Source organism: Clostridium sp. AF19-22AC, from assembly GCF_003479085.1.
Classification (GTDB): Bacteria; Bacillota; Clostridia; order Lachnospirales; family Lachnospiraceae; genus Faecalicatena_A; species Faecalicatena_A orotica.
Window position 1 is genome coordinate 1 of record NZ_QUGN01000033.1, and the last position, 57,671, is coordinate 57,671.

At 44.7% G+C, this 57,671-nt stretch carries 52 protein-coding genes (1 of these 52 running past the window's edge); 5 read left to right on the top strand and 47 right to left on the bottom strand.

Annotated elements, in window-relative coordinates; translation table 11 throughout:
* Positions 1–67: 67 nt before the first annotated feature.
* From DWX43_RS24475 to DWX43_RS24535, 12 genes are all read right to left on the bottom strand, one after another.
* Positions 68–1,849 carry a histidine kinase gene (locus DWX43_RS24475; RefSeq protein ID WP_109730819.1) on the bottom strand — a complete coding sequence of 594 codons (1,782 nt, stop codon included), beginning with the start codon at positions 1,847–1,849 and terminating at the stop codon, positions 68–70.
* 9 nt (positions 1,850–1,858) lie between these two features.
* Positions 1,859–3,445 (bottom strand): response regulator, encoded by a 1,587-nt coding sequence (locus tag DWX43_RS24480; RefSeq protein WP_182440813.1) that lies wholly within the window; start codon positions 3,443–3,445, stop codon positions 1,859–1,861.
* Between the two features lie 132 nt (positions 3,446–3,577).
* On the bottom strand, positions 3,578–4,561 hold the full coding sequence (locus DWX43_RS24485) for a hypothetical protein (protein WP_118622496.1): 984 nt from the start codon (positions 4,559–4,561) through the stop codon (positions 3,578–3,580).
* Positions 4,562–4,596: 35 nt separating this feature from the next.
* Positions 4,597–5,796, bottom strand: coding sequence for a substrate-binding domain-containing protein (locus DWX43_RS24490; RefSeq protein WP_109730822.1), 1,200 nt, complete (start codon positions 5,794–5,796; stop codon positions 4,597–4,599).
* Between the two features lie 14 nt (positions 5,797–5,810).
* On the bottom strand, positions 5,811–6,776 hold the full coding sequence (locus DWX43_RS24495) for an ABC transporter permease (protein ID WP_118622498.1): 966 nt from the start codon (positions 6,774–6,776) through the stop codon (positions 5,811–5,813).
* A 15-nt stretch (positions 6,777–6,791) separates the two neighbouring features.
* Complete coding sequence (locus tag DWX43_RS24500) at positions 6,792–8,291, bottom strand: sugar ABC transporter ATP-binding protein (RefSeq protein WP_109730824.1); 1,500 nt, start codon at positions 8,289–8,291, stop codon at positions 6,792–6,794.
* A gap of 27 nt (positions 8,292–8,318) precedes the next feature.
* Positions 8,319–9,845, bottom strand: a complete 1,527-nt coding sequence (locus tag DWX43_RS24505) for an alpha-N-arabinofuranosidase (RefSeq protein ID WP_118622500.1) — start codon at positions 9,843–9,845, stop codon at positions 8,319–8,321.
* A 258-nt stretch (positions 9,846–10,103) separates the two neighbouring features.
* Entirely contained in the window at positions 10,104–12,539 is a 2,436-nt protein-coding gene (locus tag DWX43_RS24510) for a C39 family peptidase (RefSeq protein WP_118622502.1), read from the bottom strand.
* A gap of 94 nt (positions 12,540–12,633) precedes the next feature.
* The gene (locus DWX43_RS24515; RefSeq protein WP_118622504.1) at positions 12,634–13,785 is read right to left on the bottom strand and encodes an SAM-dependent methyltransferase; all 1,152 of its coding nucleotides are present in this window, start codon (positions 13,783–13,785) and stop codon (positions 12,634–12,636) included.
* A 152-nt stretch (positions 13,786–13,937) separates the two neighbouring features.
* A complete protein-coding gene (locus DWX43_RS24520; protein WP_118622506.1) occupies positions 13,938–16,520 on the bottom strand; it encodes a HAMP domain-containing sensor histidine kinase in 2,583 nt (860 codons plus the stop codon).
* 11 nt (positions 16,521–16,531) lie between these two features.
* Entirely contained in the window at positions 16,532–17,227 is a 696-nt protein-coding gene (locus tag DWX43_RS24525; protein WP_109730829.1) for a response regulator transcription factor, read from the bottom strand.
* A 789-nt stretch (positions 17,228–18,016) separates the two neighbouring features.
* A complete protein-coding gene (locus tag DWX43_RS24535) occupies positions 18,017–18,700 on the bottom strand; it encodes a hypothetical protein (RefSeq protein ID WP_118622510.1) in 684 nt (227 codons plus the stop codon).
* Between the two features lie 224 nt (positions 18,701–18,924).
* Here DWX43_RS24535 and DWX43_RS24540 point away from each other — a divergent pair, with 224 nt between their 5' ends.
* On the top strand, positions 18,925–19,899 hold the full coding sequence (locus tag DWX43_RS24540) for a LysM peptidoglycan-binding domain-containing protein (RefSeq protein ID WP_118622512.1): 975 nt from the start codon (positions 18,925–18,927) through the stop codon (positions 19,897–19,899).
* A 715-nt stretch (positions 19,900–20,614) separates the two neighbouring features.
* Here DWX43_RS24540 and DWX43_RS24545 read toward each other — a convergent pair.
* Positions 20,615–22,138, bottom strand: coding sequence for a sialate O-acetylesterase (locus DWX43_RS24545; RefSeq protein ID WP_118622514.1), 1,524 nt, complete (start codon positions 22,136–22,138; stop codon positions 20,615–20,617).
* Between the two features lie 212 nt (positions 22,139–22,350).
* Here DWX43_RS24545 and DWX43_RS24550 point away from each other — a divergent pair, with 212 nt between their 5' ends.
* Positions 22,351–22,995: a TetR/AcrR family transcriptional regulator gene (locus tag DWX43_RS24550; RefSeq protein WP_118622516.1), complete on the top strand. Its 645-nt coding sequence runs from the start codon at positions 22,351–22,353 to the stop codon at positions 22,993–22,995.
* Positions 22,996–23,238: 243 nt separating this feature from the next.
* Here the strand turns inward: DWX43_RS24550 and DWX43_RS24555 are convergent, their stop codons facing one another.
* The 14 genes from DWX43_RS24555 to DWX43_RS24615 form a co-directional block, all read right to left on the bottom strand.
* Positions 23,239–24,015, bottom strand: a complete 777-nt coding sequence (locus DWX43_RS24555) for a sugar phosphate isomerase/epimerase family protein (RefSeq protein WP_118622518.1) — start codon at positions 24,013–24,015, stop codon at positions 23,239–23,241.
* Between the two features lie 214 nt (positions 24,016–24,229).
* Positions 24,230–24,376: a hypothetical protein gene (locus tag DWX43_RS27130; protein WP_182440815.1), complete on the bottom strand. Its 147-nt coding sequence runs from the start codon at positions 24,374–24,376 to the stop codon at positions 24,230–24,232.
* Between the two features lie 200 nt (positions 24,377–24,576).
* Positions 24,577–25,509 (bottom strand): alpha/beta hydrolase, encoded by a 933-nt coding sequence (locus tag DWX43_RS24560; RefSeq protein ID WP_109730834.1) that lies wholly within the window; start codon positions 25,507–25,509, stop codon positions 24,577–24,579.
* A gap of 9 nt (positions 25,510–25,518) precedes the next feature.
* Positions 25,519–26,898, bottom strand: a complete 1,380-nt coding sequence (locus DWX43_RS24565; RefSeq protein WP_118622520.1) for a citrate/2-methylcitrate synthase — start codon at positions 26,896–26,898, stop codon at positions 25,519–25,521.
* A gap of 188 nt (positions 26,899–27,086) precedes the next feature.
* Entirely contained in the window at positions 27,087–27,986 is a 900-nt protein-coding gene (rsmA, locus tag DWX43_RS24570; RefSeq protein WP_330582319.1) for a 16S rRNA (adenine(1518)-N(6)/adenine(1519)-N(6))-dimethyltransferase RsmA, read from the bottom strand.
* Between the two features lie 91 nt (positions 27,987–28,077).
* The gene (locus DWX43_RS24575) at positions 28,078–28,887 is read right to left on the bottom strand and encodes an alpha/beta hydrolase (RefSeq protein WP_109730836.1); all 810 of its coding nucleotides are present in this window, start codon (positions 28,885–28,887) and stop codon (positions 28,078–28,080) included.
* A gap of 49 nt (positions 28,888–28,936) precedes the next feature.
* Positions 28,937–29,704: a TatD family hydrolase gene (locus tag DWX43_RS24580; protein WP_109730837.1), complete on the bottom strand. Its 768-nt coding sequence runs from the start codon at positions 29,702–29,704 to the stop codon at positions 28,937–28,939.
* A gap of 181 nt (positions 29,705–29,885) precedes the next feature.
* Positions 29,886–31,892, bottom strand: coding sequence for a beta-propeller domain-containing protein (locus DWX43_RS24585; RefSeq protein ID WP_118622522.1), 2,007 nt, complete (start codon positions 31,890–31,892; stop codon positions 29,886–29,888).
* Positions 31,893–31,907: 15 nt separating this feature from the next.
* Positions 31,908–32,420 (bottom strand): RNA polymerase sigma factor, encoded by a 513-nt coding sequence (locus DWX43_RS24590; RefSeq protein WP_109730839.1) that lies wholly within the window; start codon positions 32,418–32,420, stop codon positions 31,908–31,910.
* A gap of 174 nt (positions 32,421–32,594) precedes the next feature.
* On the bottom strand, positions 32,595–34,862 hold the full coding sequence (locus DWX43_RS24595) for a hydratase (protein ID WP_118622524.1): 2,268 nt from the start codon (positions 34,860–34,862) through the stop codon (positions 32,595–32,597).
* 176 nt (positions 34,863–35,038) lie between these two features.
* Entirely contained in the window at positions 35,039–35,584 is a 546-nt protein-coding gene (locus DWX43_RS24600) for an FHA domain-containing protein (protein WP_109733350.1), read from the bottom strand.
* A gap of 71 nt (positions 35,585–35,655) precedes the next feature.
* The gene (locus tag DWX43_RS24605; protein WP_118622543.1) at positions 35,656–36,483 is read right to left on the bottom strand and encodes a C-type lectin domain-containing protein; all 828 of its coding nucleotides are present in this window, start codon (positions 36,481–36,483) and stop codon (positions 35,656–35,658) included.
* Positions 36,484–36,682: 199 nt separating this feature from the next.
* Positions 36,683–38,032, bottom strand: coding sequence for a glucose-6-phosphate isomerase (locus tag DWX43_RS24610; RefSeq protein WP_109733348.1), 1,350 nt, complete (start codon positions 38,030–38,032; stop codon positions 36,683–36,685).
* Between the two features lie 61 nt (positions 38,033–38,093).
* Positions 38,094–38,861, bottom strand: coding sequence for a hypothetical protein (locus tag DWX43_RS24615; protein ID WP_109733347.1), 768 nt, complete (start codon positions 38,859–38,861; stop codon positions 38,094–38,096).
* 450 nt (positions 38,862–39,311) lie between these two features.
* Here DWX43_RS24615 and DWX43_RS24620 point away from each other — a divergent pair, with 450 nt between their 5' ends.
* Positions 39,312–39,554 carry a TIGR03905 family TSCPD domain-containing protein gene (locus tag DWX43_RS24620; RefSeq protein ID WP_109733346.1) on the top strand — a complete coding sequence of 81 codons (243 nt, stop codon included), beginning with the start codon at positions 39,312–39,314 and terminating at the stop codon, positions 39,552–39,554.
* A 237-nt stretch (positions 39,555–39,791) separates the two neighbouring features.
* Here the strand turns inward: DWX43_RS24620 and DWX43_RS24625 are convergent, their stop codons facing one another.
* Together DWX43_RS24625 and DWX43_RS24630 are read right to left on the bottom strand one after the other, a co-directional pair.
* Positions 39,792–40,289, bottom strand: coding sequence for a DUF6147 family protein (locus DWX43_RS24625; RefSeq protein WP_118622545.1), 498 nt, complete (start codon positions 40,287–40,289; stop codon positions 39,792–39,794).
* Positions 40,290–40,343: 54 nt separating this feature from the next.
* A complete protein-coding gene (locus DWX43_RS24630; RefSeq protein ID WP_118622547.1) occupies positions 40,344–41,378 on the bottom strand; it encodes a DUF4367 domain-containing protein in 1,035 nt (344 codons plus the stop codon).
* Between the two features lie 327 nt (positions 41,379–41,705).
* Here DWX43_RS24630 and DWX43_RS24635 point away from each other — a divergent pair, with 327 nt between their 5' ends.
* A complete protein-coding gene (locus DWX43_RS24635) occupies positions 41,706–42,773 on the top strand; it encodes an undecaprenyldiphospho-muramoylpentapeptide beta-N-acetylglucosaminyltransferase (RefSeq protein ID WP_118622549.1) in 1,068 nt (355 codons plus the stop codon).
* 54 nt (positions 42,774–42,827) lie between these two features.
* Here DWX43_RS24635 and DWX43_RS24640 read toward each other — a convergent pair whose 3' ends face one another.
* Together DWX43_RS24640 and DWX43_RS24645 are read right to left on the bottom strand one after the other, a co-directional pair.
* A complete protein-coding gene (locus DWX43_RS24640; RefSeq protein ID WP_109733342.1) occupies positions 42,828–43,373 on the bottom strand; it encodes a sigma-70 family RNA polymerase sigma factor in 546 nt (181 codons plus the stop codon).
* A 14-nt stretch (positions 43,374–43,387) separates the two neighbouring features.
* Positions 43,388–43,795: an HIT family protein gene (locus DWX43_RS24645; RefSeq protein WP_109733341.1), complete on the bottom strand. Its 408-nt coding sequence runs from the start codon at positions 43,793–43,795 to the stop codon at positions 43,388–43,390.
* Between the two features lie 205 nt (positions 43,796–44,000).
* Here DWX43_RS24645 and DWX43_RS24650 point away from each other — a divergent pair, with 205 nt between their 5' ends.
* A complete protein-coding gene (locus tag DWX43_RS24650) occupies positions 44,001–44,732 on the top strand; it encodes a HAMP domain-containing sensor histidine kinase (RefSeq protein WP_109733340.1) in 732 nt (243 codons plus the stop codon).
* A 45-nt stretch (positions 44,733–44,777) separates the two neighbouring features.
* On the opposite strand, the gene DWX43_RS24655 is transcribed toward DWX43_RS24650, so the two are convergent.
* The 16 genes from DWX43_RS24655 to DWX43_RS24730 all read right to left on the bottom strand — a co-directional run.
* Entirely contained in the window at positions 44,778–45,386 is a 609-nt protein-coding gene (locus tag DWX43_RS24655) for a rhomboid family intramembrane serine protease (protein WP_118622551.1), read from the bottom strand.
* A gap of 69 nt (positions 45,387–45,455) precedes the next feature.
* Positions 45,456–46,235: a DUF6382 domain-containing protein gene (locus DWX43_RS24660; RefSeq protein WP_118622553.1), complete on the bottom strand. Its 780-nt coding sequence runs from the start codon at positions 46,233–46,235 to the stop codon at positions 45,456–45,458.
* A complete protein-coding gene (locus tag DWX43_RS24665; protein ID WP_118622555.1) occupies positions 46,232–46,687 on the bottom strand; it encodes a TadE family protein in 456 nt (151 codons plus the stop codon). Before DWX43_RS24665 ends, DWX43_RS24660 begins: the two co-directional genes overlap by 4 nt.
* Before the next feature lies 1 nt (position 46,688).
* Positions 46,689–47,120, bottom strand: a complete 432-nt coding sequence (locus tag DWX43_RS24670; protein WP_118622557.1) for a prepilin peptidase — start codon at positions 47,118–47,120, stop codon at positions 46,689–46,691.
* Positions 47,108–47,905, bottom strand: coding sequence for a pilus assembly protein (locus DWX43_RS24675; RefSeq protein ID WP_118622559.1), 798 nt, complete (start codon positions 47,903–47,905; stop codon positions 47,108–47,110). Before DWX43_RS24675 ends, DWX43_RS24670 begins: the two co-directional genes overlap by 13 nt.
* Positions 47,906–48,015: 110 nt before the next feature.
* Positions 48,016–49,389 carry a DUF5702 domain-containing protein gene (locus tag DWX43_RS24680; RefSeq protein ID WP_182440816.1) on the bottom strand — a complete coding sequence of 458 codons (1,374 nt, stop codon included), beginning with the start codon at positions 49,387–49,389 and terminating at the stop codon, positions 48,016–48,018.
* A gap of 1 nt (position 49,390) precedes the next feature.
* Positions 49,391–49,603, bottom strand: coding sequence for a Flp1 family type IVb pilin (locus tag DWX43_RS24685; protein WP_109733333.1), 213 nt, complete (start codon positions 49,601–49,603; stop codon positions 49,391–49,393).
* A gap of 34 nt (positions 49,604–49,637) precedes the next feature.
* The gene (locus DWX43_RS24690) at positions 49,638–50,876 is read right to left on the bottom strand and encodes a type II secretion system F family protein (RefSeq protein ID WP_182440817.1); all 1,239 of its coding nucleotides are present in this window, start codon (positions 50,874–50,876) and stop codon (positions 49,638–49,640) included.
* A gap of 29 nt (positions 50,877–50,905) precedes the next feature.
* Entirely contained in the window at positions 50,906–51,592 is a 687-nt protein-coding gene (locus DWX43_RS24695; RefSeq protein ID WP_181368822.1) for a type II secretion system F family protein, read from the bottom strand.
* Positions 51,546–52,820, bottom strand: coding sequence for a CpaF family protein (locus tag DWX43_RS24700; RefSeq protein ID WP_109733331.1), 1,275 nt, complete (start codon positions 52,818–52,820; stop codon positions 51,546–51,548). The genes DWX43_RS24695 and DWX43_RS24700 overlap by 47 nt, the downstream gene beginning before the upstream one ends.
* Positions 52,820–53,743, bottom strand: a complete 924-nt coding sequence (locus DWX43_RS24705) for a hypothetical protein (protein WP_118622563.1) — start codon at positions 53,741–53,743, stop codon at positions 52,820–52,822. Before DWX43_RS24705 ends, DWX43_RS24700 begins: the two co-directional genes overlap by 1 nt.
* A 256-nt stretch (positions 53,744–53,999) precedes the next feature.
* Positions 54,000–54,209 carry a pro-sigmaK processing inhibitor BofA family protein gene (locus DWX43_RS24710; RefSeq protein WP_109733329.1) on the bottom strand — a complete coding sequence of 70 codons (210 nt, stop codon included), beginning with the start codon at positions 54,207–54,209 and terminating at the stop codon, positions 54,000–54,002.
* Between the two features lie 169 nt (positions 54,210–54,378).
* Entirely contained in the window at positions 54,379–54,867 is a 489-nt protein-coding gene (locus DWX43_RS24715) for a dCMP deaminase family protein (protein WP_109733328.1), read from the bottom strand.
* Between the two features lie 20 nt (positions 54,868–54,887).
* The gene (upp, locus tag DWX43_RS24720; protein ID WP_109733327.1) at positions 54,888–55,517 is read right to left on the bottom strand and encodes a uracil phosphoribosyltransferase; all 630 of its coding nucleotides are present in this window, start codon (positions 55,515–55,517) and stop codon (positions 54,888–54,890) included.
* On the bottom strand, positions 55,517–57,043 hold the full coding sequence (locus DWX43_RS24725; RefSeq protein WP_118622575.1) for an L-threonylcarbamoyladenylate synthase: 1,527 nt from the start codon (positions 57,041–57,043) through the stop codon (positions 55,517–55,519). The genes upp and DWX43_RS24725 overlap by 1 nt, the downstream gene beginning before the upstream one ends.
* Positions 57,044–57,129: 86 nt before the next feature.
* Positions 57,130–57,671, bottom strand: the 3' portion of a protein-coding gene (locus DWX43_RS24730) for an N-acetylmuramoyl-L-alanine amidase (RefSeq protein WP_242996227.1). It continues 160 nt past the right edge of the window; 542 of the gene's 702 nt are visible here — the last part of the coding sequence; its start codon lies beyond the right edge, outside the window; its stop codon occupies positions 57,130–57,132.

Sequence of the window (57,671 nt, forward strand, 5' to 3'; positions counted from 1 at the left end):
TTTTTATTATTTCACTTGTCTACCTAGAAGGGAGCATATCATATTTTGCGGCAGCTCTTTTTTACATTCAGACTTCTTTATTAATCACGGCAGGCAGTCTCACGACGACTTTGGTCCCCTGCCTTTCCTTCGAACTAATTTCCAGATTATAAGACTCGCCATATATGTATTTAATCCGCTCACGGATATTGCGGATGCCAATATGCGCCCCACGGATTCTGCCTTTCGGCTGGTTCAGTATTTCATCGAGCCGTTCTCTCGACATTCCCGCTCCGTTGTCCTCTATGGATAACACAATCTCCCCCTCTTCCTGATGTGCGGTGATCGTAATACACCCGCCTAAAATCTCCCCGTTCTCATCCTTATTTTCCAGAATTCCGTGAAACAGTGCATTTTCAACCAACGGCTGTATTACGTTCTTGGCAATCAGAATGCCTTTTACCTCTTCATCCACATCCATTTTTGTTTTGAATGTCCCTTCATACCTGTACTTTTGTATAATCAGATACTGTCTGGTCACATTCAGTTCCTGTTCTACGGTATCATAAACTTCCGAAATTTCGATACGCAGCCTGTCCCGAAGGATTTCGATCATGGCCCTGTTTACGGCAATAACATCCTCATTCCGTTCCTTCTGGGCCAGATATGTGATCGTATTCATGGTATTGTAAATAAAATGAGGGTCCACCTGTGAGACAAGCAGGCTGTAGCGCATCGTCTGCTCCAGCTTTTCCTTTTCAATCAGCTCCTGAATGTTATCCTCCAGTTTACCAGCCATAATGTTAAAGGATTCACTGGCTTCCCCGATTTCATCCCTGGACTTAACAGTGACCCGGGCACTCAGGTTTCCTTTTGCGATTTCGCCCATCTGCCGTGAGACTTCCCCGAGCGGGCCTACAAATTTCCGGACAAGCGGCACCATGACCGCAACCACGCAGATCCCGAAAATGGCTACCAGAATCTCGTTAAGCAGAATCAGTGAACGGTTATTTGCAATAATTTCCTCCCTCGTAAGCCTGCTCAAAAGCTTCCAGCTCCGGTTCTGGGAATAACGCACGACCGTGACTCCGTCCTCATCCCGATGAAAGCCTTCCATATAGCTGTCCCCTATCGTCAGATCGCTGAGAGCCGTATTCACATCAATATCGGAATCTTTTACACTCGGCGCCACCTGCACATTATCCCCGTTTAAGAGGAGAAAATCATTACAGTAATCATTGACATCCTGTGCAATGTAGATGATCTCGTCATAAGAGGCCACAATGACAGCCTGCCCTGTGATCCCATTCTTGCCATACTGCCGGGCATACCCGTAGCCCATGTTAAAATTGCTCCCGAAAAATGCCGTTGACTCTTCCTTCACAAACGTAAAAGGCTCTACGAACATGCTGTTCTTCTCTTCCTCCCTCATCTTCGGAAGCACCTGCTGCTGGATATGTGATTTTACACTTTGGGAAATCCCGACCGTGTTAAAACTATAGTTCTTCTCCCCCCTGCTGACATTCAGATATATTCCCAGTACCTGATTCGGCGGCAGGCTGTCCTTGCGCCCCATCCCGGACAGATAAAGGCGTATCTTCGCCGCATTTTTCTCGACCGGTTCTTCCATATAAGCCTCAAGCAATTCATTCAACCCGTCGTCTTTGCCGACAACAGTGGAAAAACGCTCCACCTCGTCAAAGCAGCGTTCCATCCGCATCATAATCTGTTCATTAAAATTCATGGCATTCTCCAGTTCCTTCTCGCCCGATGAGAGGTAAACAATATGCGGAAGCAGTACCGTCAGGGTAAAAAACATCACCAGAAACACTAATATCTGAGAGAGAAGCAGTTTATTCTTCAGTTTCATAATATCCTGTTAACCTTTCCGTTTATATTCGTTCGGGGTGAGCCCGGTAAACTGTTTGAAAATCTTGCTGAAATACTGGCTTGATGTAAATCCTGTCAGTTCAGCCACCTCATAAATCATATACTCACTCTGGTCCAACAGCTTCTTCGCCTTCTGTACCCGGATGCCGTTCAGATAATCGCTGACTCCGATTCCCACTTCCTCTTTAAACTTCGTGGAAAGCCACGAATTGCTCAGGCTGACTTTCTGAGCCACCATATTTGTAGACAATTCGGGGTCTTTATAGTTTTCCTGTAGAAAATTCAGGGCCTCCTGTATCACCTCGGAATAAGAGCCCCTGCTGTCCTCTCCCGAAATCAGCTCAATCTCACTCATCTTAAATTCCAGAAAGGACGCGACTTCTTCTGGATTTCTAAAATCATATGTTGAACTCGATTCCGTCATGCTGAACCTGCGGCCGCTTTTTTCACCGAGAAGCGAACCCTCGAAACGGCTGACAGCATCCAGCATTCCCTTTGCATACCATAGGTACGTTACAATATCCTCCTGCTCAATGGCTATTTTTAAACGTTCTATATAACGCCTCTGGGCATCCCTGTCCCCATTCTTGATTCCATTAAAAATCTGTTCCGCAGAAACAGAGGGTGCCTTTGCTTCCGCGTTTTCCCCTGACAGACTGCCGCTGAATTCTGCAATCTGAGGTTTTCCCGTCACATAACGCCGCCATAACTGTTTCTTATTCTTCTCATAAAATCTACCAAACTGCCGGACTGAGCATCCTTTCGCATAATAATAAACGCTGAAGCTGCAGGATGTTTTCTCCCCCAGCCCTGCAATAATGCGCCGTGAAAACTGAAACATCCGGTCATTGATTTCTTTCAGCGAAATCAGGTTACCGGCAAGCTCAAAGATGCCAAGGTTTACCTTATCATCCACGGCAAAGGCTGATACCATCTGCATGTCATATCCCGGCGCATATCTGGCACACATACTGTCAAATTCATAATCATAGGCCAGATCAGAACATGCGGTGGACGGAAGATAAGACTCAATAAAATCCGGCACCAGATTCTTGGCAAGTATCAAATAGTAATACCTTTTGTGAATCCTGATATACTCATTCTCATCCAGGATACTCTTATAATGTTCCTCGGGTTCATTCTTAAGAAACAGCGATTCAAGGATCATATTCGTTGTATACTGGTTCTTTGCACATTCTTTCTGAATCTCCTCTTTTAAGCCGAGGATCTTCTGGAGGAAGGATTCTTCATCCACGTCACTTTTTAACAGATAGTCATCGATCCCCAGCCGGATTGCCTGTTTCACATAACTGAAATTTTTATATCCCGACATAAACAGAATATGTACCCGCTTATCTATTTCCCGGATCATCGTGACCAGTTCCAGACCGCTCATCGTAGGCATCCTGACATCCGAGATCACAAGATGGGGCCTGTGTTTGCGGAACAGTTTAAGAGCCTGTTCGGCATCCGTAGTAATCCCGACGATCTCAAATCCGTAATATTCCCAGTTTATAATGTCTTCCAGATACTCCAGCGCAAGCTTTTCATCATCTACTAACAAAACCTTTATCATAACCCACCTCACCATTAAATTTCCGGCCGTTCTGGCCGGAATTTCCACCACGCCCCCATTGTATCATAAATGAATACCAGTAAACCACAACCGCCCCGGCGCATTTGCGCCGAGGCTCATAATAACTGCCTGCTATGCATTCAGCTTGGCATATTCTTTTTTCTCTTTCCTGCTGCTGATAAAGTCCATAACTCTCTGGTTATTATATGTAAAGATCATGATGACCAGCAGAAATACGCCGGATGCCGTGTCCTGCAGCGAGGCGGACAGCCCCAGGCTTAACAGCCCGGTCGTAAGCATGTTCAGCACAAAATTCCCGATAAAGATACCGATCAGCAGGTTGCAGTACTGCTCCAGCGCCAGCCCCACATAAATACCGAGCATACAGTTGAATATAATATTCGTGCTGGACATATACATCGGCGTATCGATGGATCCCTGTATGGAAATTTTGAGAAGCGCCGCCACTCCGAGAAATACTGAAGAGATCACGTAGCACAGAAACGCGGTCCTCTTTGTGTTGACACCCCCGTTTTTTGCAATCTGCTGTGAACTCGCACATGCCCGTACATTGTACCCAAACTTTGTATAGTTGAATATGATGTAAAAGAGTGCAAACATTACTGCAAAAATGATCAGGCAGTACGGGAAACGTCCTAGTGTCGTCGTCTCCCCCTTGATTGCCGTCACCCATGAGATACTCGCCAGGTTGGATAGTGTCTCATATACCATACATACCCCGAGTGCTGTTACGATTGCCGGTACACGAAGGAGCCTGTACATGATCCCCGAGACTGTCCCCAGCACGATCCCAGTGCCGACGACAAGTACGGCAAACGTAACGAGTCCGATCCCGTGCAGATAAACCATTTTCGCCCCGAACATTGCCGAGAGCATGACCACCGCCCCTGCACTTAAGTCCATCCTGTCGCAGAGCATATTGCAGCACATGGCAAACGAGATCAGTGTCGGTGCCAGAGACTGCTTCAGATTCATGATGAGGCTTGCCGGTTTGCCAAATTTACCGCCTGAACAAATGAAAAACAACAGATAGACAAACACCGGGAGCAGAATCACTTTCACAGCATTTTTTATTTTAATGGATTTTGTAGCCATATTCGTTCCCCTTTCAAGCCGGAGTCTGCCGGAAGCTATTCTGATTTATGCCTGTTCATCGTATCGTCAATACTGTAGGATGCACCCATTTTCACAAGGTCCTCTGACGTTGCATCTTTGTTATACTTCTTGATTACCTGCTTAAGCTCATCCGTTGTCCATGCATAAACGCCGTCATTGTGCAGATAAGTCATATAGTTGGAAAATTCCTCTCCTGTCTTACAGGTAATGAAGTTCACCGGCACTTCAACCTTTTCGTCTGAAAGCGGTGTGCCTTCCAATGTGTTGTACATGAAGATAAACGGGAATACAACATCCACATACTGGCCGCCGATGGCACATGCAACCTCACCACTGTCCAGCCCTTCCTGACAGTTTTCAGAAAGGTCACAGAATGCAATCTTGATCTGTCCTTCCCTGCCTGCTGATTTGATCGGCTCGGAACAGTATTCGATACCGAGCAGTGTAATTGCGATACCGTCTATCGTATCGTCTGCCGCAAGGAAGTCCTCAACTGCTTTTGTAAATTCAAGCCCTCTGTACTCACCGGCTTTCTGAATCTCCGGATGGTCCTCGAATGCCGCCATCATGCCTTCCCAGCGCCTGTCGTGGCATGTGATGCCCGGTTCATAGCCGATTGCTGCAATATTCTTACAGCCGGTGTCAATCAGGCTTGTAATAATATCATATCCTGCCTGGTAATCCGCCTCATAGGAACCGCCGACAAAGTATTTGCTCGCATATACCTGTTCCTTAATACTTTCATCGATCTGTGAAAAACCAACACCGAGATAAACATCATTGTCTTCACATATTTTCAGTCCCTGCAGAACCGCTGTCCCGGAGAAATTAGTTGTAATGATTCCGTCCACTCCCTGGGCACAAAGATTTTCAATTGCAGAAAGATAAGTCTCATCCGCAAAATTCTCGATGATGTAATAACTGAATTTCACACCGAATTCTTTTCCCATATAATCCGTGTAGGATTTTAACTTCGAACATAGAAAATCTGTTGTTGTGTGGATGACAACCCCGATCGTATAGTCTCCGTCCGGGTCACCGCATGTCTCTCCCGCACCTGCATCATTCCCCCACACCTCATTCGTCTTTGCATCCGCTTCTTCTGTTTTTGCAGATGAATTATCTGAGTTCCCCTTGTCATTCGAACCGCTGCATCCCGCCAGCGAGAATATCATGACTGCTGCCATAATAAACGCGATCATTCTTTTTTTCATAACCTGTTTCCTCCTTATTTTAAGATTCCATCCGTATTCTTTTCATAGGTCAAGAATACGAGTAACAGCAGAACGAGCCCCTGTATCCCTTCGATCACACGCTCATTCACCCCTAGTATTATCAATCCGTTGCGCAGTAATATGACTGAAAAACTGCCGATCAGTGCACCAATGATTTTTACCTTTGACCCGCCTGAAAGGGGAACTCCGCCAAGGACCAGCGCTGTGATTACATTCATCTCCAGCCCCTGTCCTGTAGACGTGCTTACACTCCCGGCCCGCAGCATGAGGATGAACCCGGCGATTCCCACTGTGATGCCGCTGATTATGTAGGCTGTCATACGGGTACGGTTTACATGGATGCCTGCCTGCTGTGCCGCCAGCGGATTACCGCCTGCTGCTTTGTTTGCCTTTCCGATCCCGCTCTTTTCAAAGAGGAACCAGCAGATGACATACACCGCTATAAGCACCGCGATCTTGACCGTCCAGCTGTCATATTCATACATATACACCGGTATGCTGTATTTCTGCGCCGCACACACTGTATTCAGGATACCGCGGCACATATACATGATGCACAGAGATGTAATAAAAGGAGACACTTTTAAATATACGGATACTACTCCGTTTAGTATAAACCAGACGAGGGCAGAAGCAATATTGGTAATAAATACCATCCAGAGCGGAGCCCCCGCATTTGCCGCCAGAATTGAGATCAGCACACTAAACCCGATAACACCGCCGTAAGACAGGTCCATGCCGCCGTGCGAATATACAAAAACCGCTCCAAACGCCATAATCCCTACATATACGGTCTGGTTCAGAATACTCGTCAGGTTCCCCTTTGTCAGAAGCCTGCCCTCACCAAAAATCTGAAAGATCAGTATCATCAGTATCAATCCCAGAAAGGGGACCAGCTTCCTGAATACTTCCATGAGCCTCTGTGTACTTTCAGGGGCCGTTTTTACTTTTGTTTCCATGCCACTTTCCCCCTTCTACACCATTTCCTTTATAATTACCGATTCACTCAGCTTTGGGGAGCGCTCGAATATTTTCTGCACCCTGCCTTTTCTCAATATCATAATCCTGTCACTCATCCCAATCAGTTCGGGGAGTTCTTCGGATATCATGATAATCGATTTGTTTTCTTTCTTAAGCTGGTACATCAACTGGTACATGAAGGCCTTTACACCGATATCGATTCCGCGGGTAGGACAGTCCAGAATGAAGATTTCCGACTCATTTGCCAGCCATTTTCCAAACACGACCTTCTGTTTGTTTCCGCCGCTTAAATCCTTGACATCCTGCGTGATCTCTCTGCACTTGATACTCAGCCCATCCACCTGACGGGCCGTAAATTTCTTTTCCGCTCCCTTGAAGATCAGGCCGGCGCTGCTGATTTTAGACAGGGAAGGAAGAACCATGTTGTCCATAATGCTGGCGGACAGGATCAAGGCCTCCTGATCCCGGTTTTTGGAAACATATCCGATCTTATTTTTAATCGCCTGCTTCGGGGAATGTATCACTTCACCATTTCCCAGAACCGCCTCGCCATACACCGGTTTTTCGATGCCGAACAAGACTCTTCCGAGCTCATGCATCCCGCAGTCGGTGAGCCCGCCGATCCCAAGAATTTCACCCTTGTGCAGCTCCAGCGAGACGCCTTCCAGAACCTGTTTGATATGGACGTTTTCCGCCTTCAGAACGACTTCTTCCCCGAAGTTCCCGTCATAATCGCTCCGGTAATAGTCCCCTGTCAGTTTTCTTCCTACCATCAGTTCTTTAATACGCTCTTCTTCAAAATCTTTCTGTTCCAGCTCTTCAATAAAAACACCGTCCCTTAGTATTATTAGTTTGCTGCACACGGTCATCAGTTCCTCCAGATCATGGGAGATGAACAGCACCGATTTGTCCTGTTCCTGAAGCCTCCTCAGTATCTTGTAGATGATGTCGCGCCCTTTCTGTGAAAGTGCCGTTGTCGTCTCATCAACGATAAAGATTTCAGGTTCGGAATATAATGCCCTGACCACTTCGATCAGTTTCCGCTCCTCCAGGCTGTACCGGCTGATCGGGTCCGCCGGATTGATTCCGGCCACCCCGACCACTTCCATAGCCTTTGCCGCCTCCTGATACATTTCTTTCCTATTTACAATCCCATATTTCGTGAATTTTTCTTCCCTGCCCAGAAAAATATTGTCTGCCACGCCGATCCCCGGCAAAGTGCCCATCTCCTGCGCCACCATACTGATCCCGCAGCGCTGGGCATCCATCGTGTCAGAGGGTTTATATGGCTGTCCCTTTAATTCCAGCGTGCCGGATGTGGCAGGGTAGACGCCTGAAATGATGGATGAAAATGTTGATTTTCCGGAACCGTTTTCACCGATCAGTCCTATGATCTCGCCCCTCTCAATCTGAATGGAAATGTCTTTCAGTGCATGGGTCAGTCCAAAATTCTTTGAGATATGATTTGCTTTTAAAATGATTTCTGCACTCATATATACCTCCTCTTATGCAGTCGTAAATTAGCCTAAAATAAGGACATTCCAAGACAGTTCAGGAAGTACTGCGCTCATTTTCTCCTCTGGTTTTATCTCCTTCATGACAACCTGGTCTGGCTTCTCAGGGGTATTGCGAAGCTCCAGGTCCCCACCGCTTAATGCAAGGTGGCGTTTCAGTTCCTTGTCCCCGTAGCCCTGAAGCCGGATATCGAATTTTACCGCTTCATCCTGACTGCAGTTCAATATGAATATCCTGACTTCATCCGCTTCCTCGTTGTATACGACTGCCGGCTCCACGATTGAAAGCTTCCCGAATTCACATTCATATTCCGGTGCCTCTACTGCTGCCCTCATCGCAGTTCCCCTGCCATATGTGCTCAGCGTATGGAATGTCTGATAAGTCGTCTGCGTGTAAATCCCTCCGTTTCGCAGGGTGGAGATTGGCGCTATAACATTAATCAGCTGTGCCAGACACGCGATTTCCACCACATCCGCATTATTGAGCAGTGTAATCCCCAGCCCCCCAAGTACGACTGCATCCAGAAGGCTGTATTTTTCCTCCAGTATTGCGGGCGCGGTTTCCCACTTTTCTGCCGAAGTCATCTCAAATGTCGTCAGCCCCATCAGGTCATCCAGAGAATCCAGCTTAATATCCTGAAAGTTCCATACATTCCATTCATCCAGACAAATCTTCACATCTTTCTGGAAATGATTTTTCGCCTTTACATAGTTGATTACTGTGGCGCTGTTTTTAATATGCGTATCAAGCTGTTTGTAGGATGCCAGATAATTTGTCAGTCCCTGCCCCGAGTTCATCGTATAGTTGTGGGTGGAAAGATAATCCACCTGTTCAAATAGTTCCGTCAGCATAGTGCGGTCCCACTCCAGATATGTAGGAAGCATTTCGTAGCTGCTTCCACAGGCAACCAGCTTTATGGAAGGGTCTGCCCACTTCATGATCTTCGCGGCCTCCAATGCCTTCTTCGTGTAGTCTTCCGCAGAGAGGTGCCCTGCCTGCCAGCTTCCCTCCATCTCGTTTCCCAGACACCAGTATTTTATCCCGTATGGCTCCCGGCTTCCGTTCTTTATCCGCAGGTCGCTCCAGTAGGTGCCGCCCGGATGGTTGCAGTATTCCACCAGATCCCCGGCGTCCTTGATACTTCCTGTCCCCAAGTTTACCGCAATCATCGGCTCGACCCCCGTCTTTTTTGCCCAGCGGCAGAACTCATCGATCCCGAATTCATTCGTTTCGATACTGGACCACGCATAGTCCATGCGCTTCGGCCTGTTTTCCTTCGGCCCGATTCCATCATGCCAGTCATAGCATGATACAAAGTTCCCGCCCGGATATCGGATTACCGGGACATTCAGTTCCCGCACCAGTTCCATAACATCCATGCGGTATCCATCCTCATCTGCCTTTGGGTGCCCCGGCTCATAAATGCCCGAGTAAATACATCTTCCCAGATGTTCTGTAAATGAAGAGTACATCTTATCATCAATCTTGCCAATCGGATAATGCCTGTCACTGAAACATACAGCTGTTTTCATATCATTTTCTCCTCCCGTTCATATCCCGCACACGCCTTGCTCTGTGCTCCTGTTTCATGTTTACTGTAACTTTAATACAAATAAAATCTTACAGCCACACGATTTCTTTTTCATTTGTGCATTATTTTTTTGTAATGGAAGGAAAACAAAAGAATATGTGTAATATTTTTTTGTGATTGATTATACCGCAAAAAAGGAACCCGCTCCGGAGTCTCCCCCGGATCAGGTTCCCTGATTTTTTTCTATATTGTTTTTCTCTTATTTCACATACCCGATAAACGTATTCCCGCTTCGGTTTACCATCGTTTCCATATCATTTACACTAACTGTATGTTCCTCCCCGTTATCCGGGTCGATATAAGTGACATCGGTCGTGCTGTACCCTGTCAGGAGGATCGCATGGCTCTGGTCTGTCATTGCAATCACGGGGATTCCCTTGTTGATGACATAGAGTACCTGATCCAGCGTACAGCCTGTAAGGTTCACTTTTGTGGCCTTGTATTTCTCCATCTGCTTAACGCACGCCTCGAAGGAACTCTCGCCATCAGCCTTCTTGAAGCTCTCTGTGTCCGTATAATATATCAGGTCCCGGTTTCCTTTTTCCCAAATATAGGACTGCTGGGCCGAGATTACGACGCCGGAAACCTGTTCCGCTTTCTGGATTGCATAGGATGCCTTGTCATATATCTCTACCAGCTCACCCATTCCATATACATAATACTTATCGGATTTGGTCTTTCCGTCAAATGCGATGGTAATTGGTTTATCCAGCATGACCTGTTTTGGCCTGAGGAGCTTCGGCGACTGGTCCGCAATTCCGTCAGCATAGGTCAGCCTCATCTGCCTTCCCTTTAGGTCGGATGAGTAGGATTCGAGCGTTATATTACTCTCTTTGCGTTCCTCGTTGTTGCTGATATAATCCTGCGCCGTACCTGTATAGGCATCCCCTGACTTCGTTACCCGGTTCAGTGTCACCAGATTTGTCTCGATGAACACATCTGTGATATAAGTCCCCTCAACTGCATACGTTTTGAGAACCTTATCCTTGCTGTTAATGATCTCCAGTTCATACATTGGAAGGACCTCTTCTCCCGCAACGGTTTTCCCCTTATCTGAGGGGCGCTGTCTTCCATATATAAAATCATTGACGACAAATCCAAGCGGTCTGATGGATTCCCCTTCCGCCGCCTTAACACTTCGTTCTTTCCCCGTCTTTAAGTTGAGAATTATAATCTCTTTCGCATCCTCGAGTGTGCCGTCCGTCTGATAGGCAAGCAGATGTCCGTCATCGGAAGCCACATACTGCCCTTCCTCAAGGTTCTCTGCCAGAATCTCCTGCTTATTCCTCTCCAGATTTACCTGATACAGCTTTCCACCGGCAAGTACATACAGCATCTGCCTGTCGTGGCTGTAATAAACCATTTTGCCAAGTTCATCCTCTGCAATGGCAAAGGATTTATTGCTCGGGATAAATGCCTTTTCTTCTACCGCATTTTTCTCAATGTCGAAGTAATAGACATCCACACCTACCTCACCCTCGTGGTCGCCCCTGTTCATATAGCCATATACAGCAAACGCAGTACTTCCATTTTCATCCATGCTGATGATCCTGACCGCATGCTGGTCATAACGGCTCCTGACGTCGTGCCCTTCCCTGTTGGCAAAGCTGAACACAAGTGAAAGTTCATCTTCGTCCTTGTTGTAGGTCCACAGGTCCCTTCCCTGTACAAACGATACAATCGTGCCGTCTTTATTCGTCTCATATGAAATATCAGGTGGTGCGATACCGAGAAGGATACCGTTTTCATTCAATACTTTTTTATTCCCGTTAAAGACCTGTTCCATGCTCCGGTTGTAATCCAGCAGATACACTTCATCGCCGCTGTACCTTACACGGAAAAACTCCTTGATATTAAAGGTTTCTACTTCCTCCGCATCCCCGACGCATGTAACCTGGTACACGGCCAGCAGGGAAGTGTAGACGGTATTGCTCTCTTTGATGCTCCATTCAACGTCACTGGAAACTTCTGGTCCCAGATTCCCCCAAGTGACATGTGCTGCGTCCGAATGGATCGTGACTGTCTGAAATGTCGTGTTGTCTCCCTCCTCATTCGGTTCCAGATAGACGGAGAGGTCCGCGGCATTTTTTTTGTTAAATGTTTTAGTGTGGAAATCCTCAGCAAATTTGAGACACTGCCCTACCTCCAGTTCGTCTGGTTTAACGATTCTTGTATAGTAATGTACCTCTTTCTTATCCAGTTTTAAAATAACTTTCAGCACTGCCTCTGATACGTTTTCTTTTAAGCTACTGCTTAAGTCTAAAGTGACCGTGCCGTCCGACAGGTCTTTTACCTCAGCCTTCTCATAAACATCATCGCCGTCAAGTGAATAGACTTCATAATGTACTTCCTTTATATCATTCCCGTCATCTTCCAGCGTCATCTTTAACGTGCCATTATTCTCCAGGGGTGTGATCGTATCGCGTATCGCCGTGATGTCCATATCATTTACAAATCCCGCCAGTGTGTTTACATTTTTCCCCTCTACTGTAAATGATACTCTTGGAAGTGTGGGATCACCGAGATCGACCGTCAGATCGTCAGTCCCTCTATTTGTAATCAGGCTGCTGACCAGTACCGCCAGAAAAAATACGGCAGTCAGAACGCCTGCTTTTATCAACCTCTTCTTATTCATCGTTTGTCCCCTTTATATTTAAATACACCCTAGTATTCCATCCAGTGAGTAATTATATACAGACCTATATAGTATACATCCATAGCATCCATTATCATTCGTGATCTGAACACAATAATTTCCCGATTGTGGAGGCTGCATTTAAAAATGCCTCACACTCTGCAATTTCTTTTTGTGCATCCGGGTTTATTTTCCCTGTCTTAACTGCCCTGATCAGGATATTTTTAGGAGTATGCTCCATATCTATGAATTCCAGCACCTGCGTATCATATCCCGCTGCCTCCAGATACTTGGCCCTGAGGCCGTCTGTCACAAGTGCGGCAAACCGCTCCTTCAAAAGTCCGTAGTCCATGACAGGCGCCAGCGTCTCTGACTGAATCTGCCCGTTTAATTCATGCTGGCAGCACGGTACCGACAGGATCACTCTGGCATTCCAGCCGACAGCCTTCGCCAGTGCGTAGTCTGTAGCCGTATCACAGGCATGGAGGGTGACGACCATGTCCACATCCTGAACACCGTCATAATCTGCGATATCCCCCACAAGAAATGACAGCTTCTCATACCCATACTTTTCCGCGAGCCTGCTGCATCGCTCTATCACATCTTTTTTCAAATCCAGTCCGATCACCCGGATATCATACTTCTTCAGCTCATGAAGATAATAATACATAGCAAACGTAAGGTAAGACTTCCCGCACCCGAAATCCAGAATCGTCAGCTCTCTCCCCTTCTCCAGCTGGGGCAGGATATCCTCAATAAACTCCAGAAAACGGTTCATCTGCCTGAACTTGTCAGTCCGTGACTTGACCACCCTGCCTTCTTCCGTCATAACGCCCAGGTCCTTCAGAAACGGAACCACAATCCCTTCCGTAAGAATATACCGCTTACTGCGGTTATGCGAAAGCTCCGCCGCCTTTACCTCGCCTGACTGTTTCTTCTTTTGGATCGTAACCTTCCCCTTCTTACTCACAAGGACCGTATAACTCATATCTCTTGTAGATAACTGCATCTGCCTGAATTCAGACATCGCATTCGTCAGCCGCTCCCCGGCATCCACAGCCTTCAGATTCTCATGAAATGCCTGCGTCTTAGTAAAAGACTCACACTGAAAATAAAGCCCGTCCTTCATCTCAACCGGACGTACCTTAATCTTCAGAACTCCGTCCTTTGTACGGGGATTACTAACCGTCCCCTGTATAAAATCTATATCCAAAATATCATTCAACAATGCTTTAATCGTATCCATACAAAACTCCTCTTCGAAATCCCTTCCGGCTTCCCCCCTATTGTAAAGCAAAACCAGAAATAGCGCAAGAATCAGAATATTCTGTAAACGACGGGCAAAGGGGTCAGACCCCTTTGAAAAAGTGTCTGACCCCTTCGCATTTTTTTCTAGTATTATCTCACTCTTGGGAATTCTATTGTTGCTTTAAACAAATCTCCGTCCAGATATAGTCTGAATTCTCCGCCCTGCATCTGTGTCAGGCTCTTTGCGATGGATAATCCGAGCCCGCTGCCTTCTGTACTTCTTGATATGTCACCGCGGATAAATCTTTCTGTCAGCTCATCCGCCGAGATGTTGAGCGGCTGTTCGGATATGTTCTTCAGGGAGAATCTGACATGCTCCTCGTCCACCCACAGGTCCGCATATACCCTTGTTCCCGGCATCGCATACTTTGCTGCATTGTTGTATATATTCTCCAATACTCTCCACATGCGCCGCCCGTCAACATGAATCATGGCCGGCCCGTCAGGCAGATTCTGAACAACCTGAAGGTTCTTGGCCTCAAACTTCTCAGCAAACTCCCCTTCTGTCTGGTTGATCATTTCCACAAGGTTTACATCCATAAGCTCCAGCGTGATATTGCCGCTGCTTACCTTAGATGCCTCCACAACATCTTCCGTCAGTGTCTTCAGACGCTGTGCCTTAGTCTCCAGTATATCCAGATATCCCTGTATCTTCGGATCATTAAAGTTTTCCCTTTTGAGCAGGTCAACATAATTTATAATAGATGTTAACGGTGTTTTAATATCATGTGATACATTCGTAATCAGGTCTGTTTTCAGGCGTTCGCTCTTCATGCCCTCTTCCACGGCTCTCTGAAGACCGTTTCCAATATCGTTTACCCTCTCGGCTATATCCAGGTTCTCGCCTCTTAACCGGTCGAGCGGGATCTGGTAATCTACATTTCCAGACGCGATTTCCTTTATACCCTTCTTAATCTGGCTCTTGGCAATTGCGCTTTTCACGACAAAATAAAGTGCCACTGCTTCAGAAGCAAGCATCATCATAAAGAACCAGCCGCCGTCATTCATGGCCATTGCAAACCAGTGTAAGAGAATAAATACCGCAAGAAGCAGTACTGCCTTGAAAGTCACGCTCCGGTTACGCCACATTTCCTTCAGGAACCGGCAGACACGCCTAAGCAGGCTGTTTGACCAAAGTGTCTTCGCCTTAATCCTTCGCACCAGACTCAGGAACCCGAACAAAAACCAGAATGTAGTAAATGCCGCCAGAATCCCTGCGAGTATTAGATCAGAAGCCCCCAGATAATCCCCGTATGTCTGGTAACTTTTGGTTATTACCCCCGTAGCATAGATATCTGATGTGGTTTCGTGTACTGTAGATGCGTAAAATCCGCCCATTGAACTGCCGATAAGCATGGCAGGCACAATCCAGAGGACTATTACTGCACCCGCACCAATCTCTGTCGGCCACTTGTCAAAAGCATTCAGCCGGACTTCCCCGTCCTCCCCGCATCTTCCGGCAATCAGTGTCATCCAGATTAATATGACAAAGAACAGGATCGAACAAAGAATACTTCCAACAGACGCCAGCTTCATATATGGCGCATACGTATTGTAATCCTGTGCGTCTGTGTAAAATGCATCCTGAATCGGGAAATTGGTATCAATTGACGCTGCAAATATACAGTCCGCCTTTTTACTATAGTTATAAGACTTCACCATAGAACGCCATTCATTTGCCGAAATATCCATGTTAGACTCAAACTCCGCCAGTTTTGGCTTGACGATCAGGTACTTGTGATCCGTCCCGGACTTCATCGTTTCCAGATAATCTTTTACGTCATCATAGTTCTTAAACTTACTGTTATTTGTATAAACCTTCTTTTCATTTTCATCCACAAACATATATGTGAAATTCGTATTGCCCTCTTCCCATGTATCCCCGGAATAAAGATACCGGTCCACCTGATATGACAGAGAGTTGAGAATGTTCTGAAGGTATCCATATACTCTGGAAAGCTTGCCGTTCAGCTCCGGTGTGTTATTCACCGCCTCCAGTATATTCGCGGCCCCTACAGGGGTATATTTCTCTTTCAGGGCATTATTAAACGTCCAGCAGTCCGTATACTCCGTGTCACCATTTTCATTCTTTATATCAATGGTATCATAATAACCGGAAGTATAATTGCCCCGTTCCAGCTCACTTAAAAACTGGTCCTGAGTCGAATTTTCAAGTTCAATCTTAAGCTTTCCATCCTCCAGCAGCGATTTAAACTCACTCATATAATAATAATGATAGGTCCCATCGGGCTTTTCACAGACAACAACATTCGCATCGTCATAATCCGAACCATCATCTATATATTCGTTGCTCCAGTTTACGAGGTCCTCCAGCTCATAGACAAGACCGTTCTCCCCCTCCCCGGTAATCCTTCCGTTCTTGGCCAGATCCACGATGTCAACCAGCTTATTAGGGTTATACTTTCCGTCCGACTCAAAATTATTCTTCATGGCGATGCCTTCCATGACCTCCCACGTGGCATCATAAACCATATTCTTAAAACTTGAAGATTCTTCATAAGGCCTGCCGGAAGTTTTCAGGAAGTTCTCACTCCCCAGGCTCCCCGAAAAAGACAGTATGATAACCATACTCAGGACAGCAAAAACAGCCGTGATATGTGCAAGCAGAAGAAGAATACCTTTCGTCACCGGCTTTTTATACCAGTTCTTCATAATACTCCTTTCTAGAGTTTTTCTATCTTATATCCCACGCCCCAGACCACCTTCAGATATCTGGGTTCCTTGGGGTTGATCTCAATTTTCTCACGAATATGGCGGATATGCACGGCGACCGTATTATCTGCCCCGATCGCATCCTCATTCCAGATAGACTCATAGATCTGGTCAATAGAAAAAACTCTCCCCTGATTTTTCATTAATAATAATAAAATGTTGTACTCAATCGGCGTCAGCTTCACAACTTCCCCATCCACGGTAACTTCCTTCAAATCATCATTAATAGCAAGGCCGCCAACCTCATATACCTTCTCAGACTTCTCCTTCACGGTTCCTCCGAGCTGGGTATATCTGCGCAGCTGAGATTTGACCCTCGCTACAAGTTCCAGTGGATTGAATGGTTTCGTTACATAATCATCAGCACCGACATTCAGTCCCAGAATCTTATCCGCATCTTCTGATTTTGCAGACAGGATAATAATTGGGATACTGTTGTTTTCACGTATTTTAAGGGTGGCTCTGATACCGTCCAGTTTCGGCATCATGACGTCCAGCACAAGCAGATGGACGTTCTCCGTCTCCAGAAGCTTAAGCGCCTCTGCACCGTCATATGCCTTCATCACATGATAGCCTTCCTGACTTAAATATATCTCGATTGCTTCTACGATTTCCTTATCATCATCACAAACTAAAATATTATACATTTTTCATCACCTCCCTTACAGTATACATGATATCTGAGATTTTTTAAGACCCATTGGGGAAAATCTTATGAAATTCTTAAATTAAAGGGATTCTTGCAAAATAGAGATATGACAGCACAGACCATAAGGGGCGGTTTTAAAGGATTCCTTATGTTTTGACCTTTTATAATTATGAGATTATAAAATGCTATTAGTATTTTATTAGTGTCACAGATGCCCATAAAGCGCATCCATCTCGACCTCGCTCTTCCAATTCCTCCGGAAATACTCCACCTCACCTATCCTATATTTCAGGTGCAGCTTATTCTTTGTAGGTTATGTAAGAGTTTATTTGTTTTTCCAGAAGATTTAAAAGGCCCTCCTGATGTTAGCCACACTACTACAAAAGATGGAGTGGAAGTTACTTCTGTGAATACTGCCAATAAAATTTCACAAGAACTCGTGAAACATTATGTTCAACTATATGATAAGGAAAAAGAAGAAGAAGCAGATAGAACTTCTTTGGAAGAATAAAGATAAGCCATTTGTGGACACTATTCTGATCTTTACCGACGGCTAGGTGTATTCTAGTCATCGGCTCTCTTTTTAAGTATAATATAAACAATACCTTAACGTTCTTCATAATTCATTCAAATTTCATACATAAATTGTTAATTTATCTCTCACATAACTAACACATTTATCCTGTAAAGTATTAACTATCAAAGGACAATAACCTTTTTGAAGATAGATTTTCTTTTTCATAACTTTTTCAAGGCTGGAAGCAATTCCAGCCACTCCTTTTTTACCCTATTCTTCTTTTAATATCTTCTGTACAACGGCCTTCGTCTTTGGAAGCCAGAACTGTACGAGCGGTCCCGTCAGGAAAACCGCAACAATCGTTCCTACACCTACCGTACCTCCCAACACAAATCCAAGCACTACGAAAAACAGATCACAGCCAACCCTGACCCACCGAAACTCTACCGACTGGATCTTATCCGATAGTATGATAGCCACCAGATCATTCGGTCCGGTCCCTGCATTGCTGTTAATTACAATAGACATGCCTGCGGATAGGATCACGCAGCCTGCTATCATACTTACTGCACGGATTACCATTGACGCGTCTGCATTAATATAAGGGTGGAACATCCATGTGAACAGATCGATAATAGGACCGCCGCAGAACGCACACACTACCGTACCCGGCTTTACATATCCCTTTGTTGTCAACAACATAACCACCATCAGGATGCACAATATAATGACATGCACTGTTCCGACTGTCAGATGCACCGTCCTTGACAGCCCCTGAATAAAAACAGTAAACGTATCTGTCCCCAATTCTGAGAGCAGAAAAAGAGTGACGCCCAGATGTGCTATAATCAGTCCTGTCAGCAGAATTACCAGCGCCTTTGCCCATCCCTTCGCATCTCGTTTCGAAGTATCCGATGCAAACTGTTCTTTTTTCTTCTCACTTGTTTTTTCCATACCATAATTCCCCCGGGATTTTCACATATTATATTCTAATGCATACTCAATAAGAACATTATATCTGTCTCTGCTCTATTATTCAATTAAAAAATCTATCCCCCAGATCAATCCCTGCATGGTTATTATCCTTACAGCATCATTGCTTATATGAACGATTTTACTGTTTCTTACATATAATGAAATGATAATATTCCCATATCTAATATGGCAAAGGAGTTTTTATGAATATAAAAGGCCTCGACGTCAGTGAATTTCAGGGGACTATCGACTGGGAACAGGTGAAAGCCGCCGGTTATCAGTTTGCCATGCTCCGCGCCGGCTACGGCTTTGGCACTCTGGACCAACAGTTTAAAAGAAATGCCGCTGAATGCAACAGGATCGGTCTCCCGATCGGTGTATACTGGTTCTGCTACGCAGTAAGTCCGGAAACAGCCCGTCAGGAAGCAGACGGCTGTATTAACGCAATTTCTTCATACAGGCTGGATTATCCGGTCTGCTACGATATAGAACAGGCAACCGTTAATTATGCTGCCGAAAATGGAGTCACACTGACAAAAAATCTTGCAACACAATTTATCCGGAGCTTTTGCAACAGAGTAGAAGAACTTGGATATTTCGCCATGTTCTACAGCAACCGTAACTTTTTGAATAATTATGTATCTAAGGATCTTTCCAGCCGGTATGCACTCTGGTATGCCTATTACAACAGCCAGTTTGACAGCACCGGATGCGGGATGTGGCAGTATACGGATCAGGGGAGTGTCCCTGGAATCGGAGGGAACGTTGATCTGGATACATCGTTTGTGGATTATTCTTCTGTGATCCAGAAAGCCGGCCTGAATCATCTGGACGGCAGTAAGCCAACGCCCACACCAACACCTCCTGCGCAAAACTATATCACTTACGTAATCCAGCCGGGCGATACTTTAAGCGGCATTGCACAACGTTACGGAACAACCTACCAAACACTCGCAGCACTCAATGGCATCACGAATCCGAATCTGATCTATGCCGGCCAGACAATCCGCGTTCCAGAGGATGGAGCCCCTGCTGCTCGCTATTATACAATCCAGCCCGGAGATACACTGAGCGGAATCGCCCTGAAATTCGGAACAACCGTCAGCGCACTGCAGCGGCTGAACGGCATAAGCAATCCGAACCTGATTTATGCCGGAAATACAATCCGGATTTCATGATTTTATAATTTCATAATAATTTTTCGATTTCTTTTATAGAACCGACACACTTTATGCACATTTACCTTATATACTAATACCTAGATAGTTGATAAACAACTATCTCCCCCCTCATAAAGTAGACATCTTGGGGTAACCCGGATGTCGCACTTTACTCTCATTCCTTTAGATAACTATAAAAACAACGAAGCCCTCGCAGCCGATACTGCGGGGGTTTTCGCTGTCCTCCGATAGTATAAAATGGCGTGTCGGCTCAAAGTCCGTTTTATTCAAACCATGCGTTAAGAGTAATGTTATCTTCCTTGTATACGTTTCTCCTTTCAAATCGGGACAAATAAATATAACACTTTATACGCTAATTAATAATATTTTAGACTTTCATAATATTTTTCTATTTCTTTTTATAAATATGACACACTTTATGCACATTTATCTTATATACTAATACTCAGATAGTTGATAAACAACTATCTCCCCCCTCATAAAGTAGACATCTTGGGGTAACCCGGATGTCGCACTTTACTCTCATTCCTTTAGATAACTATAAAAACAACGAAACCCGTTAGCCGGAAGGTTAGCGGGTTTTCGCTGTCCGTGCCCCTTTGTAAAATCTGCCTTAATACTGTCTGTTATTTGCTTCTTGGCACTTTATGTATGACTGCCCAGTTCGGTCAAAAACAAGGGCAGTTATTTTTAATGATTCCGCATTCCCCTCTTACAGGCTGAATTCAAATGGAACTGCCGGTATTCCGGCCTTATTATATAAGTTTACCTGATACCAGGGTGTTTGCGCAAATTTTACGCTCACCCCCTCTTCTAAAGGATTCCCCATCCGTATGATCAGTTGATCTCCCTCTGTATAAACAGAATATTCCTGTTCTGTCCCTTCAGAAATAATCTGCAGCGCATTCAGGTGACCGCCTTTAATTTCCAATCCTCCCTCTGCATGTTCAAATGTGACTGCCACGCCATCTGCATTTCGTTTAATTGATACCGCCCTCGGTGCATCGCATAAAATTTCTTCACCATATACATGTCCACGGGCAAGCAGTGCAAGCCTTTGTCCCACCGTTTTTTTATCTTTTGGATGGATATCTTTTTCTTCCCCCACATCGGAAATCGAACACAAATATGTATGCTCTACAGAATCTGCCACAGCCTCCTGACATCTGCGAATAATTGGGTAATGATTTTCTTCTGTGTTCATCAGCCAGCAGTCATAACCCGGAAGCTGAACGATCAGGAACGGAAGCGCCTCATCCCCCCACAGCCTGCGCCAGTCTGAAATTAAGCCCGACAGCATATCTTTATACAGTACATTGAGTCCTGGAACATCATCACTTTCGCCCTGGTACCATAAGAAGCCTTTGATGGTATATGGCACAATTGACTTCAGCATATGCTCATAGAGACTGCCCGGTATCGCCTGCGGCTGTAATATATTTGCATATTCTTCAAAATTATCTTTGATATGACTGAAAAACTCCACCAGTTCTTCTTCTGTTGGGGTTCTCGGCATCATAAACTCCCCAAATACATCTGCAAAAGGATTTCCCTTATCGTTCATTTGGTTCCCATGCTGATTCTCCCAATATTCCTCCATGTCCATAGATGCTGTTCTAGTTTCATACTCCTGCATCCACGGTTCTCCGACCTTTCTTACTGTTTCCGGATTCATCCACGAGCAGGAGGCTGTACCACCCCAATTACAGCCGATGATTCCTACAGGCACATTCAATTTTTCCTTCAATGCCTTCTGAAAATAATATCCGACTGCACTAAAATAATCCAGATTCTCCGGATTGGCCTTTCTCCAGATTCCCTGCCTGCTGTAGTCAAACTCTTCCAATTGTCCGTCATAGCATACCTCGGGTACATCATAAAAGCGAATATCCGGGTCTGTGCAGTCTTTCACTTCTTCCTTCTTATGCTTTTCATAGCGCATCAGGAACTCCATGTTGGATTGCCCTCCTGCCACCCACACCTCACCAACTGCTACCTGTTCGAATATAATTTTATGACTGTCAGACTTTATGATAAGTTCTTCACTTACCGAAGCATCCAACGGCGGGAGATCAACACTCCAGGTTCCATCTGCTTCTGTTACTGTCTGTCCTGTTCTTCCCTGAATCTGTACGCCTATTGTCTCTCCCGGGTTCCCGGTTCCCCATACCGCGAGACATTTCCCTCTCTGCAGAATCATACCACTCTGAAAAATCACTGCTGCCTGTAACATCATTTTCCTCCTTTATCGCAACCATTATCTGTCAGTTAATTGAATTAACACTATGTTAACTCTATTTTTCAGAATATACAAGTAGGCATATTATACAAATATATTTTTCTAAATTATACACATTTGCTAATCCAATTTGAAGCTGTTATAATGATTAAAGATTAAGAACAGCTTTTTAATAAGCAAAAGCTTTCCGTTAGAAGGAGCAGTATATTATGGATAAAGCAGCATATTTCGAACAAATGCGCCGGAAACGCAGAACAGAAATCCTGGATGAAGCGCGTGAAATGATCCTGAATCAGGGAATTTCCGATTTCAATATTCAGCAGCTGGCACGTAATCTGGATATCTCCACTGTAACACTCTACAAATATTTCAAAAACAGTGACGATATCATGATCGCAATTAAAGAGCAGATCGTACATAATAATATGAATCAGGCAGATTTTCTTCCTTCATCCCTCTCAGATACGAGCGGTCTGGATTCATTTCTTCTGCTGCTTCGTAATTTTTATGCGAAAGCACTCAGCCAGAGAGATGATGTCACACTGCTTCTATTGTTTAATGTCCATATGCGCAGCAATCCTTCCGCTGAAAAGCAGGACAGTTCTTTTCAGACTTTATTTGATAAATTTGAAGATAAGATGAGGGATATGCTAGGCAGGGCCGTAGAAGATGGAAGTGTAAAGCCCGGTCTTGATATAGATGAGGCCATACAGTTCATTTCCCGTATGAATCTGTCCATGCTTAATTATATCGGGCTGTTAAGTGCAGAAGATTATGCAAAGGAAGAATCGGCGCTGCAAAAACAAATCAGCCAGCTGATCCATATGTTTTCACTTTATCTGACGGCATTATAATTTGATTTTAAGAATTTCATAATAATCTTTCGATTTCTTTAATAGTTATAACATACTTTCGTCACATTTTACTTTTATACTAGTACTCAGATAGTTGATAAACAACTATCTCCCCCCTCATAAAGTAAAGACATCTTGGGGAGACCCAAGATGTCGCACTTTACTCTCATTCCTTTAGATAACTATAATAACAACGAAGCCCTCGCAGCCGATACTGCGGGGGTTTTCGTGGTCATTACGATTTTATTTTCCCACAGATCTCATATTATCCAATAACGTTGCACTTTCATATGCCTTACCGAGAAATTCTTCTATTGATAGGTTTTCATATCCCCAGTTCATTGGTTCTAAGGCAGTCGCTCCCTTATATCCAGTCGAAGCTATTTTTCCCATAACACCCGGCCAATCAATCTTCCCATCAAACGGCAGCTGATGCTGTCCTATCTCTCCACCATTGTCATGTAAATGCAGTGCCATCAAACGATCCCCATATATTCCCGGCAAATTAACTTCGTGCTCATAATTAGCATGATGGCAGCTGTCATAGCAGAATCCTATTTTAGTGGACTTAATGGAATTCAGTACGCGTCCCACATTTTCAACATTGTTTAGATTTTCCATAGCGACATTAATATCATACTTTTCCGCTTTTTCAGCAATCCTCTTAATTCTGTCCATCCCCAATTCGTTTACAGGGAATTTGTTATCGGGCAGATGAACAACCATCGTAGGAATTTCGAATTCCGCACAGTCTTTGATGCATTGCAAATAGCAGTGTAACAAATCTATCCCGTCTAAATTATCAAGTGAAAGTTTATCCTGATTCTGGACAGGTGTGTGGATATTTTCTATAAACAGCCCTGCCTTCCTTGCAAGTTCCACACCCTCCTGATAATCGGCACCACGTCCGAAGCCGTCACTCCACCACAATAAAACTCCATCAAATCCTGCTTTTTTTATAAGTATGTATCTCTCTTTTACAGAAACATTATATCCGAACCAGTCATATATACACAGCATGTCTCATAAGCCTCCATGAACCTTCATTTGTTATCCTGTACGCATTATACATTGGCTAATATGAATGTCACTCAGTACCCGGAAACATATTCCTTTAAAATTGCGTAAAGTAAATATGCAAGCCACCCCCTCCTCGAGATGACTTGCATATTTGGGCATCTCCGGACCGTATTCCGCCGCCAGATCCTCTTTGCTATATCTTCAGGATTATTTACTAAACCTGTCTCATTTTCACGTCAAATGCTTCTTTCCGTGCATTATGATCCTGATTCTGATTTTCCGGCTTTTTCTTTTCCGTAATGCTGTTAAATTCATTTCTGTTTTCCTGACGGTTCTGCTCTTCCTGTTGTTTCTTATTCATCTGCCTGTTCACCTCTTAAACTGTATATTTTAAACGCTGTTCAAATACCCTCAAGGTACTTGCTGTAAAAAATCTACGCATATTTAGTATACACATGGCTCCGGATTCTATCCTTATTTTAATAATATAAAAAGAGAACAAACCTTTCAGTCTGTCCTCTCTCACATATCTCAATTATATCTCTTTTTAATATTACAGAATTAAGATGATATTTTACTTTCCAGCCATTCATACAGATCCTGATAGACCTGCTTTCTGTCTGTCTCATTCAGAAGTTCATGCCTGTCGCCTGAGTACAGCCGCAGTGTCACATCTTTGATTCCTGCTGCCCTATACTGCTCATATATCTTTCTTACGCCCTTTCCAAAATTCCCGACCGGATCTTCAGAACCAGCTGCAATCAAAATCGGAAGCGTCTTTGGAATCATATAGACACTCTCCTTTTTCTGCATCTGGAGCATTCCATTAAACATATGGTAATAGGCATTCACTGTAAACACAAATGAACAAAGCGGGTCGGCCACATACGCATCCAGTTTCTCGGAATCACTGGTCACCCAGTCAGCCCTCGTTCTGGCTGGCTTAAAACTTTTATTGTAGCTTCCGATTGCCATGCCGTCAATAAACTTGCTGCGATAATGCCATCCTTTGAATGCCGCCACAATCCGGCAGAGTCGCTTTCCAAAACGGAGCGTCGCCCGCTTCTGATCGGCCACAACGCCAATCACAATAGCTCCACTTAATCCGTTTCCATACATCTGTATATACTGCCGCAGCAGAGAAGATCCCATGCTGTGTCCCAGCATAAAATATGGAACATCAGGATACTTTTTCAAAGTCTTCTGACGAAGTGTGTGCATGTCACCAAGCACGCAGGCATTACCATATTTTTCATTAAAGAATCCATATTCCGTTTTACTCTGGACAGACTTCCCATGCCCCAGATGGTCGTTGCCAACCACATAATATCCCTGCCGGCACAGAAAATCCGCAAATTCATCGTAACGGTTAATATATTCAACCATTCCATGACTAAGCTGCAGAACCGCTTTTACTTCGCCTTCTGGCTTCCATTCAATTGTATGAATCTCTGTATTACCATCCTTTGATGGGAAGTAAAACTCATCTTTCATCGTTATCCTCTACCTGTCCTCTAATTTTATGTAATCACGGTAAGGTGCGAGCGGCTTATATGCCGGACGGATGATCTTATCCACATTCTTAAGCTCTTCCAGTCTGTGTGCACTCCAGCCAACAATACGCGCTGCTGCAAAAATCGGAGTATACAGTGCCGGGGGAAGATCCAGCATGCTGTAAACAAGACCGCTGTAGAAATCTACATTGGCATTAACGCCCTTGTACATCTTGCGTTTTTCGCTGATGATCTCAGGTGCCATATGCTCTACCTTTTCATAAAGCGCATATTCTTCCTCGTAACCCTTCTCTGTTGCAAGCTGCTTTACAAACTTCTTGAATATATCAGCTCTCGGGTCGGATACTGAGTAAATAGCATGGCCCATACCATAAATAAGACCCTTCTGGTCAAATGCTTTCTTATCCAGCAGGTCAGTCAGATACTGGCGAATCTGGTCTTCATCTTTCCAGTCAGTCAGTCTCTGCTTCATATCATCAAACATCTGGGTTACTTTCACATTCGCACCACCGTGCTTAGGTCCTTTCAGGGACGCCATCGCCGCGGCAATCGTTGAATATGTATCTGTTCCAGAAGATGTTACAACATGGGTTGTAAACGTAGAGTTGTTACCACCGCCGTGATCCATATGGAGCACAAGGGCCATATCCAGAATTCTAGCTTCCAGTTCCGTATATTTCCGGTCCTCACGAAGCATCATCAGAATATTCTCTGCTGTGGATAACTCCGGATAAGGCGCATAAATATACAGGTCTTCACCCCTTCTATAATTATATGCATGATATCCATAAACCATTAACATTGGAAACTGGCTGATCAGGTTCAGAGACTGACGGAGCACATTCGCTATAGAAGTATCATCCGCCTTTTCGTCGTAGGTATAAAGATTCAATATACAGCGGGAAATCATATTCATCATATCTTTGCTCGGAGCCTTCATGATAACATCCCGTACAAAATTAGGAGGAAGCATCCTGCGCTCCGCAATCATTCCCTGGAACTCATCCAGCTGCTGCTTATTCGGAAGACTGCCGAATAAAAGCAGATATGCCGTCTCTTCGAATCCCGGATGCTTCGCCTCCAGAAATCCTTTTACCAGATCTTTGATATTATAACCGCGATAATAGAGATTTCCTGCACAAGGAACTTCTTTTCCATCTACGATCTTTGTCGCACACACATCTGAGATATTCGTCAGTCCTGCCAGTACACCCTTACCATTTAAATCACGCAGGCCTCTTTTTACCTCATACTTCGTGTAAAGCTCTTTTTCAATTGCATTGTTCTCCTCACATATCCGGGCTAATTCCTCAATCTTTGGAGTGTTTTCAAAAAAGATGTTGTCAATGTCTTTAGGTACTCTTGCCATAAAACCTCTCCCTTCCTCTTATCATAATCACTTGTGTCATTTCTTTATTATACTAAAAAAGCGGGTTTTATACAATGAAATGAGTATTAAATATTTATGAACTGCCTAAAAAGAAAGAAATCTCCAAAAAGGTACAGGGCATTTCTCGTTTTGGGACACCACAAAACCCAATTTGGGACGTAGCCTTTTTACACTTTACTACGTCCCAAATAATTGCTTAATGTGGCGAATTCTTCTAGTGTCAGTGCCTCCCCCCGCACGCTTGCTCCTTTCCCCAGGCTGTCTATTGCTGCCTCTACCTGTTCTTTTGTGTAATCCAGCTCCGGCGAGTTTTTTAATCCGTTTGCCAGTGTCTTTCTCCTCTGATTGAATGATGCACGTATTATTTTAAACATCAGTTTTTCATCATCGACCTGTACCGGCGGGTTCTCGTATCTCTCCAGACGGATGACCGCTGAGCCCACTTTCGGCCTGGGCATGAAGCAGTTCGGTGGTACGTTTGCCACGATATAGGGCTTTGCATAATACTGCACGGCAAGGGACAGTGCGCCGTAATCCTTGGTCCCCGGCCCTACCTGCATACGCTCTGCTACTTCTTTCTGTACCATGACTGTAATGCTTTTTACAGGAACATGGTTCTCGAAAAGTCCCATGATGATGGGGGTCGTAATGTAGTACGGCAGGTTTGCAACCACCTTGATTGGCCTGCCCCCGTTTTCACGCTGGGCGAGTCCAGCTACATCAACTTTCAAGATATCCTCATTGAGCACTGTTACGTTCTCAAATCCCTCCAGTGTGTCCTCCAGTATAGGGATCAGTGCCTTATCGATCTCTACTGCTATGACCTTCCCGGCTGCCTGTGCAAGATACTGGGTCATTGTCCCGATTCCCGGTCCGATTTCCAGAACCATATCATCTGATGTAATCTCCGCCGAGCGGATGATCTTATCCAGCACATGTGTATCTATCAAAAAATTCTGTCCGAATTTTTTCTGAAACATAAAATTATACTTCTGCAAAACTGCAATTGTGTTCTGCGGATTGCCTAATGTCGGCTCCTTCATAAGTTCCTCCCTGCTTTTAAGCATTTTATTTCTTCCTAACCAGTATAATATATTTTACCTATCCGCACAACGTAAAATATGCTTCTCAAACGGCCGCACACAATCATGCAGACAGTCAGCACTCCAGCTCACTTATAAAAATTTCATTAAAATCCTGCAGCTGGTCATACATAATTCCGTGTCCGCTGTTCTCCAGTGTAAACAGCCTGCTTCCGCAGATTGTCTCGTGCTGGATCTGTGCCAGGTCATTTGACACCACCTCGTCCTTTGCCCCGTGGATAATTACTGTCGGAACCTTTACATAACACAGATCATCCCGGCCGTCCTCATCCCGCAGGGAAACCGCCGTCCCGATAGTCCCGACAGCAGATGCCGACATAGCAATCTCCCAGAACCAGAGCAGAATACATTTACTCTGCGGACTCGCAAAGAGCTGGTTGCTGAACGACTCCGCGAACTTCGCCCTGTCTGTCTCTATCTGGCAGATGAGTCCGTCAACGTATTCTTTTGTCAGACCGTAAGGGAATCCCGGCCGCTGTGTCCAGCATGGCGCGGCCGCGGCAAAGAGGAACAGCTTCTTCACCCCATATCCTCTGAATAAACGCATGTATCTAAGTACAATTGCCCCGCCCATCGAGAAGCCGGCCAGATTGAAGGACCATAGGCGCAGCCGCTTCACTACCTGAAAAATATCCGTGGCCATCTGGTCATAACTGTAGCCGCACCCCGGTGCATCCGACTGGCCGAAGCCCCTTAAATCCAGTGCCACAACCCGGTAGCCCCTGCGCACCAGAAGCGGAATCTGATACTCATAAATCTTATGGGACAGCGGCCATCCGTGAACCAGCAGCACGGTCTCCTTCCCGCCGCAGTTATAATCATAAACAGCTATTTTTACCCCATCCGTAGAATTCACATAAAACATAATCTCACACATCCCGGTCATATTCTTTTTAGTATATGCCGGATCAGGTTTATGGTTCCATATGGTACAGCCGTCTCGCGTTTTCCTCTGTCGTTTTCACAACCTCCTCATAAGTCACACCCTTTAAAGAGGCGATCTCCTCCGCCACATACGTCAGGTTCAGCGAAGAATTCCTTTTGCCCCTGTTCGGTACAGGCGCCAGATACGGACAGTCCGTTTCAAGTACAAGGGATTCCAACGGCGTATCCACGACCACTTCTTTTAACTTTCTGGAATTTTTAAACGTAACCACGCCTCCGATGCCAATGTAAAACCCTCTTTTCACATACTCCCTTGCCAGTTCCACCGAATAGGAAAAGCAATGGATCACTCCGTCCAGCCCCTCTGCGTGTTCCTTCATAATCTCAAATGTATCGGCGGCCGCATCTCTGCTGTGTATAATGACCGGCATTCCAAGTTCTCTTGCCAGATCAAGCTGGCGTATAAACCATGCTTTCTGGATTTCATGGCTTTCATTATCCCAGTAATAATCCAGGCCAATCTCCCCTACTGCCACAAACTTTTCTTCCTGCAAAATCCCTTTCAGACGTGAAAACTTTTCTTCATCCAATTCCCCCACATCGTCCGGATGTACGCCGGCCGCCCCGTATATGAAGGGGTACTTCCCAACAAGTGTCCGGATATCCTCCCATGACGCTACATCCGAACCGACATTCACAATCGTTCCTACGCCGCCGTCATGTACCGCCCCCAGCAGTTCGTCCCTGTCCTCATGAAACTGCTCATCATCATAATGAGCATGCGTATCAAATATCATCTGTTATGCCTCCTGTATCACTTCATTCTGTCTTAATCCACACTTAACTGCGAGCATTATACCATAAATACTAAACTCGTAAAATACCTCGTTAAGTATTTAGGTATATATCTTACTAAGCGTAATAAAAACCAAAATCCGCCCTGCGCATTTATGCAGAACGGATTTTAATTTTAACACACTACAAAACGATATCATCCACCTTCTTAAAACCATCTATCGCATAGGATTCCACAGTATTTCCCGCCACAATATAAATTTTATCCCCGGAATACACGCCCCGTCCTTCGGAGGAACTGCCCAGTTCCCTGTCAAACAGACACTTGAAACCACCTTTACCATCATAGGAGAAAAGATAATAATGCGGGCCCTGCCCGTATGCAGTAAACCCGATCAGGTTCCGGTCCGTGCTGATGAGCGCCGCCTTGTAATTGTAGGATACCGCACTGGAATAAATATCTTCCAGCACATACTTCTCTACTTCCTTCACATTGGATGGATCTGATATATCAAACATGGACAGCTTCACACCATTAGTCACCGTTCCCGTTTCATCCACGTCCATTCCGATTCCGAGCAGCAGCCCGTCCCCGTAAGGATGCAGGTAATCTGAGAATCCCGGTATCTTAAGTTCTCCCAGTATCTTAGGTTTCTTCGGGTCAGACAAATCCACGGAAAACAGCGGGTCCACCTGTTTATAAGTTACAAAATACCCTGTATCCCCCATAAATCTCGCAGAATATACCATCTCGTCTTTTGCGAGCCCGTCTATCCTGCTTAGTTCCTCCAGATTCTCATCCAGAATATACAGTGCATTGCTGTCCTTCTCTGCCGTATCACTGACCGTTCCGAAAAGTACAAGAGGAGACACGCTCCTGCCGGTTGCGCTGACCGTTGTAACCAGTCTTAAATTGCCTTCATATTCATCAATACTGAAAGAATCATTCAGAGTCCCGTCAATTCTTGTCTGCCCGACTGCCTTCAGGCTGCCGTCCTTGTAGGCTACCTTTCTGATGCAGGTCTGCGTCACAATCGAGTCCTCAGAATTATAATATCCTTCACAGACATAGATATTCTCATTGCTCACATAAACAAGGCCTGCACTTCCAAAAATGGCTTTGCTGTCGACCTTTTTATCAGGGTCTTTCAGAGAAAATGAAGCCACTACTGTATACTGGCTGCCGCGTATATACTGGGGAAGCAGGATGTTGGCGCTATCTACTGCTTTCCCGTTTATTTCAGGAATATAGGAGGAAATATCATCCCTCGCCGCCTGTACATCTGCTTGAAAATTACTGAGCATATATACATAATCCCCACTCACACGCATCGTATAAAAATTACCACTCTGTGTAATCATTCCGGCGGACTTCGGTTCCTTAGGGTTGCTCACATCGTAAGTCTCCGCGACCGTATATTGTTTATACATTCCGCCATACCCGTTCTCACCATCTTCATACTCCGACCGCGTATAGACAACGACCAGCTTATCATCCTTCACATAAAGTTCAGAAACAAAACAGTCATCTTCCATCCTGATGGCTCCAAGATCTTCCATCTCTTCGCCCTCTATATCTACAATCTGAATCTTCTGTCCGTTCAGAATATAGAGTCGGCTGCCATCGGTCTTGACAATATCTCCTTCACCGACACCTTCCTGCCTCACATTCGTATCGGAATAGGCTGATGCCTGATCTGCCGCAGAAACACTCTTCTCCGCCGACCCGGCCGCCGTATTGGCAGAGTCTTCCATCGCGCCGCCATCTACCCTGCTCTCGGGCATGGCAGAACCGGTGTTTCCGTAGCCCCCGTACAGTTTATCCTGATTTTTTTTCTCCGCCTTAATATACTTATATATCTGGTCATAATCTTCTGCCGATGCAATGGTTTTGTCCACGGATGCCCCTCCGCTGTCAGCGGAAGATTTCCTGCCGGCAGAATCTGCCGTTTCCGACAGTTCCCCGTTGTTCTTTGTCAGCATTCCGTTTCCTGCAACTGCAATGCCAATCACGAGAACACAGCAGGCTGCCGCCGCACAGACGGTATAAAGTGGTTTCCATTTTTTCTTCTTCACTGTCTTTTGTTCCAGCATTTTTTCAATATTCTCAGGCTTCAGGGAATCCGGTACCTCTACCTCGTTTGTCTTCGCCTTTAATTCTTCTTCAAATTGTTCCTGTTCAAAACTCATTTATAACACCCCTTTCTACTCCAGAACCCGCCGCATCTTTTCCAGTGCACGGGTCTTCTTCGATCGGACGGTGGCCGCCTTCTGGTCCAGCATGCCGCCTATCTCATCACTCTGGTAGCCCCCGAACACAGAAAACGCCACTATCATACGTTCCTCTTCACTCAAAAGCAGAAATGCTTCCCGTACATCATGAGCTTTCGCATAATCCTTTTCTTCGTCCGGTATATCCGTCTCCAGCTCCGCTGTCTGCTTTGTATCCCGGAACTTTTTTCTGCACTGGTTGCTTAAAATCTTAAAAATCCATCCCCGGAAGGATTCCTCTTTCTTCAGGCCGCCAATGTTCTCATAGGCCGCCATGACAGCCTCACTGACTGCATCCTCAGCATCCTGAGGATGCTTTAACGTGTACAATGCAAACTTGTATAATTCCACATGGATTCTGGCATACAGCTCCGAAAATGCCTTCACATCCCCTTTTCGGGAACGCCTGATCAGTTCCAGCTCTGAGCCCTGCTCATAATCATACATCTGCACCCCTCCTCTCTCGTTTCGCGAAACCTTTACATTCATGAATGAAAACGAAACAGCATCTCATGCTTCGTTCCTGTATATAAGAGTAAAAAGCAAGTCGTTTTGTTGCACAAAAACAAAAAATATTTTTCAGGCAGAAAAGAAACGCACCGGTTACCCGATGCGTTCTTATTATCCCCTGTAATAGTTAATCAGACATCCCTTTAAGATGATCTCGCGTTCCACATCTGTCAGTTCCCCGAGATGGAAACTAATCTCCTTCAGGCCGTCACCGACCACATATGCCTTGATCGTATCCACTTTCTCTTCCACCGCTTTTCTCACATCCGGAACGAAGATGTAATCTCCGTTGCTAAATGAAAGATGTTCATGGTCCTCATCTGTAAGGAATGGAAGCATGCCCCAGTTAATCAGGTTGGAGCGATAACGTTTCGTTGCATATTCATTTGCGATATTCGCCCAGCCCCCGAGTACCTTCTGGCAGGATGCAGCCTGCTCACGCGCAGAACCGTCTCCCGGCTTCACTGCAAAAATAGTGCTGCCGACTCCGATATTGCCTCTTCCGACTTCTGGATAAACCTCCTGGATCTTCGCCATTACCGGCTTCAGCTCTTCAAGCGCATCCAGAGGGCATGTATCTGCCTCAATTGCTTTCTGTGCAGCCTGTACTTCTTTCGCACGTCCGACATAAGCCGGGTCTTTTCTGGAAAGTGCAAATTCAGCGAGCCCAAGCGGGTTGGAGCGGTAAGAGGAAGTCTCACCGGACGGGATCAGTTCGTCTGTCGTCGTAACCGGGTCATGAATCTCTGATACCACCTTTAAGATCAGGTTCTCAGGCAGGGCAGCCATAGCAGGCCAGTCCTTGATATTCGGTCCGAATTTGATCTCAACACTCGGATCAGCAACACCCTTGCTGTCAAATACACGGTTCTCGTAGATACTCTTATCAAAATGATACTTCTGTCCTGTATATTCCACATCCACTGCCGTTGCAGGTGTCAGGAATCCCTTGTTCGCTGCCGTAGCCGCAATCGAACGTGCATCCATCAATGCAACGGAAGAAATCTGTCCGTTCTGGAGCTTGGAACCTTCACGGTTCGGGAAGTTTCTCGTTGAATGGCGGATAGAGAATGCATTGTTGGCCGGAGTGTCTCCCGCTCCGAAGCAAGGTCCACAGAAAGCAGTCTTCACAATCGTTCCTGCTGCCATCAGGTCAGCAACCGCACCGTTCTTTACAAGTTCCATATAAATCGGCGTACTTGCCGGGTAAACACTGAATGTAAATTCATCGTGTCCGATATTTTTACCCTTGATAATGTCTGCCGCAGCACAGATATTTTCAAATCCGCCTCCCGCACATCCTGCAATAATTCCCTGTTCCACGTAGAACTTTCCGTTCACAATCTTATCCTGCAGAGAATAATCCACTGCCCCGTCGAGACTCACAAGTGCCTTCTTCTCAACATCATGTAAAATATCTTCGAGGTTCTCATTCAGCTCGTCAATTGTATAAACGTTACTCGGGTGGAATGGCATCGCGATCATAGGTTTAATCTCGCTCATATTTACATAAACCATTCCATCATAATAGGTAACTGCTCCCGGGTTAAGTTCTTTGTATTCTTCGCTTCTGCCGTGGATATCGTAGAACTCCTGAATCTTCTCATCTGTCCTCCAGATGGAAGAAAGACAGGTTGTCTCTGTCGTCATAACATCAATGCCAATTCTGAAATCAGCACTTAGCTTGCTGACGCCCGGTCCTACAAATTCCATTACTTTATTATTAACATAGCCGTTTCCAAATGTAGCGCCGATAATCGCAAGAGCCACATCCTGAGGGCCGACGCCCTTCATCGGTTCTCCATCAAGGTAAATACCGATCACGCCCGGCATTTTGATATCGTAGGTCTTATTCAGCAGCTGCTTCACAAGCTCCGGACCGCCTTCTCCCATAGCCATCGTTCCAAGTGCACCATAACGTGTGTGGCTATCTGAACCAAGGATCATCTTTCCGCCGCCTGCAAGCATCTCGCGTGCAAACTGGTGGATAACTGCCTGATGAGGCGGAACATAGACGCCGCCGTACTTTTTCGCACAGGTCAGTCCAAACATATGGTCATCCTCATTGATCGTACCACCTACCGCGCATAAACTATTGTGGCAGTTCGTCAGCACGTAAGGAACTGGGAACTTCTCGAGTCCTGAAGCCCTTGCCGTCTGGATGATCCCGACAAATGTAATATCGTGGGATGTCAGCTTGTCAAATTTAATCTGAAGATGCTCCATATCCGGTGACGTGTTGTGAGCATTAAGGATTCCGTACGCAATTGTATGTTTCGCTGCCTCTTCCTTCGTGGAAGGAACCTGTACATTGCCGGTATCTTCAACGATCTCGGCTCCGTTTAACAGATAGACACCATTCTCATATAGTTTTATCATGAAATAACCTCCTAAAACTTTTCTGTGTTAAATCGTTACTGTTTATCATTTTAGCATGATAAAGGAGGGATGTAAATAAGCGACTGTGCAAAAAGGTGAGGTAAAAAGTAATGGAAACAGCAGAAAAGCCCGGAAACAAAAAGTTCCGGGCCCCGCCAGATACATTCCGTACCTGACTATGCTTCTCTTAAAATTCTAACTACTTCCAGATCTGTCTCACCGATGGATATGATATCTTCCTTCTGGATCAGGATCGGCTTCTGAATCTTCTTACCGTTCAGATATGTGTGGTTCTTTGATCCCTCATCCCTTAAGTACAGCTTGTCTTTACTTCTCACGATAGAACAGTGGACCTTGGAAATCTTCTTGTCATCAGGCAGCGGAAGGAACTCCTCGAACGCCACTTCCTTCGTAGTTCTTCCGATTCCAAAGCTGTCATAGAAAATGAAATCGTAGCGTTCCTGTGTATCTACGTTCTCAAGGATGAGTTTCCAGCGTTTCTTCTTAGGAGCAGGAGCCGGTTCCTCTTCCACAGCCTTCTTCCTGCGTTTCTTTGCAGGACGCTCGTCGTAATCCTCTTCATCCTCATCTTCATCATCTATCTCTTCATCAAGCTCATAACTCTTATATACTTTTCGTTCCTTAACAATCGTCACAATCGTGGCAATGATGGTGACTAAAATTAAAACTGCCAGGACTATCAGAATAATCCAGTACATCATTTGTCAATCAACTCCTTCAAGAGTTTATAGTACTATATTTTTGCTGTTCAGGCAAGTAAATCTAGACTTTTTTAATCCTCATACTCACATATATATCCCAGTTTCCCTGAATACGCCGGCTCTGCCGCAAGCATATCATCCGGGACGTCATTCCAGACAAACCGTTTCTCTCCGTCATAGAAAAACAGGTCCATATACCTCTCTTCCAGATTTCCGTCCTGAAAACTTGGCTCGCCGCCCATCCATTCATCAGAGCACCAGCTGTCGTCTGAATTTAATTTTTCACCAAACAGCTTATTATCCTGATTCACCCAGTAGTAGTCCTGAGACTGGTTATCACGCCTTCCGCCGAGTTTGAAATAAATATCCGTCATCTTCTGCCGGCTGATTTCCTTTCTGATCGTCTCATACTCTTTCGAACTATTGATCCGGACAAGGTAGCCGCCCCTGTTCAGGCAGTCCTGAAACGCCTCCTGCCATGTACAGTCACTGATAATATACTCATATCTGTGTATGCCTGTGTCGTCTGCCGGTACAGAAGCGTCGTATGTACTTCCCTGATTTTGGGACTGACTGCTGTTATCTGCATTGTCTTTATTCTGGGAGGAGTCCTGACTGTTATCCCCGCTGCCGGAATCCTTATCATCCTTGGAATCATTCGTTTCCGGCTTATCCGCTTCCGGCTTCTTATCATCCTCTTTCTCTGCACCGTCCCCCTTGACCTGACTGCTGTCATTCAAATCCGTATCTTTCAATTTCGTCTCTTCCGTCGTCTGCGCCTTTTTATTTGAAATATAAGTGCCGGCCCCTATTCCGGCTCCGATACCCACAATAAAGGTCAGGCAGATAATCACAATAATTACAATCTTCAGATTCCTGTTGTTCCTCGGTTTTTTCATCCCCTTGCGCCTCCTATTAATTATTTATCCACATTGTAGCATACTTTTCAACATATTAACATGGAAAATGCCGCCGGGGGACTGACTGAAATATAAACGGTGCAAAAAAGAACAGAGACCTCTGATTCTAAGGCCTCTGTCCTACTAGAACTTCCTACATATTTTTTCCAGTTAACATTTATTCTACACTTTTATTCAATTATAATCTCTTTAATAACTTTTCTCTTTCTTCTTCAAATCCTGGTTTACCCAGAAGTGCAAACATGTTCTTCTTATAGCTCTCCACGCCTGGCTGATTAAATGGATTCACGCCGAGTAAATATCCACTAACGCCGCATGCGAACTCAAAGAAATAGAACAACTGTCCCAGATAAAATTCATTCTGCTCCGGAATCGTCACCATCAGGTTCGGTACATTACCGTCTGTATGGGCAAGAATTGTTCCGTTCATTGCACTCTTATTTATAAAATCTACGGTCTTGCCTTTCAGGTAATTCAATCCGTCAAGGTCAACCGGTTCTTCATTGATCATAATCTCTGCCGGCGATTCCTCTACATTCAGAACCGTCTCAAACATAATTCTGCTTCCGTCCTGAATGAACTGTCCCATAGAGTGCAGATCGGTCGTCAAATCTACTGATGCCGGGAGGATACCCCGCTGGTCTTTACCTTCGCTCTCTCCATACAACTGTTTCCACCATTCAGATACATAATGCAGGCTTGGCTCATAATTGGCTACAATCTCAACCGCCTTGCCTTTTCTAAGCAGGATATTGCGGGCTGCTGCATACTGCAGTGCTCCGTTCTCTGCAAAATCATTCTCCAGCGCTTCTTTTCTTCCTGCCGCTGCACCTTCCATCAGCTTCGTGATGTCTGCACCGCTGACTGCAATCGGAAGAAGCCCTACTGCCGTAAGTACGGAAAAACGTCCGCCAACATCATCCGGTACTACGAAAGTCTCGTATCCTTCTTCTGTAGCAAGGTTCTTCAAAGCTCCTCTGGATTTATCGGTCGTAGCATAGATTCTCTTTGCTGCTCCCTCTTTTCCATATTTCTTTTCCAAGATTTCTTTAAATACACGGAAGGCAATGGCTGGCTCTGTTGTCGTACCAGATTTGGAAATCATGTTAATGGAAAAATCTCTGTCGCCTACTACATCCATCAGGTCTTTTATGTACTTGCTGCTGATGCTGTTCCCCACATAATAAACTTCCGGGGACTTTCTGACGTCTTTGGAAACGACATTGGCAAATGAATGTCCAAGGAATTCAATTGCAGCTCTTGCTCCCAGATAAGAGCCGCCGATTCCGATAACCAACAATACTTCCGAATCCTCGCGGATCTGCTCTGCTGCCTTCTGGATACGCGCGAATTCTTCTTTATCATAATCAACCGGAAGGTCGATCCATCCAAGGAAATCATTTCCCGCTCCTGTCTTTGCAACCAGCTTGTCCTTCGCCTGTGCAACCAGTTCGCTCATATATTCCATCTCATGTTCCTGAATAAAACTACTTGCTTTCGAATAATCAAATGTAACTTTATTAGCCATTGTTCATCCTTCCTCTCTAATCGTTTTTACAAGCTAATTCTATCAAATATGCTATGCTTTATCAAGCTAAAAACTCCTCTAATATTTGACGAATTGCCTCCTCTTTTAGTGCAGGCTGCTCATCCTCCTCCATTTTTTCCTTTACTGTACGTCTGATCACCTGTCTTGCGGCCTCGCCTTTTTCTGCCCTGCGCGGCTCACCCTCTATATTAATGGGCAATTCCTGTTCCTCACGCTGGACGGCTGCCCTTGTTGCCCCAACGCTCTCCGGACTGATTACATCTATGTTTTCCTTTTCCGTCTGTTTCACCTTCTTGTAGCGGTGTGCACAGACATTTTCAAGGTAATCTACCATATAATTCTTTGCTGCACTAATTTTATAAGGTTCGTCTGATAACTGTCTTATCACAAACAATGCGATCATTTCCGCTGCCCCTGCAGCCAGATACTGGAACATTCCCTCGCAGAACCCGTGTGCCAGATAATGTCCTCCTGCTCCTAATATAGCTAAAATTCCTGAAAACCAGATCGCCTGTGCCTCTATCTGCCTCCATGTATGTACCCGTAAAATAAATCCTCTGTATTCATATATGTACTTCTCCACAAATGCCCCTACATTATCTACTGCATCATGTATCATGCATGCGTGCTCATACTTGGCGCGCACCAGTTTCATCAGTTTGTGTGTGCTCTTCTGCATATTGCCTGCCGCTTTTACCATTCGGCGAAGGGTGAGCTGGTTCACTATTTTTGCCAGTACCCCGATGATGCCTACCGCAATCATTAAATAGAAAATAATGTTTGTGTCGGCTGCTACGTTTTTAAACATAATAAGACCTCCTGTTTTATATGGTTGTGACACAACTACCATTTGTTTGGTGTGAGCCTATTATATCTCAACTTTTCGGGACTTGCCTTAAAAAGCGTTCTACATAATTCGCCACAGCAGCATAATTTCAGCTTAAAACAGGAATATCTCAGACTTAAGAAACATAGAATAAAATAATAGCATCGATCCTTCAATTTAACAAAATAATTCAAATCACATCTTCCTTTTCCCCTTAAGAAAACTCCTGTCATTTTATCGGAAAATGGCTCGAAAATTGACACACGAAATAGGTCTGGTATTTTTATTTTCATTTTGCTATAATACCAATAGCTTATTACTATAGGTGTTTCTGGCTTATGACTGCACTGTCACACAGACGGGAAATGAATCTGCCAGTGCGCTGACACCAGATTAATCAGCTGAAATATTCCGAAAAAGGAGGTAATTACAATGCAGTACAAAACACAGGGCGTCTGTTCACAGATGATAAACTTCGATATAGAAGACAACAAAGTCAAAAATGTGGCCTTCACCGGAGGGTGCAATGGAAATCTTCAAGGAATCTCACGTCTCATCGAAGGCATGGACGTAGACGAAGCAATTTCAAAGATAGAAGGGATTCAGTGCGGTTTCAAAAAAACATCCTGCCCCGACCAGTTAGCAAAAGCATTAAAAAAAGCAACCGGAAAATAATCCGATTGCTTTCTTTTTGTAATATCAATCTCCATGTGCCTACTCATTCTTGAGTGCCCCTCTTTGAGGAATTGAAGCAGTTGTCAGGTGAAATACATATAAAAAAATTTGTGGTGTTTTCTCGGTACAGGTCTTTTCTATAATCAAAATTTTTGTTAATAGTTTCTCCTGTTATGTAAAAAACCTGACAACTGCTTCAATTCCTCAAAGAGGGGTGAGGCTGCGGATGGAGAGGTGTTAGTCTATCCAGATTCCGTCGGTTGCTGATGTTGCTTCTTCATATGCTGGATCAGAATCCATACCTGCCACATGATCAGCATGAACCCTGTAATAATACCCTCTGTCTACTGCTAAAGACTTTGAGGTGCTTACAAAATAAGTATTTTGATCTTCTACTTGCCAAAAATCTATCTGTCCCCATTTACCTGTTTCCTGATTATATCTATCAATATAAATAACTGTAGAAATATAATCTACTACATGATCTCCTGTAGTGGAAGCATAAACATATATTCTTCCTCTTCCAGCTTTAGTTATTGAGCATTCCCCATCCATTAAATGCTCTCCTCTTGTTACAACTTCTCCTCTTGTATTTCCTGTCGATGTATCTAACTTTGTGAGTGCAGAACCATCCACTTTAATGTCTTCATTTGCTTTTACATCAACTAATGATACTAAAAATAAGTTACAAAATATCATCATTGCACATAGCACTGATAAGACTTTTTTTATCATTTGTATCCTCCATATTTATGCTCTCTTTAATTAAACACTTAATTACTAAAATACTTACGCGTTTTTATCAAAATAAACTAAATTTTTTATTATATTGATAAATTCTTTTTTCTCCATTACTCCTTTTAGTTGATAATGAACTCCTTTATATACAATGTTTGCTAAGTACCTTTTTGAATTTTCTTTTTTATATTCCTTCACCTTCACGGTTTGCCCTAACACTTCAACTTCTATAGTGTCTGTTAAAATATCCTCTTCCTTTTGGCCTAAAGAAGAATCTGAATCATTTTCATACACAGCATATCTTATTATTTGATCATTGTACTGATAAAATATAAAGGCTCTTCTTTGATCAGTGTCAATACTAATCCTATCAAACTCCATCTCTTCTGGTTTATATCCGAGACGTACTGGTACGAATCCTAGTTTTTCTCTAATCTCTCTATAGGCTGTTAGTTCATCACCATCCTCTGTTTCCTGTGTATCCATATCTTTCACATTAATTTTCTGACTACTTTGTGTACCTAATAAACCATCAAGCAACTCTTTCCAGTATGACTTACTCCCCACACTCGTCATACCAACTGCTAGCACAAGAACCATAACCGCTGCCAATGCAACAACAAATTTCTTTCTCCGCGGCATGTGGATTCTTTTTGCCTTCTCCCCTTTGCCCGTTTTTCCCTCCTTTCCTTTATTATCACTGTTAAGGTGCTTATGATACTCGGTATGAACCTCGAATAGCTCTTCCTCCTTGCTTTTCTTTTTCATTAGTTCTCTACCGAGACGCAGTGCCTCCATGTCTTCCGCAGACAGATGCACTACATTGTCTTCATTTGTACGCGCGGCAAAATTTGGCGCAAGTTCCTCCGAAAGTTCTTCTGCTGCACCTTCCATTCTGACATTTTTGTTTTCATGCTCTGAGGCACATTTCTTTTCATATGCCCGGATTTTTGCCAGAAGTGATTCCTCCATCTTGTCCGATACTTTGATATCGTCAAGATCAGAGTTATTCTCAATTTCTTCCTCTATCTTTCTGGCTTCCCTTTCCACTTCTTCCTTCAGTGATAGTTTTTTATTTTGTTCCATACATGTTCCCCTTATTTTGGCTACTACTTTTTCTTGACTTTTTATTAAATAAGTTTAATATGAAATTATATGTGTTTTTCCGGTTATATGCAAGTATTTTATTTTGGTTTACGGCTGAGATTAATTTGTTACACCGTGTACCCGAAGGGTGGGAACTATAACCTAAACTCAGTGTGTCACATAAATAATGCTGCTTTATCCGGCCACTCGGATATTATTAACTTCATGTCAGTGGAGGTTATATCCGCCACTGCCCGAAAGGGCCTGTATCACATAGTACCTGAAGTGATATAATATGAACAATTCAAATTTGGAGGTTTTACATTTATGAAACGAATTATACTTACCGGCGGTGGAACGGCCGGGCATGTCACCCCCAATATTGCCCTGATTCCCCGGTTAAGGGAACTAGGCTATGACATCCAATATATAGGATCTTATAATGGTATCGAAAAGGAACTTATCGAACCTTTTGGGATTCCTTATCATGGAATTTCTTCCGGTAAACTGAGACGTTATTTCAGCGTCCAGAATTTTACAGATCCATTCCGTGTTATGAAAGGTTTTGGCGAGGCCCATTCTATTATTAAAGAATTAAAGCCTGATATTATTTTTTCTAAAGGAGGATTTGTTTCTGTACCGGTTGTCCTGGCTGGAAAGCGCTGTAAAGTGCCTTCTATTATCCATGAATCAGATATGACACCGGGTCTGGCTAATAAGATTGCCATTCCTTCTGCCAGCAGGGTCTGCTGTAATTTTCCTGAGACCCTGGATAGTCTTCCTAAAGAAAAAGCTGTACTGACAGGTTCACCAATCCGTCAGGAGCTGTTGTCCGGCAACAAGATTGCTGCTATGGACCTATGCGGTTTTTCCGCTGATAAGCCTGTCATCCTCGTCATCGGAGGGAGTCTTGGCTCTGTGGCAGTTAATAACGCTGTCCGCCTTGCCCTGCCTGATCTTCTGGACCGTTTCCAGATTGTGCACCTCTGCGGAAAAGGGAAGGTTGATGATTCTCTGAACAGCCTGAAAGGATATGCTCAGTTCGAATACATCAAAAATGAACTCCGCGATATCTTCTCCCTTGCGGATATTGTTATCTCCCGTGCAGGCGCTAATGCTATCTGCGAGCTTCTTGCATTGAGAAAGCCAAATCTTCTGATTCCGCTTTCAGCTAATGCCAGCCGTGGTGACCAGATATTAAATGCACGTTCTTTTGAACGTCAGGGCTTCAGCATGGTACTCGAGGAAGAAGACCTCACTAAGGAGTCTCTTCTTGAATCAGTAAAGAATCTTTATGAGAACCGCAGTAAATATATGGATGCTATGCGCGATTCCAGGCAGCAAGATTCAATTGATACAATCATTGGGCTAATCGAAGAAATCAGTATTAAATAAGTGCCAATCTATCACATGGTTTAAAAAACAGGTGCCGAATAGACACCTGTTTTATTATAACCGGTTCAATTCGTCATACTCCACACCAAACTCTTTTTTAATCCAGTCCTTGGCTCTGTGCAATAAACTATGCAGCACCTCAATACGTATTCCCATTTCTGCGGCAACTTTTGCCTGAGGGATCTCCATGTAATATGCCAGCGTAATCGCATCGTACCATCTGCGGTTCTTATTCATTAAAGCTTCAAATATACGTTCATGCAAATCAGAGCGGTCTATATCCCTGATTTCCTGCAAAAATTCATCTTCAGCACTTTCAACAGTATCCTGAATAACAGATTCCTCTGCAGTCATCTCTTCAAGAATCTCACGTCTGGCTCTCTTCCTGTAATTCAAGGCACTGTTTTTTGCAGTTGTATACAGCCACGATTTAATATTGCTGTGGTTCATATCATGATAATAAATATATAATTGGAGAAACGTACTTTGAGTAATATCTTCTGCTACATCATAATTGCCTGAATATGTATATGCTGCTTTTAAGACAAGATTCTTATATTTTCCATAAATCTCATCAAACTCACGATTTTCAGTCAACATTTCTTCTCCGGTTATTACTGTAATTTGTTTAAGATTTCTTCTTTATCAGTTTCTGAAAGTTCGCCCATCTTCCAGCCCAGGCCCACACCATCACCATTATATCTTGGTATCAGGTGCATGTGGAAATGAAAGACAGTCTGCCCTGCTGCCTCTTCATTATTCTGTACAATGTTATATCCATCGCATCCAAGCATGTCTCTAAGCTTTAGTACCATTGATTTAGCAAGTACCATAGCTTTAGCTGCCAGATTGTCATCCAAATCATACAGATTCCTGTAATGATCTTTCGGAATAATAAGCGCATGCCCTTTTGAAGCCGGGCTCGCATCTAAAATCACGCGGAAGTCTTCATCTTCATAAAGCGTTGCAGAAGGAATCTCACCTGATGCCAGCTTACAAAATATGCAGTTTTCATCTTTCATAATTTATCCCCATTTCTCTTTTTATAATTGTTTAATAGTAGTATATCCCATTTTGTCCGAAATGAGAAGACCCTTTTGATTACTGTTCACACCCGCTTGTCGCCCGGATACTGTCGAAATTTGTATGGCGGATTTTGTTGAACCAAGGAAATCATCGTGCTAGACTTAAAAATGAGGATAACCAAAAAAGGAGGGACTTAAGATAATGCTACATAATATTGACATTAATAAGATGAATGCGCTTATGGAGGAAAATCATGACGCAAAACAGATAATCACACAGTTACTCGACAACCACCATGAGACAGTATCTACTATAGCTCACGAAATCCGGAACCCGCTGACATTAATTTCATCTTCGCTTCAGGTTATGGAAATACAGCATCCTGAGGTTCAGGAATTCCCGCACTGGAAACAGACAATGGAAGATGTGGACTTCGTATGCCAGCTTTTAAGCGAACTGTCAACCTTCAACAATGGCGATACACTGCATTACTCGGTATTTTCCATTGAACGGCTTCTAAAAAACATTGCAGTCTCTTTCGCAATCTCTTTAGACAGTGAAGACTCTGATGTAGAATTTACTTCAGATATTCCCTCCGGCCTGGGCGACTTCACAGGCGATAAAGTGAAGTTAGAAGAAGTTTTTCTTAACCTTCTGAAAAATGCCAAGGAGTCTATCTCCGGTGAAGGCAGTATTAATCTCTTTGCAAGCCGCACCAAAGACACTCTTACCATCAAATGTAAAGATACAGGATGCGGTATTTCTGAAGAAATCATCGACTATATCTTTGAGCCTTTTAAAACTTATAAGGAGGGCGGTACAGGGCTTGGGCTGTCACTGTCAAAAAGAATTATCGAATCTCACGGGGGTACGATTTCTGTTGAGTCTAAAATCGATGAAGGATCAATGTTTACCATCAAACTGCCTATCTAATTATACTGTAGTAAAATACAGATGTTAATTGATGGCGTCCCCGGATCAGAATTCTGAATGCCTGCTTACTACGCGTGGTCTCCTGTACAGCACCGCCGCAGTTATGAATCCACAGACAAGGCCTCCTATGTGGGCGGCATTGTCCACACCTGAGCTTGTAAGACCAAAATACAGGCTCAGGGCAACCATAAAGAGAAGTCCGCGGTTCGTCAAACGCCCTACTCTTCCATGATTTTTCAAAACAACACACAGCAGGGCTCCCATCAGGCCGAATACAGCCCCGGATGCCCCTGCTGATACCACCATCTCATTTGCCTTTATATCCAAATACAAAGACAGCAGATTCCCGCCTAATCCTGAGACAAAATAGATGATTAGAAACTTTATCCTGCCTGTCTCTAATTCCAGATTCCATCCCAATGCACCCAGCATAACCATATTGTTTAGCAGGTGGATGATCCCAAAATGCAGGAACAAACTGGTAAACAGCCTGTAATATTCATGGCCGCTGACAATATACGGTACAAACATTGCTCCGTGATCCAGCATAAACATGCTGTCTTCTGTCATTCCTATCAGTGAAAGAATGAAAAAAACCCCTACATTTATAACAATCAGAGCCGTTGTACACACGGCGTTTTTATTTTTTTCCAAAATGATTCCCCTTTATATAATGTTTAAGTAACTGTTCATGATTTGGAACAGTTACTCATTTAATACATATTATAAAGGTTCCTCTTCCTGATGTCCATCAGTTTCCAGAATCAAATCCTTCCATTTCCCCCAGCGTCCTTTTTTCACTTTATCTGCGGCTTTTTTCCACGGGCTTAAGTGCCCGCCCATCTCCCGTATTGTCTCTACGTCCGGAGTCTGTACATATTCCTCCTCATCTACTGTAAAAAGAGGCTCATCAGGTATATATGTGGTTTTTGCTTTCATTTCTGTCTCCATACTAGCCCTCCTTTTTTCTTCGTGTTCCCTGTATCCATCCATTATTTTTTCAAGATCATAATTTTCCTGCAGGGAAGCTTTATGAAGTTCATATGCCAGAAGAATCCCTTCGGTTTCCTCATAGTCCAGTTTTTTAACAAAATACTCTGTAATCACATGAAACGCCTCACAAAGAGGTCTTTTTCTTGCCGGCAGGTAACAGAAATGCCATGTGTCTGCGCTGTAAAACATAAATTCAGGATAAAGCAGGAGCCCGTCCGGATTCAGCATGTACCGTCTAAGCGACTTCACTGCTTCCATGAGGTTATTTACAAACAAAATCATGTCATCCCGCTTTATGGGAGACTCCTCAAACATGGTTTTCATAGATATCATCCCTGTCACTGTATAGCTGTACCTGCTCCTGCCGTCTATCCCACATCCCGTAATATCCAACAGGCACGGAATATTGTTTTCCTTCAGCATGTGTATCTGATAATCTTCTTCATAAGCCTGCGGCAGATCAATATGCAGACAGACTTTGTTTAATTCCTTTTCATATTTTACCTTCATTTATCCACTCCCTTTCCGCCTAAGGCTTCCAGTTTTCTTTTTAGCCTTATTTTCTCTTCCGCCTTGGTGATGACCGCCCTTTGAACAACCGAAACCCGCATCCGGCCCTTTTGGGCATATGCCTGAACCTCTACCTGTTTTTTGCTCTTCGTTATGTTTACACCTGTCAGATGTAATAGAATTAACTTACTGTCAGTCCTCTCCCTGTAAAAGTTTTGGAGGTCTGTTCCCTCTTTTCCCCGCTGCCTCTCGAGCTGGGCGCCCAGCACGGCCGTTTCTCCTGCTGCCGCATTTAATATGTTTTTATCATGGTAATAAAATACTGTATAAACAATGAGCAGAAATATCATGATGACGGTTGGAAGTATATAGGCCATTTCAACCGTAACACTTCCTCTTAACCCATTTGTAGCAGGCGCCTTAATTCTTATCCTTCTCATCTTTTCATTCACATCAGATTCCTCCTGTACAGATCCATATCGTATAGGATATTAGAAGAAACGGTACAAACGGATAGCCTGTACTCCTGTCAAACTTATGAAGAACCAGCGCGAATACTGCAAACAGGGCAGATAATAGAAACGCACCAAACAAGACTCCCAGCAGGTTCCAGAAGCCAAGATAAATTCCCAACACCAAAATCAGCAGGCTGTCGCCATACCCGAATCCCTCTTCTGTCACTCTGCTAACTGCAAGGAACACCACACCTGCTGCCGCGCCTCCAAGAACGATAAGCAGCGGCATGTCCCGCTGGTATGACTGATACATTCCCGCTGCAATGCCGCCTGCTGCAAGCAGACAGACCGGAACCCTTTTTATCCAGATATCAATTACAGATAATAAACATAAATATATACCGCACCATGCCTGACCTATTTCGAACATCTGCTGCATCCTCCTAACACTCCTGCCTCTGATTTTTTGACTGCACGGACTGTTCTCTTTAGTCCGCTGCAGTTTAGTGAATTATGGTATTTCCCACCTGACTTTGTGATATATACACCTGCCATCGTATCTCCGTGAACACACTTCTCACATTTGTGGTATCGTCCCCCGTCCTCATTGCGAATTCCTGAAAGCTCAGAGAAAGAAACAAACCGGACCGACAATTGAAGATAGGTACAGCTATAATCCTCGTGGTACACCAGTCCGGTGTCTGTGATATAGACAATCTTGTTCCCATCGGAATCCCCATTTCGTGATGTATAGCCATTCCAGCCCTTGACCCTCATGCTCTCTTTGAACTTTGCCGTCAGATTTGTAAATCTCGGAACAGGGAGCCGTACAGCATATTCAACCGTTACATAAATCTCGCCCGTTAGTATGGACATATATGTTTTACTGCACCGGATGCCGGAGCTCCCTCCATCCAGAATACTCCTCTCGATTCTTTCTGAACCTATATTCTTCACAATATCACTTTTTAATTTCATGACATTGACAGCCGGCAGTGTCACGACATCCTCAGCCGCGGTTTTCGCCGCGCTCTGGGCGGCGAAACGGATGCTTGTCCTGATGGACTGTATCTCAAACAGATAAATAAAACTCAGGACAGCAAATAGAAAAATAGGGATGGCTAACGCCGCCTCCACTGTCACGCTTGCTTTTGAACCCAATACAGATGCCCTTTCTTTGATTGATCTTGTCGGGCTATAGAATGATTGTGTCATCGCAGTCTTTTCCTTTCTTTATTTTTCATTTTTTATCTTTATTCCTTATGGCAGGGATGGGCCAGCAGGCTTAAGAAGAAAGGGCATCTGCATTGGGTTCAAACAGCGTCTCAGGCTGTCTCGTAACCAAAATATACCGGGAACTGATATTCCAGACCTTCGCGTATGATTGCTTTATTCTGGAGCTTAAGCTTAACAACACAGGAATCAATACAAAAATTTGTTATATTCTTTTCCAACCTTATATTCTGCTCAACCCTGTCCAGCGCTTTCATTGTTAATGTATCTTCATTTTGTAAAAATAAAAGAATCCTGAGATAATCCGTATAGGAAAGTCCATCTTCTGCGTCCATTCCTTCCTGTGTATCTTCTCCTGTCCCGAGTGTCATCAGGGAAGAAAGGGAAAGCTGCCAGTTTCCGCTGTTTTTGACAAGTGCAGCCTTCCTGCCGGACATCAGTGACCTTAAATCCATGACACTTTCACCGAATGCCCAGGCCGCCAGCAGCACCTGTTTCACGATTCCTGCTACGGCCGGCAGGGCTGCCAGCGTAGACAAGGTGAGCGCCAGTGCCTCCACTTCTGCCTGCTTCTCTGTATCTGTCTGCAGGTACAGGTAATTCATACCGAAGCGTATCGCAAGCAGTTTCTTTGCTACTGCTTCCAGATTTTCTGAATCGGAGCCCTTACCCCCTATCATGTATTCAATCTCATAAGACAAACTACGATTCTCCCCTTTTGTCTCCACGGCATTACTGAATTTTTTCAGCAGATATTCGTGAAACAGGAGACGTTCCTCAATCCCATTCAAGTCCTGTCTCATATAAAAACTACCTTTTCCCTTCCTTAACGTTCTGGCTCCCGGCTGCTCTGACAGGTTGATCTGCCTGCCCGAAAGCTGGTATTCCCGTGGAAGGATAAGCTGAAGGAGGCTGGACTGCTTCAGGTTCTCTACATTGGGCAGAGGGTTTTCTTCGGCCGGCAGCATACTCTCGTTTTCCTCAAGGGTTTCTTCCAGCTGTGTATTCCATTCTGAATCCTGACGCCCCAGTTCTTCACCATTCAGTTCCTGTTCCTGCCACTGCCCTGTCATACCCGCTAAGTCTCGTATGATAGAGATTCCGTATGTATCCTCCATATAATCAAGCACTTGTTCACGAAACGCATTTCCGTTTTTATCTGACAGATACTGAATCCCCTGAATATCATGCTCGATTCCCACCGAACCGTAATATCTCATGCGGTCCAGAAGATTTTCTTCACGATACGATGCAGTTCCGTAACTTATGTCAATCGCCAGTACTTCATACTCCTCCAGAAGCTGCTTCTGATACTCACCAAATATAGAAAATACAGCCCGGTCCACATCGAGCCGTTTCTGATTCTTTTCCGTCTGTATCACAGTACTCTCAATCATAGCTGATATAAACGAAATTATAAGAATAAAGATCAGGCTCAGAAATGCCGTTACTTCTCCTTTTTTCAATTTAAATCCCCGCGCTTTCACTTGTAATCTTATCGAAGATAGAATTCACCAGGCTGATCAGCTGGTTTTTAAATATCAGCACGAGTGCTATGATTACCACCAGAATCAGGATCATTTCCACAACTGACAATCCCGAGTTATCTTCTATAACCATTCTAATATGCAGCCATTTCCGCCTGATTTTACCAGTTACTTTATTCATAAATTCCTTCATACATAATCCTCCAGTCCTTTATAATCTTACTTTCCTAAATCTGTACAGTCAGAAATGCCGGTACCACGATGATCAGCAGGACAACTGCCAGCATCATAAACATGGGGCCCAGCAATTTTGTTCCTGCCTCTTCCCCCAGCCTTCTTGCCTCATTTTTTCGGTCCTCAAATGCTTCTCTGGCCTCTTTTTTCAGCAGATCTGTCAGGCCCTTCGTCCCCTTCCTCAAATTCTGGGAAAGCATTGCCCCAAACTTGCGATAGGCCGGCAGGCCGCATCTGCCGCCGAATCTTTCATAGCACTCCCCCTCCGGTATTCCTCCCTGAATTTCATGCATGGCATATACCATTTCCTCATAAGCCGGCCTGGTTCCTTTGTGTGGCTTTATTCTTTCATATTCCCGTGCAATCTGGAACCATGCTTTCCTTGCTGTCATGCCAGCTGCCAGAAACAGTGTAAACTGACTGATCAGCTGCGGATAATCGACTGTCAGCTGTCGGTTCCGTGCCTCCATCTGCTGCTTCTTTTTCTCTTTATCAAGGGCAAATACAGCCCCGGATGCGGCAATCCCTAATACAAAAAGTCCTGCCGCGCGGGAATCACCCGCGTATTTCCATGAAAGCCTTTTCCCGTCCAACTCATCAGGCAGAGTCAGATATGCCTTCTCTCTGCTATCAGCCTCCTCTTTCTGAATCTGTTGTGCTAATTCCCTGACCCGTTTTTCTTCTGCACTGATAGCAGGAGGAAATACTTTCGCACAGAAGGAATGTACGGCTTCCTCCCCTTCATAGGACAGCAGGGCCCTCAGCCCCACCAGAGTCCCCTCCTCACGCAGATTGTCCTCATTCAATTCTCCCATGAGATTCATAACTTCATAATTATCAAGTTCCCATGAGACCTCTATTCCCGTATCGGGAATGCGCTCAATCAGGTTCAGGTCTCCCCTGACCTCATCCAGAGTGGTATTCTCTCCAAGCACCAGTTCCTCCAACTTCTTACCGGCTTGATCAAACACTTCCGGAAGCTTGTCTTTGCTATATTGCTGTTCCCCCACAGTCACAGTCAGAGATTCCTTATCCCCGCCAATCCTGACTTCCAGATCAATATCCTGCTTTCCCTCCCCCGGGTCTTCCCGTTCCAGAATACTTTTTCCGGACTTGTTTTTTTCCGGGGCCCGGCTATGGTCGGCCACATATACAAGAAGTGAAAGAACACTCGCTGACAGGAATACCATTCCCATTCTTCCATATACCGAATTCCATTTTACCCTTGCCATGCCATTCCTCCTGCTCTCCTGTCTTTTTCCTAAACCTCAATATCCACTATTTTCTGGCCAATACGGTAAGCCGCAATATATATCCCCATGCAAATGCTCATCAGAACCACCCCCAGCACATTCCCATACAAAACATTCATGAATTCAGGAAAAGCAATCCTCATATACAGGATGATTCCGGCCGGTATGATACACATTACTTTAAATTCCAGTTTTCTGGCTGCCAGAAGGGTCTGTATCTCCTTCTCTACCTCGATCTTCCCACTGATATCCCGTACCGTATCCCTCATAATCGTAATACTATCCCCGCCCGTTCTTTTTGCTGTCACAAATACCGTTGTAAAGCTGGTAACGTCTTCCTGATTTACCCTCTCCGCGAATTCCGTCATCACCTGTTCGGCGGTCCTGTTCATGTCCATCTGGTATATCATGCGGTCAAATTCCTTCTGTATCCTGCATCTCTTGTGGAACAGCGCTTTCATATCCCTTGAAGCCTCCCTGATTGCATTCTCTACAGAATACCCCACATTCATTGCAGATGCCATCGTCTGAATCCCTGTCCTGAACTGTTCCCTAAACTCCAGCTCCTTCTTATGGAACTGCTCCCTCTGCCAGTTCTTAAGATACAGAGCAGTCCCGGGAATCATAAGAATGACTGAAAGCCACGAGTTATAAAACAGATATCCCGCTATTCCCGTTAGCAGGAGCCCCCTCATCAGTGCCAGCAGGTATTCCTTCCCGCTGATATCCTGCTGCCAGAAGCTTTTCAGAATGAACGAGTTCTTCCACCTTCATAAGCCTGCCTTTAATTTTCCCATTTTCCATACCCTCCTCCCTGAATTCATACAATGTGTGGATTCGTATCATGCCATCTTCAAAACCGAGAACCTCGGCAATCTCCAAAACTTTTCTGCTCTTATCCCTCAGCCTGCCTAAATGGATGATAATATCAATAGCGGATGCAACCTGCCTTTGTATGGCCGGCAGGGGCATATCAATCCCCATCATCATCATTGTCTCAAGACGGTGCAGCATATCGGTCGGGTTGTTGGCATGTCCGGTCGACATTGAGCCGCTGTGTCCGTTGAGCATGGATGAAATCATATCCACCGTCTCGTCCCCGCGGACCTCCCCTACGATAATCCGGTCCGGCCTCATGCGCAGTGCCGACCTGATCAGGTCACGGATCGTAACAGATCCCTCCCCCTCCAGATTTGCATTCCTCGCCTCCAGCCTTACCAGATTAGGAACCCCCTTTATCTGCAGTTCGGCATTGTCCTCAATCGTTATAATTCTTTCGTCCTTAGGAAGGTAGTCTGACATAGCATTCAGGAATGTCGTTTTTCCTGACCCGGTTCCTCCACTCACAAAAATGTTATATCTGGCACCCACAAGCATTTTCAAAAATTCCACCACTTCATCCGTGATGCTTCCCCATGAAATCAACTGATCAAATGTTACCTTTTCCTTCGGGAATTTACGTATCGTCATGATAGGGCCATTCAATGCTACCGGCTTAAGAACCACATTTACACGAGACCCGTCTTCCAGCCTGGCATCTGCAATCGGCGATGCCTCATTCACATACCGGTTCGTCCCTGCAACAATCTGCTGGATAACATCTTCCAGTTTATTACCGGATACAAAACGCTTGTCCGATTGGAACAGACGGCCGTTCTTCTCCAGAAATATATTATCTGTTCCATTGATCATAATTTCCGTGATTTCCTCATCCTCTATTAGTTCCTGCAGGATATCGAGCTTTCGAAACGCATTGAATAACTCCCTGCTTAAATGGATTTTCTCCTGAAGGGGAATATATTCTTCCTCCCCGGACTCATTCAGCACAGTATGTATGAGTTCCAACAGTTCTCCGTCTTCCATCTCATGCCCCATGTCCATCTTCTGAAGGACCCTGTCGTACATCTGCTCCAGCCGGTCCATTAAAGATCACCTGCCTTTACCTGCACTTTTTTCTGTACGGTATGCTCCAGTACATCTTCAAATCCGGTTACCCGCAGGTTTTCAGAATACTGCCTGAGCTTTGCCTGCGATACGGGATCATCTGTATATAGCGTATATACCGTCCTGCATGCCCTCAATATCGGGTACAGCCCTCTGATTCCGTCACCAAGGTCCAGAATCACATGTTTATACATACAGTTTGAGAATATCTCTTCAAACAGCCGCAGCCACTCCTCTTCCCCGACTGCCCTTAAATCCTGAATGACAGGTATGGGCGCCACATAGTCCAGCCCGCCTGTCTGCCCTGCCATTGCACTAATCCTCAGTCCCAGATTTCCTTTATCCTGACGGATATAATAAAGCAGGTCCCCCAGATTCTGTCCCGTATTCTGCGGGAAATAATAATCCATTCCGGAATATTCCTCCAGATTCAGATACAGTACAGGCCCTTCTTTTGAAAGTTCCTTTCCCAGTTCCAGTGCAAACCTGGTCTTGCCTATCCTGTGTACAGGCGAATAAATTCCAATCAGCTGCCCGCCCCGTCCTTCCTTGTGCCGCAGCAGCTCCCCGCCGTCCATCGAATCTTCCAGAATTCTGGTCAGTATCATGTCCGCGGACTGATACTTGTATATCCCTTTTTCATCAGGCAGGAGCCCTTTCTCATCCCCTTTCACAAGTACATAGCGTACATTTGCACAAATCGCTTTTCTTTTGCCGGCCGGGTAGTCTTCCCCCAGCAGCAGGATGTGGATTTCCTTTTTCTTCGAAAATGCCTCAAGATGTTCCAGATTCTGAAACAGATGCATCTGAAATCCCAGTTCCTTACGCGCACTGATTGCCTGCATAAGGTTTCTGGCATACTCTTTCTCCACATCACAAATCACAAAATTCTTCGGATGCAACGTATCCCTCCTGTTCTGTTTTCAATGTGTTATCTCTGTTCATCGATTAATTGAATTTACCGCTGCGATTCATGCAGCCTGACTCGATCGTGATGGTCAGATTTCCCTGCTAATCTAACCAAAGATATATTCGTCACGGAGATTCCGTGTTCGAATGTGACAGCAGCTCGAATAACTGCTGTGTGAATCGTATTATAAACACAGTTTTTCTAAAAGTCCAGACCCATTTCTAAATTAGTTTGTTTTTGTGAAAACCTCACAAATTTTGATAGAATAAAATTCCGTAAAGAAGGCAGACGCCCGGAATACCAAGGCTTCCGGTTGTCAAAAAGGACACCGCATTCAAACCGACATTTAATGTGTTATCTCCCGGCAGAAGATACTGATTGATGAAGAAAATCAGTCCCATACCAAGAATCGCCCTGACAATAAAATTAACCACCGCAGATGCCAGTTTATTTTCCATAATCACAAATCCTCCGCCACTTGCATATATGATATCTTATTCCGGATGTTCTCCATTTATTCCGTTAATTTCTTAACAACCAGTTTCAAAGGGGTCTGACCCCTTTGAAGTCAAAAAAAAGACAGGCTCCGCCCCCGGAACCTGCCACTTTAGTTCTTGTTTCGTTTACTTATAATTTGATTGTCACTTCGCGGTTTGTCCTGTGGTACTGATGATAGCGGACCCCTGCTGCATCCATCATTCTTTTCGAGGCCATAACCCCCGCAGTGTCTGCATATTTGTCGCAGTCATATATAACTTCCTTGATCCCAGACTGAATGATCGCCTTTGCACACTCATTGCAGGGGAACAGGGAAACATACAGCTTCGCCCCGGACAGGCTGCCGCCGTTATAGTTTAGGATTGCGTTCAGCTCGCTGTGTGTGGAGTAAACATACTTCGTCTCAAGCGGGTCATCCCCTTCTCTTGCCCAAGGAAACTCATCGTCTGAACAGCCGATCGGAAAACCGTTATATCCCATTGATAATATCTTGTTGTCCTGACTGACGATACAGCATCCTACCTGAGTATTCGGATCTTTGGAACGCATGCCGGAGAGCATTGCCACTCCCATGAAATATTCATCCCAGGACAAATAGTCCTCTCTTTTGTCTGACATGTCCAATCGCTCCTTTCAATTTATTTCGTTCCGAAAATGCGGTCTCCTGCATCTCCAAGACCGGGTACTATATATTTATGTTCGTTCAGGCGTTCATCCAGTGCACCTATATAGATATCAACATCCGGATGTGCCTCCTGCATACGCTTAACCCCTTCCGGAGCAGCAATTATACACATAAAGCGGATTCTTTTTACACCCTTGTCCTTCAGCATCTGGATCGCTGCGGTGCTTGATCCTCCTGTAGCCAGCATAGGATCTACAACGAATACCTGTCTTTCATCACAGTCTGCCGGCAGCTTGCAGTAATACTCCACAGGCTCAAAAGTCTCTGGGTCACGGTAAAGCCCGATATGTCCCACTTTTGCAGCGGGTATCAGAGTCAGCATTCCGTCCACCATTCCCAGTCCGGCCCTTAAAATCGGCACAACGGCCAGTTTCTTCCCGGCAAGTTCTTTTCCGATTGTCTCGCAGATTGGTGTCTTAATCTTTACATCCCCAAGCTTCAGGTCACGTGTTGCCTCATAGCACATCAGGCAGGCAATCTCACCGACAACCTCGCGGAATTCCTTTGTCCCTACCTCTTCTCTGCGGATGTAGCTGATTTTGTGCTGAATCAATGGATGATCCATAATGTGTACTTTTGACATCATTCTCCTCCTTGTGTAAATGTATTTAATTTATTTGTTAACTTTTCTATCAGCTTCGTGATAATCTCATAACATTCCCCGTATGCAGTCAATGGCTGCCCATACGGGTTCGGTATTTCTGTATTGTCCTCTGTGAACTCATTTAGAGTATAGACATTTTTAATATTTTCATACTCTGAAACTACTTTCCACTTCTGGCTGTCTTCCATCGTAAGGATCAGTGTATCTTCCTGTAGGTCATCCGCCGAAAGTGCAATGGAAGAATGTCCCTCCAGAGTCATCTGGCCGCTCTTCATAATTGCCTCCGCCTTTTGATTTGCAGGCTCGGGAAAGAGCACGACAAGGCCACGGGAATCAATCGTATACTCCTGATTTAAATCCTGATGCTTTAACAGCCCGGCCGCCATAGGCCCCCTGCTTGTATCTGTATTGCTTAAAAAAATAATTCTCCTGTATTTCTGCTGCTTTACAATCGGCGCAGCAAAAATCCTGACATGCCCTGCTGCCTTTTCCAGCCGGTTCATGATGGCATTGCCAATCCCCTGAACAGCAAAAGACTCGCTGTAAATCTCTGAGACATCTTCTTCATCAAACTCGCGTAGGACGGCATAAAGATTCCTCGCAATCGTCTTATCATTCTCTCTGGAACCTATGTTTTTCACAAGCCCATGTGTATAAAAAATTTCAGTCTCATTCGTTGCGATGATTCCAATCTTCTTCCCTTCACGGAAAGCCGCGTAGGCCAGCTGGCGGATAGCGAGTACTTCTTCCCTGAGTGTCCCCTCCACAATCGTAAGCTTTGCTTTCGGAGCGTAATGGCGGTATTTCATTCCCGGCGCTTTTGGTGCCTGCTCGCTCTCACTTCCCAGAATGGTCTCATCCACGCTGACCGGGCCGATCACTTTCTCCAGCATATCCACAGTAACGGCACCCGGGCGCAGAATCATAGGAGGTGTGACTGTCATATCCAGAATCGTAGATTCCAGACCGATATCCACGCTTCCCCCATCCAGAATCATCTCAATCTTGCCGTCCAGATCTTCCTGCACGTGCTGCGCAGTTGTAGGGCTCGGCCGTCCCGATGTGTTAGCGCTGGGCGCAGAAACAAAACCACCTGCTGCCAGAATCAGCTCCCGGGCAATCACATCGCTCGGCATCCTGACCGCGACCGTATCCAGTCCGCCAGTGGTGCCATAGGGAACCTGCCCACTCTTTTCAAATATCATCGTAAGCGGCCCCGGCCAAAAATGAAAGGCCAGTTCTTCCGTCTCCGGAGGTATATTGACCGCAATCTCTTCCAGAGCCTGCATATCTGCAATGTGTACAATCAATGGATTATCTGAAGGACGTCCCTTTGCTGCATAAGTCTTCTTTGCCGCCTCCTCATCCAAGGCATTCGCTCCCAGTCCATAGACCGTTTCCGTAGGAAATGCAACAAGACCGCCCTGTTTCAGAATGTTACCTGCTTCTAATATCACTTTTTCGTCTATCTGATTAGGATCTACTTTTTTTATTATTGTTTTCATAGGGTCCATTATACCATCATTCATAGTAAAAAAAAACAGAAATTTATGAACAGGCTTTCTACAGACTTATCCACATTACTGTTCACTTATTTGGGCAGGCAATCCTTTATCCCCTCAGAAATAGCCTCTGCCAGTGCATTCTGGTATTCATCACTTCCAAGTTTTTCCGCTTCCTGTGAATTACTCAGAAATCCGCATTCTACAATGATAACCGGTACCTCCGTTTTCTTCAGCATATAGTATGTATCATTTGCTTTCGCCTGTCTCTTATTGTCCGGATCTGCCGTTAGCAGTGCCTGCTGCATAATCTTCGCAGCGTTTTCCCCTTCCTTAGAGTGGGTATAATAAAACACCTGCGCTCCATGTATACTTTCTTCGGGATAACTGTTCTGGTGGATACTGACAGCCAGTGACGGCTTCGCTTTGTTAATAATTGAGACACGTGCTTTCATGTCCTCTGCCTTTGAATCTGCAAGCCCTTCTGCATCTTCACGGGTCATGACTACCGCAAACCCCTGTTTCTCCAGATTTGATTTTACCTTTTTCGCAATCTCCAGGTTCAAATCTTTTTCTAATGCCTGATTTATCCCCACTTTCCCCGGATCTTTTCCACCATGGCCGGCATCAA

Excerpts from the sequence above, each read along its gene's own strand:
- DWX43_RS24590 (WP_109730839.1), bottom strand. The coding sequence starts at position 32,420 with ATGTATGATTATGAGCAGGGCTCAGAGCTGGAACTGATCAGGCGTTCC.
- DWX43_RS24700 (WP_109733331.1), bottom strand. The coding sequence starts at position 52,820 with ATGGACCGGCTGGAGCAGATGTACGACAGGGTCCTTCAGAAGATGGAC.
- DWX43_RS24505 (WP_118622500.1), bottom strand. The coding sequence starts at position 9,845 with ATGAAAACAGCTGTATGTTTCAGTGACAGGCATTATCCGATTGGCAAG.
- DWX43_RS24555 (WP_118622518.1), bottom strand. The coding sequence starts at position 24,015 with ATGCTGTGTATATATGACTGGTTCGGATATAATGTTTCTGTAAAAGAG.
- DWX43_RS24500 (WP_109730824.1), bottom strand. The coding sequence starts at position 8,291 with ATGAGTGCAGAAATCATTTTAAAAGCAAATCATATCTCAAAGAATTTT.
- DWX43_RS24685 (WP_109733333.1), bottom strand. The coding sequence starts at position 49,603 with ATGAAGGAATTTATGAATAAAGTAACTGGTAAAATCAGGCGGAAATGG.
- DWX43_RS24535 (WP_118622510.1), bottom strand. The coding sequence starts at position 18,700 with ATGGAAAAAACAAGTGAGAAGAAAAAAGAACAGTTTGCATCGGATACT.
- DWX43_RS24495 (WP_118622498.1), bottom strand. The coding sequence starts at position 6,776 with ATGGAAACAAAAGTAAAAACGGCCCCTGAAAGTACACAGAGGCTCATG.
- DWX43_RS24475 (WP_109730819.1), bottom strand. The coding sequence starts at position 1,849 with ATGAAACTGAAGAATAAACTGCTTCTCTCTCAGATATTAGTGTTTCTG.
- DWX43_RS24710 (WP_109733329.1), bottom strand. The coding sequence starts at position 54,209 with ATGGAAAATAAACTGGCATCTGCGGTGGTTAATTTTATTGTCAGGGCG.
- DWX43_RS24725 (WP_118622575.1), bottom strand. The coding sequence starts at position 57,043 with ATGAAAACAATAATAAAAAAAGTAGATCCTAATCAGATAGACGAAAAA.
- DWX43_RS24515 (WP_118622504.1), bottom strand. The coding sequence starts at position 13,785 with ATGGATACGATTAAAGCATTGTTGAATGATATTTTGGATATAGATTTT.
- DWX43_RS24510 (WP_118622502.1), bottom strand. The coding sequence starts at position 12,539 with ATGAATAAGAAGAGGTTGATAAAAGCAGGCGTTCTGACTGCCGTATTT.
- DWX43_RS24565 (WP_118622520.1), bottom strand. The coding sequence starts at position 26,898 with ATGGCAAGAGTACCTAAAGACATTGACAACATCTTTTTTGAAAACACT.
- DWX43_RS24645 (WP_109733341.1), bottom strand. The coding sequence starts at position 43,795 with ATGAAAGATGAAAACTGCATATTTTGTAAGCTGGCATCAGGTGAGATT.
- DWX43_RS24545 (WP_118622514.1), bottom strand. The coding sequence starts at position 22,138 with ATGATGTTACAGGCAGCAGTGATTTTTCAGAGTGGTATGATTCTGCAG.
- DWX43_RS24520 (WP_118622506.1), bottom strand. The coding sequence starts at position 16,520 with ATGAAGAACTGGTATAAAAAGCCGGTGACGAAAGGTATTCTTCTTCTG.
- DWX43_RS24675 (WP_118622559.1), bottom strand. The coding sequence starts at position 47,905 with ATGACACAATCATTCTATAGCCCGACAAGATCAATCAAAGAAAGGGCA.
- DWX43_RS24610 (WP_109733348.1), bottom strand. The coding sequence starts at position 38,032 with ATGGCTAATAAAGTTACATTTGATTATTCGAAAGCAAGTAGTTTTATT.
- DWX43_RS24600 (WP_109733350.1), bottom strand. The coding sequence starts at position 35,584 with ATGATGTACTGGATTATTCTGATAGTCCTGGCAGTTTTAATTTTAGTC.
- DWX43_RS24595 (WP_118622524.1), bottom strand. The coding sequence starts at position 34,862 with ATGATAAAACTATATGAGAATGGTGTCTATCTGTTAAACGGAGCCGAG.
- DWX43_RS24480 (WP_182440813.1), bottom strand. The coding sequence starts at position 3,445 with ATGATAAAGGTTTTGTTAGTAGATGATGAAAAGCTTGCGCTGGAGTAT.
- DWX43_RS24715 (WP_109733328.1), bottom strand. The coding sequence starts at position 54,867 with ATGTCAGACAAAAGAGAGGACTATTTGTCCTGGGATGAATATTTCATG.
- DWX43_RS24605 (WP_118622543.1), bottom strand. The coding sequence starts at position 36,483 with ATGAAAAAACCGAGGAACAACAGGAATCTGAAGATTGTAATTATTGTG.
- DWX43_RS24580 (WP_109730837.1), bottom strand. The coding sequence starts at position 29,704 with ATGATATTTGATACGCATGCTCATTATGATGATGAGCAGTTTCATGAG.
- DWX43_RS24670 (WP_118622557.1), bottom strand. The coding sequence starts at position 47,120 with ATGTTCGAAATAGGTCAGGCATGGTGCGGTATATATTTATGTTTATTA.
- DWX43_RS24525 (WP_109730829.1), bottom strand. The coding sequence starts at position 17,227 with ATGTATAATATTTTAGTTTGTGATGATGATAAGGAAATCGTAGAAGCA.
- DWX43_RS24485 (WP_118622496.1), bottom strand. The coding sequence starts at position 4,561 with ATGGCTACAAAATCCATTAAAATAAAAAATGCTGTGAAAGTGATTCTG.
- DWX43_RS24695 (WP_181368822.1), bottom strand. The coding sequence starts at position 51,592 with ATGAGGGGGCTCCTGCTAACGGGAATAGCGGGATATCTGTTTTATAAC.
- DWX43_RS24625 (WP_118622545.1), bottom strand. The coding sequence starts at position 40,289 with ATGATAAAAAAAGTCTTATCAGTGCTATGTGCAATGATGATATTTTGT.
- DWX43_RS24490 (WP_109730822.1), bottom strand. The coding sequence starts at position 5,796 with ATGAAAAAAAGAATGATCGCGTTTATTATGGCAGCAGTCATGATATTC.
- rsmA (WP_330582319.1), bottom strand. The coding sequence starts at position 27,986 with ATGCTTAAAAGCAGGGAGGAACTTATGAAGGAGCCGACATTAGGCAAT.
- DWX43_RS24540 (WP_118622512.1), top strand. The coding sequence starts at position 18,925 with ATGAATATAAAAGGCCTCGACGTCAGTGAATTTCAGGGGACTATCGAC.
- DWX43_RS24585 (WP_118622522.1), bottom strand. The coding sequence starts at position 31,892 with ATGAGTTTTGAACAGGAACAATTTGAAGAAGAATTAAAGGCGAAGACA.
- DWX43_RS24630 (WP_118622547.1), bottom strand. The coding sequence starts at position 41,378 with ATGGAACAAAATAAAAAACTATCACTGAAGGAAGAAGTGGAAAGGGAA.
- DWX43_RS24560 (WP_109730834.1), bottom strand. The coding sequence starts at position 25,509 with ATGAAAGATGAGTTTTACTTCCCATCAAAGGATGGTAATACAGAGATT.
- DWX43_RS24575 (WP_109730836.1), bottom strand. The coding sequence starts at position 28,887 with ATGTTTTATGTGAATTCTACGGATGGGGTAAAAATAGCTGTTTATGAT.
- DWX43_RS24615 (WP_109733347.1), bottom strand. The coding sequence starts at position 38,861 with ATGTTTAAAAACGTAGCAGCCGACACAAACATTATTTTCTATTTAATG.
- DWX43_RS27130 (WP_182440815.1), bottom strand. The coding sequence starts at position 24,376 with ATGAATAAGAAACAACAGGAAGAGCAGAACCGTCAGGAAAACAGAAAT.
- DWX43_RS24690 (WP_182440817.1), bottom strand. The coding sequence starts at position 50,876 with ATGGCAAGGGTAAAATGGAATTCGGTATATGGAAGAATGGGAATGGTA.
- DWX43_RS24660 (WP_118622553.1), bottom strand. The coding sequence starts at position 46,235 with ATGAAGGTAAAATATGAAAAGGAATTAAACAAAGTCTGTCTGCATATT.
- DWX43_RS24620 (WP_109733346.1), top strand. The coding sequence starts at position 39,312 with ATGCAGTACAAAACACAGGGCGTCTGTTCACAGATGATAAACTTCGAT.
- upp (WP_109733327.1), bottom strand. The coding sequence starts at position 55,517 with ATGTCAAAAGTACACATTATGGATCATCCATTGATTCAGCACAAAATC.
- DWX43_RS24550 (WP_118622516.1), top strand. The coding sequence starts at position 22,351 with ATGGATAAAGCAGCATATTTCGAACAAATGCGCCGGAAACGCAGAACA.
- DWX43_RS24650 (WP_109733340.1), top strand. The coding sequence starts at position 44,001 with ATGCTACATAATATTGACATTAATAAGATGAATGCGCTTATGGAGGAA.
- DWX43_RS24635 (WP_118622549.1), top strand. The coding sequence starts at position 41,706 with ATGAAACGAATTATACTTACCGGCGGTGGAACGGCCGGGCATGTCACC.
- DWX43_RS24640 (WP_109733342.1), bottom strand. The coding sequence starts at position 43,373 with ATGTTGACTGAAAATCGTGAGTTTGATGAGATTTATGGAAAATATAAG.